The 57,671-nt window shown below is 69.1% G+C and carries 49 protein-coding genes and 2 tRNA genes (2 of these 51 cut by a window edge); 30 read left to right on the plus strand and 21 right to left on the minus strand.

Going from position 1 to position 57,671, the window contains the following annotated elements; genetic code table 11:
* On the plus strand, positions 1-541 hold the 3' portion of the coding sequence (locus C2865_RS05235; RefSeq protein ID WP_106397095.1) for an alpha/beta fold hydrolase. 371 nt of this gene lie to the left of the window's left edge; 541 of the gene's 912 nt are visible here — the last part of the coding sequence; the start codon falls outside the window, past its left edge; its stop codon occupies positions 539-541.
* Here C2865_RS05235 and fxsT read toward each other — a convergent pair.
* The 6 genes from fxsT to C2865_RS05260 form a co-directional block, all read right to left on the minus strand.
* Positions 487-4,416 (minus strand): FxSxx-COOH system tetratricopeptide repeat protein, encoded by a 3,930-nt coding sequence (gene fxsT, locus C2865_RS05240; RefSeq protein WP_106397096.1) that lies wholly within the window; start codon positions 4,414-4,416, stop codon positions 487-489. The genes C2865_RS05235 and fxsT overlap by 55 nt on opposite strands.
* Positions 4,416-5,639: a TIR-like protein FxsC gene (locus C2865_RS05245; protein WP_106397097.1), complete on the minus strand. Its 1,224-nt coding sequence runs from the start codon at positions 5,637-5,639 to the stop codon at positions 4,416-4,418. Before C2865_RS05245 ends, fxsT begins: the two co-directional genes overlap by 1 nt.
* A 27-nt stretch (positions 5,640-5,666) precedes the next feature.
* A complete protein-coding gene (locus tag C2865_RS05250; protein WP_106397098.1) occupies positions 5,667-6,473 on the minus strand; it encodes an AAC(3) family N-acetyltransferase in 807 nt (268 codons plus the stop codon).
* The gene (locus tag C2865_RS05255) at positions 6,470-8,530 is read right to left on the minus strand and encodes an FxsB family cyclophane-forming radical SAM/SPASM peptide maturase (RefSeq protein ID WP_106397099.1); all 2,061 of its coding nucleotides are present in this window, start codon (positions 8,528-8,530) and stop codon (positions 6,470-6,472) included. The genes C2865_RS05250 and C2865_RS05255 overlap by 4 nt, the downstream gene beginning before the upstream one ends.
* A 40-nt stretch (positions 8,531-8,570) precedes the next feature.
* A complete protein-coding gene (locus tag C2865_RS39235) occupies positions 8,571-8,750 on the minus strand; it encodes a hypothetical protein (protein WP_157963572.1) in 180 nt (59 codons plus the stop codon).
* A 235-nt stretch (positions 8,751-8,985) separates the two neighbouring features.
* Positions 8,986-9,441 carry a hypothetical protein gene (locus C2865_RS05260; protein ID WP_232835365.1) on the minus strand — a complete coding sequence of 152 codons (456 nt, stop codon included), beginning with the start codon at positions 9,439-9,441 and terminating at the stop codon, positions 8,986-8,988.
* A 313-nt stretch (positions 9,442-9,754) separates the two neighbouring features.
* Between C2865_RS05260 and C2865_RS05265 the strand changes: the two genes are divergently transcribed.
* From C2865_RS05265 to C2865_RS05285, 5 genes are all read left to right on the plus strand, one after another.
* Positions 9,755-11,365, plus strand: a complete 1,611-nt coding sequence (locus tag C2865_RS05265) for a RyR domain-containing protein (RefSeq protein ID WP_106397101.1) — start codon at positions 9,755-9,757, stop codon at positions 11,363-11,365.
* 325 nt (positions 11,366-11,690) lie between these two features.
* Positions 11,691-11,984, plus strand: a complete 294-nt coding sequence (locus C2865_RS05270; RefSeq protein ID WP_106397102.1) for a hypothetical protein — start codon at positions 11,691-11,693, stop codon at positions 11,982-11,984.
* Positions 11,978-12,835 carry an MBL fold metallo-hydrolase gene (locus C2865_RS05275; RefSeq protein ID WP_106397103.1) on the plus strand — a complete coding sequence of 286 codons (858 nt, stop codon included), beginning with the start codon at positions 11,978-11,980 and terminating at the stop codon, positions 12,833-12,835. The genes C2865_RS05270 and C2865_RS05275 overlap by 7 nt, the downstream gene beginning before the upstream one ends.
* A gap of 616 nt (positions 12,836-13,451) precedes the next feature.
* Positions 13,452-13,832: a type II toxin-antitoxin system RelE/ParE family toxin gene (locus C2865_RS05280; RefSeq protein ID WP_106397500.1), complete on the plus strand. Its 381-nt coding sequence runs from the start codon at positions 13,452-13,454 to the stop codon at positions 13,830-13,832.
* A complete protein-coding gene (locus C2865_RS05285) occupies positions 13,829-14,164 on the plus strand; it encodes a helix-turn-helix domain-containing protein (RefSeq protein WP_106397104.1) in 336 nt (111 codons plus the stop codon). The genes C2865_RS05280 and C2865_RS05285 overlap by 4 nt, the downstream gene beginning before the upstream one ends.
* 114 nt (positions 14,165-14,278) lie before the next feature.
* Here the strand turns inward: C2865_RS05285 and C2865_RS05290 are convergent, their stop codons facing one another.
* On the minus strand, positions 14,279-15,391 hold the full coding sequence (locus C2865_RS05290; RefSeq protein WP_157963573.1) for a hypothetical protein: 1,113 nt from the start codon (positions 15,389-15,391) through the stop codon (positions 14,279-14,281).
* Positions 15,392-15,721: 330 nt separating this feature from the next.
* Between C2865_RS05290 and C2865_RS05295 the strand changes: the two genes are divergently transcribed.
* A complete protein-coding gene (locus tag C2865_RS05295) occupies positions 15,722-17,062 on the plus strand; it encodes a recombinase family protein (RefSeq protein WP_198652932.1) in 1,341 nt (446 codons plus the stop codon).
* Between the two features lie 120 nt (positions 17,063-17,182).
* Here the strand turns inward: C2865_RS05295 and C2865_RS05300 are convergent.
* Positions 17,183-17,271 (minus strand) — tRNA-Leu (locus C2865_RS05300).
* A gap of 126 nt (positions 17,272-17,397) precedes the next feature.
* On the opposite strand from C2865_RS05300, the gene C2865_RS05305 reads away from it, so the two are divergent.
* Positions 17,398-18,696, plus strand: coding sequence for a M20/M25/M40 family metallo-hydrolase (locus C2865_RS05305; protein ID WP_106397106.1), 1,299 nt, complete (start codon positions 17,398-17,400; stop codon positions 18,694-18,696).
* 728 nt (positions 18,697-19,424) lie between these two features.
* Here the strand turns inward: C2865_RS05305 and C2865_RS05310 are convergent.
* Positions 19,425-19,622, minus strand: coding sequence for a DUF5703 family protein (locus C2865_RS05310; protein ID WP_106397107.1), 198 nt, complete (start codon positions 19,620-19,622; stop codon positions 19,425-19,427).
* A gap of 263 nt (positions 19,623-19,885) precedes the next feature.
* Here C2865_RS05310 and topA point away from each other — a divergent pair, with 263 nt between their 5' ends.
* The 4 genes from topA to C2865_RS05330 all read left to right on the plus strand — a co-directional run bounded on the left by topA (position 19,886) and on the right by C2865_RS05330 (position 27,462).
* A complete protein-coding gene (gene topA, locus C2865_RS05315) occupies positions 19,886-22,486 on the plus strand; it encodes a type I DNA topoisomerase (protein WP_232835366.1) in 2,601 nt (866 codons plus the stop codon).
* Between the two features lie 28 nt (positions 22,487-22,514).
* Positions 22,515-24,503: a dTMP kinase gene (gene tmk, locus C2865_RS05320; RefSeq protein ID WP_106397109.1), complete on the plus strand. Its 1,989-nt coding sequence runs from the start codon at positions 22,515-22,517 to the stop codon at positions 24,501-24,503.
* A gap of 49 nt (positions 24,504-24,552) precedes the next feature.
* Positions 24,553-25,704 carry a DNA polymerase III subunit delta' gene (locus C2865_RS05325; RefSeq protein WP_106397110.1) on the plus strand — a complete coding sequence of 384 codons (1,152 nt, stop codon included), beginning with the start codon at positions 24,553-24,555 and terminating at the stop codon, positions 25,702-25,704.
* An 84-nt stretch (positions 25,705-25,788) separates the two neighbouring features.
* Complete coding sequence (locus C2865_RS05330; RefSeq protein WP_106397111.1) at positions 25,789-27,462, plus strand: S8 family peptidase; 1,674 nt, start codon at positions 25,789-25,791, stop codon at positions 27,460-27,462.
* A gap of 49 nt (positions 27,463-27,511) precedes the next feature.
* Here the strand turns inward: C2865_RS05330 and C2865_RS05335 are convergent, their stop codons facing one another.
* Positions 27,512-28,135 (minus strand): hypothetical protein, encoded by a 624-nt coding sequence (locus C2865_RS05335; protein ID WP_106397112.1) that lies wholly within the window; start codon positions 28,133-28,135, stop codon positions 27,512-27,514.
* A gap of 276 nt (positions 28,136-28,411) precedes the next feature.
* On the opposite strand from C2865_RS05335, the gene C2865_RS05340 reads away from it, so the two are divergent.
* On the plus strand, positions 28,412-29,119 hold the full coding sequence (locus C2865_RS05340; protein WP_106397113.1) for an alpha/beta fold hydrolase: 708 nt from the start codon (positions 28,412-28,414) through the stop codon (positions 29,117-29,119).
* A 432-nt stretch (positions 29,120-29,551) separates the two neighbouring features.
* Here the strand turns inward: C2865_RS05340 and C2865_RS05350 are convergent.
* The 5 genes from C2865_RS05350 to C2865_RS05370 all read right to left on the minus strand — a co-directional run bounded on the left by C2865_RS05350 (position 29,552) and on the right by C2865_RS05370 (position 33,332).
* Positions 29,552-29,628: transfer RNA gene (locus tag C2865_RS05350), tRNA-Thr, on the minus strand.
* 60 nt (positions 29,629-29,688) lie between these two features.
* On the minus strand, positions 29,689-31,185 hold the full coding sequence (locus C2865_RS05355) for an alpha/beta hydrolase (protein ID WP_106397115.1): 1,497 nt from the start codon (positions 31,183-31,185) through the stop codon (positions 29,689-29,691).
* A gap of 99 nt (positions 31,186-31,284) precedes the next feature.
* Positions 31,285-32,106, minus strand: coding sequence for a PSP1 domain-containing protein (locus C2865_RS05360; RefSeq protein ID WP_232835367.1), 822 nt, complete (start codon positions 32,104-32,106; stop codon positions 31,285-31,287).
* Between the two features lie 21 nt (positions 32,107-32,127).
* Positions 32,128-32,916 carry a fructosamine kinase family protein gene (locus C2865_RS05365; protein WP_106397116.1) on the minus strand — a complete coding sequence of 263 codons (789 nt, stop codon included), beginning with the start codon at positions 32,914-32,916 and terminating at the stop codon, positions 32,128-32,130.
* Entirely contained in the window at positions 32,913-33,332 is a 420-nt protein-coding gene (locus C2865_RS05370) for a low molecular weight protein-tyrosine-phosphatase (RefSeq protein WP_232835368.1), read from the minus strand. Before C2865_RS05370 ends, C2865_RS05365 begins: the two co-directional genes overlap by 4 nt.
* Positions 33,333-33,471: 139 nt before the next feature.
* Between C2865_RS05370 and C2865_RS05375 the strand changes: the two genes are divergently transcribed.
* Together C2865_RS05375 and galE are read left to right on the plus strand one after the other, a co-directional pair.
* Entirely contained in the window at positions 33,472-34,728 is a 1,257-nt protein-coding gene (locus C2865_RS05375) for an aspartate aminotransferase type Ic (protein ID WP_232835369.1), read from the plus strand.
* 266 nt (positions 34,729-34,994) lie between these two features.
* Positions 34,995-35,948, plus strand: coding sequence for a UDP-glucose 4-epimerase GalE (gene galE, locus C2865_RS05380; RefSeq protein WP_198652934.1), 954 nt, complete (start codon positions 34,995-34,997; stop codon positions 35,946-35,948).
* Between the two features lie 896 nt (positions 35,949-36,844).
* On the opposite strand, the gene C2865_RS05385 is transcribed toward galE, so the two are convergent.
* The 3 genes from C2865_RS05385 to C2865_RS40540 all read right to left on the minus strand — a co-directional run bounded on the left by C2865_RS05385 (position 36,845) and on the right by C2865_RS40540 (position 41,317).
* Complete coding sequence (locus C2865_RS05385; protein ID WP_106397120.1) at positions 36,845-37,204, minus strand: TSCPD domain-containing protein; 360 nt, start codon at positions 37,202-37,204, stop codon at positions 36,845-36,847.
* Positions 37,205-37,533: 329 nt separating this feature from the next.
* The gene (locus C2865_RS39915) at positions 37,534-40,254 is read right to left on the minus strand and encodes a VIT domain-containing protein (protein ID WP_232835426.1); all 2,721 of its coding nucleotides are present in this window, start codon (positions 40,252-40,254) and stop codon (positions 37,534-37,536) included.
* Between the two features lie 106 nt (positions 40,255-40,360).
* Positions 40,361-41,317, minus strand: a complete 957-nt coding sequence (locus C2865_RS40540; protein ID WP_232835370.1) for a MerR family transcriptional regulator — start codon at positions 41,315-41,317, stop codon at positions 40,361-40,363.
* 219 nt (positions 41,318-41,536) lie between these two features.
* Between C2865_RS40540 and C2865_RS05400 the strand changes: the two genes are divergently transcribed.
* Positions 41,537-42,265 (plus strand): nuclease-related domain-containing protein, encoded by a 729-nt coding sequence (locus C2865_RS05400; protein ID WP_157963574.1) that lies wholly within the window; start codon positions 41,537-41,539, stop codon positions 42,263-42,265.
* Between the two features lie 72 nt (positions 42,266-42,337).
* A complete protein-coding gene (locus C2865_RS05405) occupies positions 42,338-43,228 on the plus strand; it encodes an RNA polymerase sigma factor (RefSeq protein WP_106397122.1) in 891 nt (296 codons plus the stop codon).
* Here the strand turns inward: C2865_RS05405 and C2865_RS39240 are convergent.
* On the minus strand, positions 43,144-43,806 hold the full coding sequence (locus tag C2865_RS39240; protein WP_157963575.1) for a hypothetical protein: 663 nt from the start codon (positions 43,804-43,806) through the stop codon (positions 43,144-43,146). The two genes, C2865_RS05405 and C2865_RS39240, sit on opposite strands and share 85 nt — an antisense overlap.
* Positions 43,807-43,896: 90 nt before the next feature.
* On the opposite strand from C2865_RS39240, the gene C2865_RS39245 reads away from it, so the two are divergent.
* Positions 43,897-44,799 carry an NlpC/P60 family protein gene (locus C2865_RS39245; protein ID WP_157963576.1) on the plus strand — a complete coding sequence of 301 codons (903 nt, stop codon included), beginning with the start codon at positions 43,897-43,899 and terminating at the stop codon, positions 44,797-44,799.
* A 4-nt stretch (positions 44,800-44,803) separates the two neighbouring features.
* Here the strand turns inward: C2865_RS39245 and C2865_RS05415 are convergent, their stop codons facing one another.
* Entirely contained in the window at positions 44,804-45,295 is a 492-nt protein-coding gene (locus tag C2865_RS05415) for an inorganic diphosphatase (RefSeq protein ID WP_106397124.1), read from the minus strand.
* 246 nt (positions 45,296-45,541) lie between these two features.
* Between C2865_RS05415 and dacB the strand changes: the two genes are divergently transcribed.
* The 6 genes from dacB (at position 45,542) to folE (ending at position 52,598) form a co-directional block, all read left to right on the plus strand.
* A complete protein-coding gene (dacB, locus tag C2865_RS05420) occupies positions 45,542-46,771 on the plus strand; it encodes a D-alanyl-D-alanine carboxypeptidase/D-alanyl-D-alanine endopeptidase (RefSeq protein ID WP_232835371.1) in 1,230 nt (409 codons plus the stop codon).
* A 145-nt stretch (positions 46,772-46,916) separates the two neighbouring features.
* Positions 46,917-48,035 carry a zinc-dependent metalloprotease gene (locus C2865_RS05425; protein ID WP_106397503.1) on the plus strand — a complete coding sequence of 373 codons (1,119 nt, stop codon included), beginning with the start codon at positions 46,917-46,919 and terminating at the stop codon, positions 48,033-48,035.
* A gap of 274 nt (positions 48,036-48,309) precedes the next feature.
* Positions 48,310-49,317 (plus strand): tRNA lysidine(34) synthetase TilS, encoded by a 1,008-nt coding sequence (gene tilS / locus C2865_RS05430; protein WP_106397126.1) that lies wholly within the window; start codon positions 48,310-48,312, stop codon positions 49,315-49,317.
* Positions 49,318-49,319: 2 nt separating this feature from the next.
* Positions 49,320-49,874, plus strand: a complete 555-nt coding sequence (gene hpt, locus C2865_RS05435; protein WP_106397127.1) for a hypoxanthine phosphoribosyltransferase — start codon at positions 49,320-49,322, stop codon at positions 49,872-49,874.
* 151 nt (positions 49,875-50,025) lie between these two features.
* A complete protein-coding gene (ftsH, locus tag C2865_RS05440; protein WP_106397128.1) occupies positions 50,026-51,990 on the plus strand; it encodes an ATP-dependent zinc metalloprotease FtsH in 1,965 nt (654 codons plus the stop codon).
* 23 nt (positions 51,991-52,013) lie between these two features.
* Positions 52,014-52,598, plus strand: coding sequence for a GTP cyclohydrolase I FolE (gene folE, locus C2865_RS05445; RefSeq protein ID WP_106397129.1), 585 nt, complete (start codon positions 52,014-52,016; stop codon positions 52,596-52,598).
* 500 nt (positions 52,599-53,098) lie between these two features.
* On the opposite strand, the gene C2865_RS05450 is transcribed toward folE, so the two are convergent.
* Complete coding sequence (locus tag C2865_RS05450; RefSeq protein ID WP_106397130.1) at positions 53,099-53,371, minus strand: WXG100 family type VII secretion target; 273 nt, start codon at positions 53,369-53,371, stop codon at positions 53,099-53,101.
* Positions 53,372-53,663: 292 nt separating this feature from the next.
* On the opposite strand from C2865_RS05450, the gene C2865_RS05455 reads away from it, so the two are divergent.
* The 6 genes in view from C2865_RS05455 to folK are tightly spaced (at most 47 nt apart) and all read left to right on the plus strand, a layout consistent with a single transcriptional unit that may run on beyond the window.
* On the plus strand, positions 53,664-55,415 hold the full coding sequence (locus C2865_RS05455) for an alpha/beta hydrolase (RefSeq protein WP_157963577.1): 1,752 nt from the start codon (positions 53,664-53,666) through the stop codon (positions 55,413-55,415).
* Between the two features lie 22 nt (positions 55,416-55,437).
* Entirely contained in the window at positions 55,438-56,001 is a 564-nt protein-coding gene (locus tag C2865_RS39250; RefSeq protein WP_157963578.1) for a hypothetical protein, read from the plus strand.
* A 47-nt stretch (positions 56,002-56,048) separates the two neighbouring features.
* Positions 56,049-56,888: a dihydropteroate synthase gene (gene folP / locus C2865_RS05465; RefSeq protein ID WP_456297943.1), complete on the plus strand. Its 840-nt coding sequence runs from the start codon at positions 56,049-56,051 to the stop codon at positions 56,886-56,888.
* Positions 56,881-57,309 (plus strand): nuclear transport factor 2 family protein, encoded by a 429-nt coding sequence (locus tag C2865_RS05470; RefSeq protein ID WP_106397134.1) that lies wholly within the window; start codon positions 56,881-56,883, stop codon positions 57,307-57,309. The genes folP and C2865_RS05470 overlap by 8 nt, the downstream gene beginning before the upstream one ends.
* Positions 57,293-57,655, plus strand: coding sequence for a dihydroneopterin aldolase (gene folB / locus C2865_RS05475; RefSeq protein ID WP_106397135.1), 363 nt, complete (start codon positions 57,293-57,295; stop codon positions 57,653-57,655). The genes C2865_RS05470 and folB overlap by 17 nt, the downstream gene beginning before the upstream one ends.
* A protein-coding gene (gene folK / locus C2865_RS05480; RefSeq protein ID WP_232835372.1) for a 2-amino-4-hydroxy-6-hydroxymethyldihydropteridine diphosphokinase crosses the window boundary here: on the plus strand, positions 57,652-57,671 show its 5' end (the start). It continues 526 nt past the right edge of the window; 20 of the gene's 546 nt are visible here — the first part of the coding sequence; its start codon is at positions 57,652-57,654; its stop codon lies beyond the right edge, outside the window. Before folB ends, folK begins: the two co-directional genes overlap by 4 nt.

The raw sequence follows: 57,671 nt of genomic DNA on the forward strand, positions 1-57,671 counted from the left end.
CGAGAGCACCGGTCCGTCCGAGTCCTGGACCGAGCCGATGAACGGCTTCAACCGCCGCGCCTACCGGGCGGCCGAGAGCGGAGCCGGGGCCGTCAAGGCGAAGCTGGAGACCGAACGGTACCGGAGCGATCCGGCTCTGATCGTCCAGGAGCTGTACGAGGAGCTCACCGAGTCCGACCGCCGGGTGGTCGACGACGCAGGCATCCGGAGCGAGCTGATCCGGAGCTACACCGAGGGCATCCGGCTGTCGGCGGACGGCTGGGTCGACGACATGCTGGCGTTCGTCATCCCGTGGGGCTTCAAGCAGACCGACATCATCGCGCCGACACTCATCTGGCACGGCGCGGACGACAGATTCTCACCCGTCGGCCATGCCCGGGCTCTGGCCGAGAACATCCCCGACTGCCGGGTGCTGATCCAGCCGGGGCGCGGGCACTTCTCGGCGTTCAAGGTCATGCCCGACGTGATCTCCATGCTGACGGACGATCACAGGGGCTGGAACTCGATATCCCCGTCGATGCGGCGGTGGGCCCTGGCGTGATCCAGGATCGGATGGCCCTGACCGAGGACGGTGCGCAGCGCGCCGAGGACCTCGTCGCGCCGTTCCACCGACTCGCTGGTCCGGCCCAGCTGACGCAGCGTCACGGTGTGGTTGGCCTCGCAGATGAGCGTGTCGGGGTGGTCGTGGCCGAGGACCTGCCTGAGCCGGGAGAGGGTGCTGCTCTCCAGAGCGGACGCCTCGGCCAGCTCGCCCTTGTCGGCGAGGGCGTTGGCGAGGTTGACGGCGCAGGACAGCGTGTAAGGATGGTCGGCGCCCAATCGGGTGGTGAGCCCTTCGAGCGTGCTCCGGCCGAGGACGATCGCCTGATCGAGCTCGTCGGTGGCGCGCTGGAACGCCACGAGGTTCGTGCCGGTGGCCAGGGTGAACGGGTGCTCCGGTCCCAGGTTGCGGGTCTGGGTCTCGTGGATGCCGCGGGCGATGGTCTTCGCCGTTTGGTAGTCGTCGAGTGAGGCGTGGCAGCTCGCCAGGGCCAGCTCGGTCGACGGCCGGTCCGGTGAGCTGGGGAAGCTCAGCTCATAGGACCTGAGGGTCTCCTCCATGAGCTGCTTCGACTCCTCGTACTCGCCGAGCTTGCGCAGCGAGACCGCGAGGCTCTTGGCGGTGCGCAGCGCCTCGTTGGAGGAGACCGCGAGCACCTCGACGATCGCGGCGTGGGTGCGGCGCAGTTCCTCCACCGACTCCCGGTACCTGCCGCAGTCGCGCAGGTCGCGCCCGAGGTTCTCCGCCGAGGAGAGGGTCAGCGGGTGGTTGTCGCCCAGGACGGTACGCCTACGGGCGAGGGTTTCGGTGTCCATGTCCAGGGCCTCGTAGTACTCACCGAGGAACCGCCGCACGAGCGCGACGTTGTTGGCGGCGCTGAGGGTGAGGGGGTAGTCCTCGCCGAAGCTGTTCTTGCGGTTCTGGTAGGTCTGCTGGAACAACTCGAGGGCCTCCTGGAACCGGCCGAGGCCGATCAGGTCGGCGCCCAGGCCGCCGGCCGTCATCAGGGTGTGGGAGTGGTCCGGTCCGATGCGGTCCTGTCTCATCTGCCGTTCGTAGACGTCGCGGTCGCTCTCGTAGGCAGTCTCGAACTTGCCGAGCGACCGCAGCGCGTTGTTCATCTGGAACCGCAGGTAGAGCAGCTGCTGGTCGTCCTCGCCGAAGCTCTCCGTCCAGAGATCGGCCATCGACTGCCCCAGCGCGTGCGCCCGGACGAACTCACCGCGCCGCCACAGATAGCGCACCAGGTCAATCAGGAGCTGCCGGGTCTCCTCCTCGGTGCACTCGGCGGCGCGGGACGGGACGAGGTGCGGCAGGATCTGCTCGAACATCGGCCAGCTCGACGGGTCGTCGGTCGGCATGTCCATGCCTTCCTGGGGCGGTTTGGCGCCGCGCAGGATGCGATGGACGTCGTGGCAGGCCGCATCCCGTTCCTCCGGCGTCATCTGGGCGCTCACCACGGCCTGGACGAGCCGGTGGACCTGGACGGTGTTGTCACCGTAGTTGACCTTGGCGAGGGCGAACCGGTTGAGCTCCTGCACGACCTTGGCGACCATCTGCTTCTCGCGCAGCGTCGGGTCGTAGGCGCTGAGCAGCCGTGCCATCTCGTCGCTGTAGATCATTTTGGTGGAGATGGGCTCGGGCGCGAAGAACGCGCAGAGCTGGAGCATCCGGATGGCTGCAGGGGAGCTCTCGGTGAGCCGGTTGAACGACAGCGACCAGGTCTTGGCGACGACCACGGGGAAGTTCGTGGGCGCGAGGCTGAGCGCCTGCGCCGTCTGGTCCTCCAACTGCTGGAGGTAGTCGCTCGCGGCGATGCCCGTGCTGCTCATCCACGCGCCCGCCTGCTCGACCGCGAGCGGCAGGTAGCCCAGGGACTCGCTCACCTCCAGCGCCTCACGGTCGGTGATCGCCGGGACCTTGCGCTTGAGGTGCGCGATGCTCTCGTCGGAGGTGAAGACGTCGATCTCCAGGGAGGCCGCGATCTGCGCCCAGTTCTGGTTCCGCGAGGTGATCAGGACGTGGCCGTTCTCCGGCAGGTCGTCCTGGAGCTCGGCCGGGTCGTCGGCGTTGTCGAAGATCAGCAGCCAGCGCGTGTACGGGGTCCCCAGGCGCAGCGCCTCGCGGGCCGCGGCGGCGGCCTCGGCGACGCTCTCGCCGACCGCGATGCCGAGTTTTCCGGCGAGCTCGGCGAGGGAGGAGTTGACGCGGTCCTTGAACTCCGCGCTGATCCACCACACCACGTCGTAGTCGGTCCGGAAGCGGTGCGCGTACTCCAGCGCGACGTGCGTCTTGCCGACGCCGCCCAGGCCGTACAGAGCCTGGGGGACGACGACGCTCTGGCCGCGCCGCAGGAGCTGATCGCGCAGCTGCTCGAGCGCCGAGCCCCGGCCGGTGAACGTCACGTTGCGGGGACCGACGTTCCAGATGGTCGGGTCGGACTTGCGGCTGCCGGGGAAGCGCGTCTCCGACCGGGAGCCGGACAGGAGCTCCTCGGTGCCGGACAGCGGCCGGTCGAGGACGTCCAGCAGCCGTTCGACGGCCTGCGCCTCCTCCATGGTCCCGAGGTCCAGCGGGTTCTGCAGGGCGGTGGGCAGCCGCGCCTCACCGATCCGGACCGTGGTGAGCTGCTGGTGGATCCCGACGAGCGCCGCGTTGGTGAGCGCGCCCACGGTGTCCTTCGACCAGCTCGACTGGGAGAAGGCCGGAGAGTAGATCAGGACGGACCGCCCGACCTGGCTGATCCGCGCGTCGAGCTCCTCGGCGTGCGAGGCGTCGACGCAGTGGGTGCGCACGCGGAAGCCCGATCTGTTCAGCACCTGCTCGATCCAGTCGGCCCAGCAACGATCGTCCGACAGATAGGCCACGAGCAGTTCGGACGGGACCGTGGTCGCCTTCCTGGTGAACCGGTCGAGCAGCGCGAGCCGGACCCTGTCCTCCAGCGCGGGCGAGACCGTGACCGCGCCGTCGGTGATGATGGAGGTGAGCCGCTCGAACGCCGCGAGGATGGAGGTGGGGGACCCGGCCGGCTCGCCGAACGCCGCGAGCGTCTCCTCGAAGGCGAAGAACGGGCGATAGGGGATCTCCACGTCGAGCCAGTACTTGCTCGCGGCCTTCGGATCGAGCCCGCGCGGGAATCCCTCGAAGGCCTTGCGCACCGCGGCGCGGCCCGCCTCTACCTTGGCGTTCTCGGCGAACTCGATGCGCATCGGCACCGGGAGGATCCGGATCTCACGGGACTGGAACCGTCCGTCGATCTTGCGGGCGACCCAGGCCGCGCCCTCGATGCTCTGCTCGCTCAGGGTGAAGCAGTCGACGAGGACGTCGGGCAGGTGGATGGTGCAGATGTCGGCGACGTCGCTCAGGCCGGTGCGGCTGTCCAGCAGGACGTAGTCGTACTTGTCGCGCATGTCCTCGCGGAGCGCGTCGAAGAACTGGCCGCCGCCCAGCTCGCTGTAGAAGTGGTCCCAGTCGCGGGTGATCAGCGTGCTGTAGTCGAGGTTCTGGCGGCCCGCGGTGAGGAGGTCGACGGTTCCGCTGTCGGGGAAGGGGAAGTCGAGCGAGACCGCGTGCGTCTCGACGTTGGCGTGCTTGGCGAGCAGCACCTCGTGCCGCTGGGGGTCGGCGCCGCCCAGCATCGCGATCGAGTAGTGGTTGATCATCTCGATCAGCCCGTCGTTCGACGTGACGGGGTCGAGGTCCAGGAACGGCCGAAAGTACTTGTGCAGGCCCGGCGACTCCAGGTCCCAGTCGACCGTGAGCACCCGCTTGCCGTTCATCGCGAGGATCCAGGCGACGTTGGCGACCGCCATCGTTCTGCCCGTGCCCCCCTTGTAGGAGTAGAACGTAACGATCGTGCCGTTGCTGCCGGACATCACTCCTCCTTCTGGCCTTGCCGCCGTCGTCCTGGGCCGGACTCCGGATCGCCGGGTCGGGTGTCGCGCAGGCTGAGCCTCTTCTGCGGCGGAGGCGCGTTCTCCACCCGCACGGTCCGCACGTGATGGCCGATCGCCGCCTCCACGGCGTCCCCGATCGCGAGGTCGAACTCGTCGCGGTCCACTCCCCGCCGCGAGCCGGACCGTGACAGAGACGGCCGGATGGAGGGCTTGAGCGCCGACTCCAACCGCTCCCTGTGCTGCATGGTCTGGGGGTCGTGCTGACCGACCGGGAGGACCACGACGGATGACGGGCTGTTCGCGCCGCGCAGATCGTGCGCGAGAGCGTCGACGTCGGCGGCCCACAGGTCGACGAGTAGGACGTCGGGAGCCGCGGCGGCCGGCCGGTCTCCGTTGAGCTGGCGCACTTCGGGACGGTGTCCGAGCGACCGGATGACCTCCTCGGCATGCTGCGCGACGGGGCCCGCATCGGTCGGCACGTACGGGTTCCAGCCCAGCGGACGCTCGGCGTAGAAGGAAGGGTCGCGGCCCGGCGGCAGCGACTCGAGGTCGCAGGCCGCGACGGTCACGCGGATCGTCAGGCTCTCTCTGGGCTGTTTCATTCCGGCGAATGCGTTGTGCGCCTCTTGCAAGGGAATCCGGTCGGTCTCGCCGAGTGGATCGAGGGGATTTCGGGCCGCCCGAATGATCGCCTTGGCGAGGCGGAGGACCGTCTCCTTGTATTCCTCGCCGTACCTCTTCAGTTTCATGATCCCGTACAGGCCCTCCCGCAGATAGGCCGCGGGCATGCCCTGCTGGCTGTATTGCACGGATTTGGCGAGGTCGGGAAGGTCGTCCACTTCCATTTCCGTCCACAGGACGGGGACGACGACCTCGGGGCGGGTCCCGTTGCTCTGCGCGTGCCGGGCGATCCGGTGGTCGAAGAGCGCCCATTCCCTGCCGCAGTAGTCGCTCGTGAAGTAACGTGGTGAGTAGATCGGTACGAACACCCGGCAGGTGGACAGGGCGAGGGTGAGGCGGGCCTGCCAGTCGGCGCCGATCTCCAGGTGCCGCTGATCCATGTAGCCGGGTTGGTCGGTGGCGGCGAGCTGGCTGACGTCGGTGCACAGGTCCTTGAAGAACTTCCTGGTCAGCAGGTCCGGATCGTCACCGAAATGCATCCGCGCATAGCTGAGGAAGAAGTGCGGAAAATCGGCGGTCATCCTGGCCCTCCCGTGCAGGGAGGTTATCTAATGCACCGCATCTTGGGAAGTCTCATGACGAATCCGGACATCTCGCAGCCATCGTTTTGCGAAGTCGACCGCGTCGCGAAGGGCGAACATGCGCAGCTCGGAACCGAAGAAGGTGTCATGTGCCACAGGCACTTCCCGTTCCATCTCCTTTCCGAGCAGTTCGAAGTCGGAGTCGTCGAGCCGGATGTCCCGGAACCGGCGCCATCTCCGTTCGCCCCGGTCCAGGACGACCGCCTGGTACTCCTGGACCGGAGGGTTCTCGTGGTAGCGGTACTCGGCGAGGTGGAACGCCGTGCACCTGCCATAGCCGACGCCAATCAGCAGGACGAGCGCGCCCGCGTCATAAAGGCGGGACAGCGGCGATTCCTCACCGAGATGGCAATTCAGCGCATGGTCGGCCGTCAAGAAATCGGCGCGCGGACCGACCGCCGCGAATGATGTCTGCGGATGGGCGCTGCGGACGGCGTTTTCGGAGGTTCGCAGGTACTCGGTGAAGAGCCCGGTGGCCGAGGGCGTCGTCGCCGGATCGAACGGTTTCATCCGCCTGTGATATTCGGTTCGACCGGTCGGCCCCAGACCGCGGACCGCCGTCAGGTAGGCCGACGACGTACGCGAGTTCTCGGGGGTGAAGGTCGGAACGACGACCGTTCCGCCGGGGCCCGTCACCTCGCGCAGGGCGTCCAGGAGGGCGGCGGCCCGGCCCGGGAGGGGAGCGAGCGACCTGAGCGAGGAGTGCACCAGGACGACGGCGTCGGCGCCGAGCCCGAGACGCCGCAGCGCCGCGGAGAGTTCCGATCCGCTCATCGCGTCATGCCGTGTCGGCCCATGGCCGCCACGAAACGACGTCCCGCAGGGGTGAGGCAAGAGGCTCCGGCGAAGTTGGCGGTATCCGGCCTCGGCCCGGGCACGACCATCGCCAGATAGGCCCGTTCGAGCGCGTCGGCGAACTCCGGGTCGGACCCGTCGTGCAATTCGACGAGGTCCTGGAGGGCGAGGAGCTTCATGAGCTGGTGGCCCTGGAGCAGGAGCGCGGCGAGAACGCGCGGATCGTCGCGCCACCACACCCCCACGGCGCCGAGGAGATGGCGGTGCACGACGAAGGAGCGGCCGTCGACCGGTCCGGAGAGGGGCACCAGCGTGCTGATCGTCGCCTGGACAGCGGCCAGGTAGGGCGCGTGATCCTGGCGCAGGACCGCCACGGCCTCGCCGAACGCGTCCCGCCAGCGGTCGATCTCGTCGTCCGCCAGCCTTGAAAGCACCGGCCAGCCCGTGTCCGCAAGGCCGGGGTCGTCGTCCTCGAGCCGGACGGAGAAGCCGTCGGCGCTCAGGACGGGTGTACGGCGCAGCGGCCCCCCCGGCGCGTCGAGCACACCCGCGTGGATCCGCACCGCCGTCTCGTCCCGGCCCTCGACGGTGAAGGAACCGAGCGTCGGCAGATGGAACCGTCCGCCCGAGCCGGTGAGGACGAGGTCGGCGGTCAGGCGCGCCCGGACGGCGACGGCCGCCGCGTAGGACGTGATGCGGCCGGGATCGGCGCCCGTCGCCAGCCGGCCGGCCGCCCACAGCGAGAAGAACGGATGACCGATGACCTCGTCCAGACAGGCGCCCTCGGTGCGGTCGGCGCGCTCCAGCAGGTTCCGCAGGCCGCGGTCGCCGATCAGGTGCGCCAACAGGGCCCGGCGTACGACCCGCTGTCCCGCGGCGAGCTCCGCCAGCGACTCCGGGGCGTGCCCGCCCGCCGCCAGGACGTCGAATCGGGGGAACGCGCGCGGTGGCGGTGCAGCCTTGCCCATGTGGGTGATGAGCTTCTTGAGATCCTCGCAGTAGACGCTCGGATTGGCGAACCCCCGCCCCCTGCCGTACCGGTGGGCCACCATCCCGCCGCCGCAGACGGACACGACCGGGCAGCCGAGGCACTCCGGGGCCAGGTTCTCCAGGCCCTTCCTGCGCGCGACGACCTCCGGATGAGCGAGGACCTCCTCGAACGGATCACGGAAGACGTTGAGGCCCGTCGCGGGCGCGCCGTCGTAGGCGGTCTTCAGCGAGTCGGCCTGTTCGATCTCACCATCGGTCTCGATGACGACGACGTCGTCCGGGTCGAGGCCGTGCGCCTCGGCGGCGCTCGGATCACCGCGCAGGCTGCCGAGGACCGAGTCGAACAGCACGATCGGCACGGGTCGTCCGGAGGCGTGCCATTCGTCGAAGATCGTCGTCAGCCAGTCGGCGTATCCCTCGCGCTCTCCAGGGGGCGGGGCGTCCCAGGTCGCGTGCGGCAGGAGGAAGTTCAGGGAGGGCGGATCGTGCTCCAGCAGGGAACGGTAGACGGTCCGGGCGTCGTTCTTCAGGTCGATCGTGCACAGGAGCCCCAGGTAGAGCTCCGGATACTCGGTGCGCAGCAGTTCGATGCCACGGATCACGCGGTCGTAGCTGCTGCGCCCGCTGCGGTAGACCCGATGCAGGTCGTTGGCCTCTTTGTGGCCGTCGAGCGATATTCCGACCTTCACCCCGTGCGCCCGGAATATGTCGCAGAAGGAACGGCCGAGCCTCACTCCATTGGTATGGACGAGTACTTTTGCCTGGCAGACTTCCCCGATTTTCGCTCTGAAAGATCCGATGATGGCGTCAAGACGCTTGGGTCCGGCCAGCAGCGGTTCTCCGCCATGGAGAATGATGTGCACTTCCGGCAGGCCGTTGATCGCGGCGTGTTCGGCTATGCGTTCGGCGACCCGGTCCGCCGTTTCCAGGGACATGACAGCAGGCCTGCCACGCCAACTGCTGTCCTCGTGCTCATAGACGTAGCAGTGATCGCATGCCAGATCACATCTGCTGTGCACCTTGACGACGAACTGGCTGAAGGTCACTGATTCACCAGACTCCAGGAGTTTCGCCAGTTGAGGAACGTCAGTCCCGTGGCGGAAGTGAGGAATTGAAAGAGCGCTTGGGTTCGGCCGCGGCGGCGACGAGGCGACCGGCGAATTGGTTCACCAGGCGCGCCGAATCGCGGTCTCCAGCGAGGCCGGAGAGGGAAACACCGACGAGATTCGAGATCTCGGTCCGGACGGGAACGGAAATGTTTTCCATGGCTTGCTTCCTTTGCGAGCGGTACCGTTCACTGAGACGCCACGCAGCTCGGCAGGGTTCCAGGCATGGACTAGTCACAGCATGGACCTCAGTCACACTGCGTGACTATGAAGGCTTTTTACCATGATGATCTTGTCCCGTACCTCTGATCGTGGAAAATTTGCATAAATGCCACGGGGGGATCTTCAAGGAGCGGACAAGGGCGTCGAAAGCGATCCAGAGGATCGGTTGCTGCTCAGCCGTGGACCGCCCCCGCGGGCCAGACGACCTCGACCCGCACCCCCTCCGAGTGGGCGTGCGCCACCGCGTCGCCGGTGCCTCCCGGTGACCTGTCCGGGGTGCCGTCCCACACCGCGAGCAGGAGATCGGAACTGGCGATCACCTCTTTGCTGGCCGCGAGGTAGGTATCCGGCCCGGATTTCCCCGGATCGGCGACCCGCAGTGAATCGGCGGCGGACACGAGCCTGTCGAATTCACGGAGATTGCGTGTCGGAATGCCGACCTCCCGGTAGTCGCGTGCAGGCAGCACCACCTCTATTCTCCCGCCGAGCTCAAGAATCACTTTGGCGAAGATCTGGTCGCTTCCCGGGGCGAGGCAGCTCACCCCGGTCATTTCTTTTCCCGCCCATTTCTTCAGTATCTCGCGCAACGCCTTTTCCACGAGTTCGGCGGTCCGTTCCCCGAAGCGCACGTGTCCCGTGATCCCTATCCGAGTCAATTGGCCTCCCGACCGTCCTGTCCGAGGCCATTATCTCGCCATTTTGGGAACGGAGGCGGACGTCCTCCCGGTCCGGGTGGTTCCCGAATGGCCGCATCCGGTCATCCGGGGGCGTGTGGGGGGCGGGTTTCCTCGGGCATCTCGCGGCGGATCCTTCCAGATCTTGTGTCGTCCAGATTATATGTATTCAGGTGCATACTTCTCCTTTTGATGCTTAGGGGCTAATTTGTCAGGTATTACACATTCGCGCTGGCGGGGAGCCCTGCTGACGCGCCTCGGATTCGCGTTGACGACCCTCACGGGCCTGGTGCTCGGCTACGTCGGCCTGATGAAGGCCCACCAGGACCAGGCGTCGCTCACCGACCTCGTCTACTGGGACCTCCAGCTGTTCACCCTGGACTGCGACGGCCTGGAGAACGTCGAACTGAACACCGAACTCCAGTTCGCGCGCTTCCTCGTCCCCCTGGCCACGTTCTACGCGATCGCCGAAGTCGCGGTGTACCTGTTCTCTGAGCGCGTCCGCGGCTGGAACGTGCGGCGGAGGTGGAGCGGGCACATCGTCGTCTGGGGAGAGAGCACCCAGGCGGTCCTTCTCGTGGAGAGACTGCTCGAGCGAGGAGAGCGGGTGGTCTTCGTCGGTGACGGGGAGACGGGGCGCGCGACCGGCAGATACTTCAGCGTAGAGGGAGGGACGCCCACGCCGGGAGTGCTGCGGGCGGCGGGAGTGAGCCGGGCCGCCGCGGTCTACGCCTTCTCCGACGACACCTCGGCCAACATGAGCACGGCGATGGCGATCGTGTCCGTGCAGCGTGGGGATCGGCCGCCCATCAAGTCCTACGTATGGGTGCCGGATCCCGAGCTCTGCCATGCGCTGCGGGCACGGCGTCTCGGCCTTGAGAACGAGGAGGCCGCCCGGGTGGAGTTCGTCAACCCGGCGCAGCTCGCGGCGCGGGAGCTCGCCGCCGAGCGCGACCGGGAACAGCTCGGTCATGTGCTGGTCGTCGGGCTCGGGGCGTTCGCACGGAGCCTGGTCGTGGAACTCGCCAGAAGGCAGCGGGAACTGCACGGCCCCGGAAGGGCGCGGTTGACGCTCGTCGGCGCCGACGCCCCCCGGATGTGGCGGACGCTGCTGGCCGCCCACCCGGTCCTGGCGCACTGGGATGCCCGCCCTCTCGACGTGCCCACCACCGAGTTCAACCTCCGTGCCTGGTCCGGGCGGCTGGCGTCCGGGGAGCTGCCCGACCAGACCTACCTGTGCGACCCGGACACGGCGCTGCGCGGCGCGCTGACCGCGGTGCCCCTCTGGCACGGGCGTCCGCGCAGCCTCGTCGTCTGCCTGGAGCAGTCCCTGACGTACGACGGCCTCTTCCAGTCCGACGCGCTCCTCGACGGGCTGCGCGGCGCCCTCGGGGTTTTCGGCGTGACCGAGTCGGCGTGCCGTGCCGAGTTCGACGACCATGACCTCGTCGAGCAGCTGGCGCGCTCGATCCACCGGCGCTATCTGGGCTTCGGGACCCGGGCGGCGAGCGACGTGACGTGGGACGAGCTGCCCGAGACGTTCCGGCATGCGAGCCGCGCCCAGGTCGCGCACATCGGCGAGAAGCTCCTCCGGGCGAATCTGCTGATCGCGCCGATCTTCGAGGTACCCCGCCCGTTCGAGTTCTCCGACTCCCAGATCGAGGAACTCGCTGCTTTGGAGCACGACCGCTGGCGGAACGAGCGCCTGCGCGCTGGCTGGCGCCACGGCGCCCACCGCGACGACACCGCCCGCACCCACCCCGGCATGGTCGACTGGCCCCGCCTCCCCGAACCCGAACGCGAGAAGGACCGCGAGTTCGTCCGAGCCCTCCCCGGCCTCCTGGCCGCAGTCGACCTCCGCCTCATCGCCCCTGATTAGGCCCTGCCCCGACCGTCCGTGGCTTCTCGGCCAGGCGTTGCCGTCGGTGAGGGAGAGCGCGGCACCCCCATGACGGTGAGGGTGAGTTCGAAGTCGCGGACGGCGGGGAACCGGTCGGTTTCCATCGGAGCACCGTGACCGGAAGGCACGGCTTCTCCGAGGCGAGCATGTTCGACCAGCCGGAGCCGGAGGGGCTGCTGCGCGCCCGGACGGCCCGCCACCCGCAGAACGCGTTCCGGGGCGAGGGCGCGATGGCGGCGTTGATCGGACATTTCGTTCCCCCTATAGTGGTTGCAGAATGCAATCACTAGGGGAAGGAGAGCTGGTGGGCCGTTTCGTTTATTCGATGCAGGTGTCCCTCGACCTGCGGATCGAGCAGGTTCCGGGGGACAACGGCGCCGGCGAGTGGCTGCGCATCGACGAGGAACTGCACCGCGAAGCCAACGCGCAGACGCAGGCACTCGCGCTCATGCCCTCGTTCATCGGCTTCGGCAGGCCGCTGTTCGACGACTACGGCCTGCCGGTCGATCTCGGCCTGCTGGAGCAGCGATCGTTCGAGCAGGGCGTCACGATGCATCGCTACGCCGTCCGGGATGCGAAGGAGGCGATCTCGTGCTGAGGCGGGTCGCCGAGGGCGTGCTGGTCCACGAGAGCGAGTTCGTGCAGAGCAACGCCGTCGTGGTGCAGGGCCGGGCCGGTGTGCTGCTCATCGACCCCGGGGTGACCGGCTCCGAGATCGACTGCCTCGCGGACGACCTGTCGGAGTTGGGTCAGCCCGTTGTGGCAGGGTTTTCTACGCATCCGGATTGGGATCACCTGCTCTGGCACGCCCGGCTCGGCGAGGCGCCCCGTTACGGCACGGCGCGCTGCGCGACCGCTGTCCGGGATCAGCTGTCGGATGCGGGTGCGAAGGCCCGCATCGCCGACCACCTGCTTGAGACGGAGATCGCCGGGCAGGTACCGCTGGACCTCTTCGGCCTCATCACCGGCCTGCCCGCCGAAACCGCGCGCATTCCTTGGGACGGCCCCGAGGTCCGGATCATCGAGCATCAGGCGCACGCCCCGGGCCACGCGGCGCTGTTGATCGAAGAACGCGGGGTCCTCGTCGCCGGCGACATGCTCTCCGATGTCCTGGTTCCGATGCTCGACCTGGAAGGCACCACGGACCCGATCGAGGACTACCTCACCGCGCTACGGCTGCTCGAAGGCGTGGCGGGTGGTGTTGACGCCGTCGTCCCGGGCCACGGTTCCGTCGGCGGATCCGACCAGGTACAGGCACGGATCGACCAGGACCGGGCGTATGTACTCGCGTTGCGCACCGGCCGAGTCCCCGCCGACCCACGAGTCGGCCCATCGGCCAAGCCCGGCTGGGAATGGGTGAGCGACGTGCACGAAGGGCAACTCCAACGCCTCGCCCAAAGAAGCGAGCACGACGGGACGCCCCGCGACATCCTGGTCGAACCCTTCTGAGCCCCGGGCCGCCGCGGCATGGACGACCCCCGTGGCTTTCCGTCTGGATGCGGTCCGTGAACGAACGGTGAGGCTCGGAGGGAGAGTCGAACGCCCCTACGTCTGATCTGAGGCGAAGGGCCACCGAGATGAACCTCCACGGCCGTAAACAGTAGAACGCCAGGTCGAAGACCTGGCGTTCTGTACTGCTGTGGTGTCCGAGGGGAGAGCGCGACCATTGGCACATGTCCCCGCCTACCTCATGAGCGACATGTGCCGCATACGCGTGTCCTGATATGCGTTAGGTCGGCACCCGGCCGTCAGGCCAGATATCAGCTGCACGGTCACGGTGTCGGCCGCATTCCCGTCTGCTGCGTGATGGCGTGGGTTGAGGTTGTGTCGTGCATCATTTGATCCGAGTGCCGAAACTCGGCATCCGTGGCTGTGCTGCGGAGAGAAGCCCATGTCGCATCCGCGCCGATCCCGTGTCCGGGCGATGGCGGTGGTCTCGTATGCGAGCTCGGCAGCCTGCTCGGAGCTCACGGCGAGGGACCGGGCCTGCCATGCCGGGAACAGGTCATCCCGCCTTCCTCGGTCCGACTTGCCCATGTCATGGACGACATATACCGTGGACGACATGACTGGTCTGTACGACGTCGAGATCGAGCCCGAGGTGCGTACCTGGCTGGAGGCCTTGCCTGCGCGGCACTACCGGAAGGTGGAACGGATGGTGATGCTTCTGGCCGCGGACCCGTTGGGTTTAGGAGAACCGCATGCCCGTCATCTCGGCGAGGGCGTACGTGAACTTCGGCCGACGATCGCCGGAACGGCCTTCCGGATCACCTATTGGCTGACCTCGCGTCGCACGGTGGTCTTGCTGACGGTATTCCGTAAGACCAAGATGCGCGAGGATGCGGAAGTCGACCGGGCCAAGCAGATGAAGAAGATCTGCGAGGCCGAGCACGGGCCGGCACATGAGGTTTTCGAACGCGACGTCGATCAGGAGGAGTTGGGGTGAACCACAGTCGCTGGAAGCTCGCCAGAGACAAAGAGCTCACTGAGCAGGACGGCAGGTCGCCGGAGTTGAAGGAGCTCGATCGCGAGATCAGCCTCTCCATGGCTCTGGCCCAGGTCGTCTACGACCGCCGCAAGGCCCTGGGGCTTTCCCAAGAAGAACTCGCCCGGCGGTGTGGTCTGACCCAGGCGAAGATCTCCCGGATCGAAGGATCGGACACCGTCCCGACTTTGTCGCTGCTGGCGAAGCTGGCCAAAGGCCTCGAAGCCTCTCTGAACATCGCCATAGACCAGGACGATGCCAGTCTCACCCTCACCGCTCACGAGGCGGCCTGAACGGCCGGATAGGACCGGCGGCAAAGTGAGTTTTCTCCTTCAACACGGACAAAGTGTCCGCTGACCAGGGGGAACCGCAGAGCTCGTACACGTTGAAGTATTCGGGGAAGTGTTTCAGGAGAGTTCGAAGATCGCGGCGTTCTCGTCTCTTCCAGGTGGTTCGACGCTGCCGACGCCGAGGAGTCGCTGGGTGCCGGGGATGCGGACGAACTCGGAGATGCCTGCGGTCTCCTCATCGACGTGGCCGAGGAAGCGTTCGTTCCAGCGTCCGGTGGCGGTGCGGTGGGCGAGGACCAGGTCGTACTCCAGGTCCCCGTTCTGGTCGGACATGTTCTTGGAGGTCAGAAGCCAGAGGCCTCCTCTGCCATCGGGGACGGGGGTGTAGCTGATCGTGGAGGCGGAGCTGATCTTCTCCTTCCGCCACCTGCCGTTGCCGTGGCGAAGGAGGAAGGACTCGATCTTCGGGTTGTCGTCGTTGCGGTTCGCGACGCGGTGAGCGACCATCCAGACGTTCTCGCCCGCGAAGGCCGGTTCACCGAAGAAGGTCATGGATTCCTTGGTGTGCTTCGGCAGGAGGGCGTCCGGGTTCGAGAGCTTCCAGCGTCGACCGTCGAAGCGCATGACTTTGGTCTTGCCGTACCCGTCGGGGCCTGAGGCCCAGGCCGTCTTCCCTCGGGCGGCGGCGTTCAAGACGGGGACCGGAGTCTCGACCTTGTGCCAGCGTCGGCCGTCGAAGTGCAGCGCGCGGGGCCGCGAGAAGTCGAACACCCAGACTCCACGCCTGCCGGTGGCGGCGATGGTCAGAGGAAGGGCCGATTTCCAGCGCCGGGCGAGCTTCCAGCGTTCGCCGTTCCAGTGCAGCAGATAAGCACTGCCTCCGCGGTTGAACGAGCCGCCTCCCACGGCCCAGATGTTGCTCGCGGATGAGGCGTCAGCCGCCTGTATTCTGCCGTTCAACCCGCTCGGAAGCCGGACCCTCTTCCAGGTGGAGCCGCTCTTGCGGTAGGTGAGGGGCTTCGCCTTGCCCGCTGAACGGGTGGTGCCGAACGCCCAGACGTTCTTCGCGTCCGGGGCGACGATGGCGCTGAAGTCGCTGTCGCCCTTGAGAGGACTGACCCAGACGGGGGTCAGCGGATCTCTTGCCGCAGCGGTGGAGGCTCCGGCCGGAGCCATCAAGACGGCAGAGAACACCACGGCCAAGAGGCGTCCGGCACTGGTTCCCAACATGTCGGGCACTGTCCCACAAAGATCGCCTAGTGGTGCAAACTCCGGCCTGGCGGCGAACCGCACCGGTGCCGCAGTGGAGAGAACGGCGGCGGACGGCACTCCTCGGGCAGGGAGATTTCCCTGGTTGCCGGGAAGCTACATAGGTGGAACTTCCGGATTCCTCTGAATCGATTCCTCCTGTACTGGTCATCTTGAAAGTGGGTGCTTCCGCTCCGAAGAGAGGGAGAGGCCGTGGCGCTACCGAACGTGGGTACGGAAGCAGGCGGCGGGCTACTGGCGTGGGCGGAACGCTCGAAGAGCCGCCCGGCATCGTTGCGGAGAAGCAGTGGGTTGCGGTTCGCGTTCTACGGGCGGGTGTCGACGGAGGATTACCAGGATCCGGTGACGTCCCGGGATCGGCAGCGTGGTCAGGCTGAGACTCTGGTGGCGGGGTTCGGGCGGATCACGGCGGAGTTCTTCGATGTAGGGGAGAGCCGGGTGCTGCCGTGGGCCCGGCGCACCCGGGCAGCAGCGCTGGTGTTGGCGATGGCCGATCCCGATCGGAGCTTTGATGCGGTCGTGGTGGGAGAGTACGAGCGGGCGTTCTACGGCAATCAGTTCAGCTTGATGGCTCCGCTGTTCGAGCACTACGGGGTCCAGCTGTGGTTGCCGGAGGCGGGAGGCCGGGTCGACTTCCATGCTGAGGGACACGAGCGGTTGATGGTCGCGTTGGGGGTGCAGTCCAAGCGGGAGATCGCTCGGACCCGGATGCGGGTGATGACCGCGATGGCCGCCCAGGTGCGAGCTCAGGGCCGGTATCAGGGTGGCCGTCCGCCGTACGGATACCGCCTGGCAGATGCTGGGCCCCATCCGAATCGGGCGCATGCGGCGTGGGGGCGTCGGGCTCATCGGTTGGAGCCGGATCCGCAGACGGCGCCGATCGTGCGGTGGATGTTCGCGCAGCGGCTGGCGGGGCAGAGCCTGGCCCGCATCGCCCGGACGCTGAACGACATGCAGGTCCCGTGCCCGTCGGCAGCCGACCCGCAGCGCAACGCCCACCGCTCTGGTGATGGGTGGGCGTTGACCACGGTCCGTTCGATCTTGGCCAATCCCCGCTACACCGGCCGCGAGGTGTGGAACCGCCAGCCCTCAGCCCACGATCTGATCGACCCGGGCAACACAGGTCTGGGGCACCGGCAGGTGCAGCGCCGCGGCCTGCCTGACGATTGGGCGATCTCTGAACGTCCCGTTCATGAGGCCCTGGTGAGCGAAGCCGACTTCGTCGCCGTCCAGGGCATCCACGCCCGCCGCGGTCGTTCCGACCGGGCGTATCTGCTGGCCGGCCTGCTGCGCTGTGGTCTGTGTGAGCGGCGGTTGGAGTCCTGCTGGGCCAACGGCCGGGCCGCCTACCGCTGCCGTCACGGCCACACCAGCGCCTCCCGCCCGGATCCACGACGTCCGAAGAACCTCTATGTGCGTGAAGACCTTCTCTTGGCCCGTCTGCCGGCCCTGTACCTGCTTCTGACCACAGACCCGGCCGACCTGCCGGAGACACAGGCACCTGGTGTCGAGGACGTCATCGGATATCTGCACGCCCGCCGCATCGAGCTCGTCTACGACCCGCGGACCCGCTCCCTGCGGGCCGACCTCCCCGGAACGGCGCGGGTCATCGTCGACCGGCGGGCCGGTTAGACCAACCCGAGGCAGCAGCTGAAAGGAGGAACGCCCGGAAACGAAAACACCCGAGTTCAGCCGGAGCTGACCTCGGGTGACGGTCGACCCTGCCCGAAAATATCCGGACATGTACAACTTTGGTGTCCGAGGGGGGACTTGAACCCCCATGCCCCGTAAAGGGCACTAGCACCTCAAGCTAGCGCGTCTGCCTATTCCGCCACCCGGACGTGGGTGCTGCCGCGGCCCTGGGGCGCGGTGCGTCGTAACTGTACCAAAGGCTGAGGGTGAAGGGCGATTCGATCAACTGCGAGGATGGGGGAGTGCCGGTCGGACGTGGAGGGAGAGGGCCCGGGATGGGGATGGAAGACGAGGTCGTTGAGCTGTGCCGGGATCTGATCCGGATCGATACGAGCAACGCGGGGGACAACGCGGGGCCGGGGGAGCGGGCGGCCGCGGAGTACGTGGCCGAGAAGCTCGAGGCGGCGGGGATCAAGGCGACGATCCTGGAGTCCGACCGCAGGCGGGCCAGCGTGGTCGCGAGGATCGAGGGGGAGGAGCCGTCCCGGGACGCGCTGCTGCTGCACGGGCACCTGGACGTGGTGCCGGCGCAGGCCTCGGACTGGACGCACGACCCGTTCGGCGGGGAGATCGCGGACGGGTGCGTGTGGGGGCGCGGGGCCGTCGACATGAAGGACATGGACGCGATGATCCTCGCGTCCGTCCTCGACCGGGCGCGGACGGGGCGCAGGCCCAGGCGGGACGTCGTGCTGGCGTTCCTGGCCGACGAGGAGGCGGGGGGCGCCTACGGGGCGCACTGGCTGGTGGACAACCACCCGGAGCTCTTCGAGGGGTGCACCGAGGCCGTCGGCGAGGTGGGGGGCTTCAGCCTCACGGTGCCGGGCGACAGGCGGCTGTACCTGATCGAGACGGCGGAGAAGGGGCTGGCGTGGATGCGGCTCAAGGCCGTCGGCACGGCCGGCCACGGGTCGATGATCCACGATGACAACGCGGTGACGGAGCTGGCGAAGGCCGTGGCGCGCATCGGTGAGCACCGGTTCCAGGTGCGGCTGACGGCCACGGTACGGCGTTTTCTGGAGCAGGCCTGCGAGGCGTACGGGGTCGAGTTCGATCCGAAGGACCCGGAGGCGTGCCTTCCGCATCTCGGGACGCTGGCGCGGATGATCGGCGCGACGCTGCGCAGCACGCTCAATCCGACGCGGCTGGACGCCGGATACAAGGCGAATGTGATTCCGCAGCACGCGGAGGCGCAGATAGACGGGCGTTTCCTTCCGGGTTACGAGAAGGAGTTCTTCGAGACCGTCGACAAGCTGCTGGGCGAGAAGGTGCAGCGGGAATTCGTGCACTACGACATCGCGGTGGAAACGCCCTATGAGGGGGATCTCGTGGGCGCGATGGAGGAGGCGCTGACCTGGGCGGACCCGGGCGCGATCCCCGTCCCGTACTGCCTGAGCGCGGGTACGGACGCCAAGTCGTTCGCCACGCTGGGAATGCGCTGCTACGGGTTCGCCCCGCTCAGGCTCCCTGCGGATCTCGACTTTTCGGGAATGTTCCACGGTGTCGATGAAAGGGTACCGGTGGACGGACTGCAGTTCGGTGTCCGGGTCCTGGATCGTTTCCTCGACAACGCATAACTCTTCTGCGCTTTCACCTCCCCATTGACTTCACGTGATGGTACAGTGACGCTTCGTAGGGGGAAGCTTTGCTTCCGCCGGTCGTCCGGCCGGTGGGAGCCGTGTCCTCGGGAGTCGTATGCGCACGTGGGTCAGGAGCGGTGCCTCGGCCGTCCTCCTCGCCGCGGGCGCCTGCGCCTTCTGTGCTCGGGGGGCGTGCGCGGACGCCCCCTCCGCCGAACGGCTCCACGCGCCCGTCCCGCGGGCGGGTGAGCTTCCGACGGCACCGTCGGCGCGAACCGGCAAGGTGCTGACGGTGCTCGGAGGGGCCCTGCCCGGTCTGCTGGAGCAGGGTCCGTACGACGGCCTGCCCGCCCTCCGGCCGGACACCTCCCCAGGGGCCATGGTGGCTGCCCCGAGGGGACGTCCGGCCGGAGGCGGGCCGGTCCACGTCCTGCTGGCGGGCGCGCCGCCGACTCTCCTCCTGGCGGCCGCGTCACTGCTCTCGGGACGGATCTCCGGGCGGTCCCCCGGCCGGTCCTCCCGAGCCGGCCGGTCCTCCCGAGAGGGCGGGCACGTTCTCGAACGGGCCGCGGGGCTCTGCCCGCGGGGCCGTCACAGCCGTGGCGGCCGTCGGGGCAGGGGCGACCACGGGGGCGGGGCCGGTCGGTTCCGGTGGGCCCGTGGCGGCTGAACCCAAGATCGCTTTGCTCGTCCCGGATGCGCGGCCGGGGCGGGCAAAGCCTTTTTTACGTGTGGCTGCGCAGCGTGCTCCGCTGTCGGATGATCTTCTTGCGAAGCTGGATCCGCCGCCGCCCGTCCCGATGGACCCGGACGGTGTGCAGTTCCCAGCCGCCGTACTCGGCGTGCTCGGTCATGATCTGCCGGGCGACCTCTCGTGTGGTCCCCGCCGGCAGATTCACGATGAGATAGGTGTACTCCACCATCAAGGGCATCATGACAGATGAGGGCCGGGGGGTGAACCCTCGGGGAAGGTCTCGAGTCTCGTCGGTCGGGGGGCGTGTCATCCTGTCGAGGGTTTATCGTCGCGTCATGTGCGGGAAGTCCGCACGACGGGGGACCCGTCACGACACGGGTAACGTCGACTGAAGAAGCCCACGGGCGATCAAGTGTCGGATTTGAAGCGATATGGATAGGTCGGAACGCTGTGCCAGCCACTAACGGCAGCAAGCCGGGAGGTACCCGCCTGGTGATCGTCGAGTCGCCCGCGAAGGCGAAGAAGATCGCGGGTTACCTCGGCAAGGGCTACGTCGTCGAGTCCAGCATCGGTCACATCCGTGACCTGCCGGCGGACGCCGCGCAGGTGCCCGCCAAGTACAAGTCCGAGCCGTGGGGCCGGCTCGGCGTCAACGTGGACCACGAGTTCGAGCCGGTCTACATCGTCAACACCGACAAGAAGCAGCAGGTCGCCAAGCTGAAGAAGCTGCTCAGCGAGGCCGACGAGCTCTACCTGGCCACGGACGAGGACCGCGAGGGCGAGGCGATCGCCTGGCACCTGCAGGAGGTCCTCAAGCCCAAGGTCCCGGTGCACCGGATGGTCTTCCACGAGATCACCCCGGAGGCGATCCGCGCCGCCGCCCGCAACACCCGCGAGCTGAACCTGCAGCTGGTCGACGCCCAGGAGACCCGCCGCATCCTCGACCGCCTCTACGGCTACGAGGTCAGCCCGGTGCTGTGGAAGAAGGTCATGCCGAAACTGTCGGCGGGCCGCGTGCAGTCGGTGGCCACGCGCCTGGTGGTCGAGCGGGAGCGCGAGCGCATCGCGTTCGTCTCCGCCCACTACTGGGACGTCGGCGTCGACCTGGCCACCGGGCGCCCCGAGGAGCCGAACAGGTTCACCGCCAAGCTGGTGTCCGTCGACGGCACCCGTATCGCGCAGGGCAAGGACTTCACCTCCCGGGGCGAGCTGAAGGGCTCGGTCCGCAAGCTGGACGAGCAGGAGGCGCGCGGTCTGGCGTCGCGGCTGGAGGGCCGCCCGTTCGAGGTCGCCTCCGTCGAGCAGAAGCCGTACACGCGCAAGCCGTACGCGCCGTTCCGGACCACGACCATGCAGCAGGAGGCCAGCCGCAAGCTCGGCTTCTCGCCCAAGTACGCGATGCAGCTCGCGCAGAAGCTGTACGAGAACGGTTACATCACCTATATGCGTACCGACAGCATCACGCTGTCGGAGACGGCGGTGGCCGCGGCCCGCGCGCAGGCCGGCGCCCTGTACGGCGCGCAGTACGTGCCGGATAAGCCGCGCATCTACGCCAGCAAGGTCAAGAACGCCCAGGAGGCGCACGAGGCGATCCGCCCGGCCGGCGAGCGGTTCCAGACCCCGGGCGAGACCGGCCTGACCGGCGACCAGTTCCGGCTGTACGAGCTGATCTGGAAGCGGACGATCGCCTCGCAGATGAAGGACGCGGCGGGCCAGTCGGTGTCCGTGCGGATCACGGGCGAGTCCACGTCGGGGGAGAGCGCCGAGTTCGGCGCGTCCGGCCGCACGATCACCTTCCACGGCTTCCTCAAGGCCTACGTGGAGGGCGCCGACGACCCCGAGAGCCGCACCGACGACCAGGAGTCGCGGCTGCCCGTACTGGCCGAGGGCGACGCCCTGGAGGCGCTGCGGCTGCTGGCGGAGGGCCACTCCACCCGGCCCCCGGCCCGCTACACCGAGGCCTCGCTGATCAAGGAGCTGGAGGAGCGGGAGATCGGCCGCCCGTCCACCTACTCCTCGATCATCAGCACCATCCTCGACCGCGGCTACGTCTTCAAGAAGGGCACCGCGCTCGTCCCGGCGTTCCTGGCGTTCGCCGTGGTCCAGCTGCTGGAGCAGCACTTCGGCAATCTGGTCGACTACGACTTCACCGCCCAGATGGAGGAGTCGCTGGACGCCATCGCCCGCGGCGAGACCGAGCGGGTGCCGTGGCTGACCAGCTTCTACCACGGCGAGCACGGCCTGAAGGAGCTGGTCAGCGACATCGGGGGCATCGACGCCAAGGAGGTGTCGTCCTTCCCGGTGAAGGACGACCCCGGCACCATGATCCGGGTCGGCCGGTACGGGCCGTACCTGGACCGGGACGGCCAGCGCTGCAACATCCCCGAGGAACTGGCTCCCGACGAGCTGGACAAGGCCAAGGCCGACGAGCTGTTCGCGCAGCCGAGCGGTGACAGGACGCTGGGCCGGGACCCGGAGACGGGCTACGAGATCGTGGCCAAGAGTGGCCGTTACGGCCCGTACGTCACCGAGATCATCCCGGAGGAGGTCACCACGACCGCCTCCGGCCGCAAGAAGCCCGGCGCCCCCAAGCCGCGCACCGGTTCGCTGTTCAAGTCGATGTCCCTGGACACCGTCACCCTGGAGCAGGCGCTGCAGCTGCTGTCCCTGCCGCGGACGGTGGGCGAGCTCGACGGCGAGCAGGTCACCGCGCAGAACGGGCGGTTCGGTCCGTACCTGAAGAAGGGCACCGACAGCCGGTCCCTGGCCTCGGAGGAGGACATCTTCACGGTCACGATCGAGCAGGCCAAGGAGCTGTACGCCCAGCCCAAGCAGCGGGGCCGCCGGGCCGCGGCGCCGCCGCTGCGCGAGCTCGGCAACGACCCGGCGTCCGGCAAGCCGATCACGGTGAAGGAGGGCCGGTTCGGCCCGTACGTCACCGACGGGGAGACCAACGCGTCGCTGCGCAAGGGCGACGAGGTCGAGGCGATCACCATTCAGCGGGCAGCGGAGTTGCTGCAGGAGCGTAGGGAGAAGGTGGCGGCGGCCGGGCCCAAACCGGCTCGTAAGAGGACCGCCAAGTCCAAGGCATAGGGACACCACCGCAGATACCCTGCCTGGCATGAACAATCCAGGCGTTTTCCGGATCAAGCCGTTCCGCCGGCTGTGGATCGCGCTCTCGCTGTCCGGCCTGGGGGACTGGCTGAGCCTGCTGGCGCTCACCGCGTTCGCATGGTCCTCGACGGACGGCTACACGTCGGGGGCGTACGCGGTGGGCGCCGTGCTGGTCGCCAAGCTCCTGCCCGTGGTGATCTTCGGCCCGCTGGCGGGGGTGATCGCCGAGCAGCTCGACCGCCGCTGGACGATGGTCGTCACGGACGTGCTGCGCGTCGGGCTGGTGGTCTCCGTCCCGCTCGTGGGCAGGCTGGAGTGGCTGTTCATCGCGGCGTTCCTGGTGGAGTTCTTCACACTCTTCTGGCGGGCGGCGAGCGAGGCCATGGTCCCCGGAACGGTGCCGCAGAAGGAGCTGGAACGCGCCCGGAAACTCGCCCTTCTGGCCGTGTACGGCTCCGCTCCCGTCGCGGGGCTGCTGTTCGCGGTCGTCGCGCTGGTCGCGCAGGCGGTGCTTCCGGGCCCGGATCTCACCCTGTACGTCACCGCCGCGGTGTTCCTGGCGAGCCTCGCGACGGTGTTCTCGCTCCGCGGTGAACGGCATCCCGTCTCCGCCCCGTCCCTGACCGGGCAGATCCTGGACGGCTGGAAGCACGTCGGCGGCACGCCGCTCGTCCGCGGCCTCATCGTCGGCCTGATCGGCGCGTCCATCGCCTGCGCGTCCGTGCTCGGCGTCTCGCGGATCTACGTGGACGCCCTGCACGGCGGTGACGCCGGGTACGGGATGGTCTTCGCCGCGGTCTTCGTCGGCCTCGGCTTCGGCTTGTTCCTCGGCCCGCGCATGCTGCCCGGCTTCAGCAGAAGGCGCCTGTTCGGACTGACCCTCATCTGCACATCGCTCGTCCTCGTGCCCGTCGCGCTCGTCCACAACCTGGTGGCGCTGTTCTTCCTGGCGGCGCTGGTCGGCCTGGGCGCCGGCGCGGCGGTCGGAGGCGGCCACGCCCTGGTCGACGAGGAGATCCGGGAGGAACTGCGGGAACGGGCTTCCGGCTACCTCCAGGCGATGTCCCGGATCGCGCTGATCGTCGTCCTGGGGCTGGCGCCGCTGGCGGCCGGGGCGATCGGCGCACACCTCCTGCGCGCCGGAGAACTCGCGTACCGGGCGGACGGCACGAACGGCGTCCTGCTCGCCGCCGCGCTCCTCACCCTGATCACCGGGCTGGTCGCGTACCGGTCGATGGACGACCGGCGTGGCATCCCGCTCCGCCGCGACCTTTCCGGTGCACTGACGGGCGTGCCCTACGTTCCGCCCGTCCCGAAGAAGGAGCGCGGCCTGTTCATCGCCTTCGAAGGCGGCGAAGGCGCGGGCAAGACGACGCAGGCGCGTCTGCTCGCCATCTGGCTGCGCGACAACGGATTCGACGCCGTGATGACCCGCGAACCCGGCGCCACCAAGGTCGGGATGCGGCTCCGCGCGATCCTCCTCGACCGGGAGACGACCGCGCTTTCCTTCCGCGCGGAGTCCCTTCTGTACGCCGCCGACCGTGCCCAGCACGTCGACACCGTCGTCCGCCCGGCGCTGGACCGCGGCGCGATCGTCATCACGGACCGCTACATCGACTCGTCTCTGGCCTACCAGGGCTTCGGGAGAGAGCTGCCCGTCGACGAACTCCTGGCCGTCAACGAGTGGGCGACGTCCGAACTGAAGCCGGATCTGACGGTCCTGCTGGACGTTCCGCCGTCCGTGGGCCTCAACAGATTCGCTTCTCCGGCCGACCGCATCGAGTCCGAGCCGGAGGATTTCCACGATCGTGTACGGCGGGGGTTCCGTGCTCTGGCCGACGCCGAGCCGCACCGCTATCTCGTGGTGGACGCCGCGCAGGCACAGTCCGAGATCACCCGGCAGATCCAGGAGAAGGTGCTCAGCATCCTCCCCGACCCGGTCCCGGCATCGGCGGAGGACATCACCTCGACCTTCCCGGTGATCACTGATGCCTGATCGTCCCGTCGGCGTCGTGGCGCCGCGGCGGAGGGCTTAGCCTGGCGTCATGACGGTGTTCGACGACCTGGTGGGTCAGGGGCCGGTCGTCGCGCAGCTCCAGGCGGCGGTGACGGCGGCCCGGCAGGGGACCGGCGGGATGACGCACGCGTGGCTGTTCACCGGCCCGCCCGGTTCTGGAAGAGAGACGGCCGCGACGGCCTTCGCGGCGGCTTTGCAGTGCCTTGAGGAGCCTGCGGGCTGCGGTTACTGCGCGAACTGCCACCAGGTGCTGCAGGGCACGCACGCCGACTTGGAGGTCGTGCGCCCCCAGGGCCTGTCGTACTCGGTGAAGGAGACGCGTGAGCTCGTCATGCGAGCCGCCTCCAGCCCGAGCGGAGGCCGGTGGCGGGTCATACTGTTCGAGGGTGCCGACAGGGCCACGGAAGCCGCCGCCAACGCGCTGCTGAAAGCGATCGAGGAGCCGCCTCCCAGGACGGTGTGGCTGCTGTGCTCGCCGTCTCCGGACGATCTCGTCATGACGATCCGCTCCCGCTGCCGGCTGGTGACGTTGCGGACGCCGCCCGCCGGCGCCGTCACGGACCTTCTCGTCCAGCGCGACGGTGTCGAGTACGAGCTGGCCTCGGCGTCGGCCAGGGCCGCGCAGGGCGACATCGGGCGGGCCCGCCAGCTCGCCGCGGATCCCTCCGCGCGGCAGCGGAGGCAGGAGATCCTCTCCGTCCCGGCCAGGCTGACGGCTGTGGGACCGGCCGTCATGGCGGCCGAAGCGCTCGTCAAAGCGGCAGAGGCGGAGGCCAAGGCGCTCACCGAGGAGCTGAACGAGTCCGAGACGGCCGCCATGCGCCAGGCGCTGGGGGAGTCCGCCAAGGGCCGCATGCCGCGCGGCACGGCCGGGGCGATGAAGGAGCTGGAGGACCGCCAGAAGTCCCGGGCGACCAGGACGAAGCGCGACGCGCTCGACCGGACGCTGCTGGACCTGGCGTCGTTCTACCGGGACGTGCTGACGCTGCGTTTCGGGGCGTCCGTGCCGCTCGTCAACGCCGACCGGCTGCCGGAACTGCAGGCACACGCCCGCAAGCTTCCGGCGGAGGCGGTGATCCGGCGGCTGGACGCGATCATGGACTGCCGCAGGCGGCTGGCGGCCAACGTCAACCCGCTGCTGGCGGTCGAGGCGATGATGCTGGAGCTGCGCACCGGCTGAAACGGATTCCTTACCTCGAAGTAGTGTTACCGATTGATTACTCTCCGTAGTATCTGGGATCGAATCCAGCTTCGGGGAGAGGGAATGCGGCACGTTCTCGTCAGCACATCCACGGCGGTCGTCGTCGGGGCCACCCTGCTCACGGTTCCCGTGCGGGCGGAACCACAGGCCGAGCAGGAGTACGTCGTCCTCTACGAGGAGGGAGCGGCCCCCGACGCGGCCCGTGCGGCCGTCAGAGCAGCCGGAGGGCGGGTGGTCGAGGAGAACACCGCCCTCGGCATCGCGATGGTGCGCACCACCGACCGGCGGTTCCTGCAGCGGGTGGACGCCGCCTCGCTGCTGGAGGGCGCCACCACCAACCGGGTCGTCGGGGCGCTGCCCGGCGCGGCCGAGAAGTTCGCGAACTCGCCGGAGAGGCTCTTCGGGACGGGCGCGCCGCCCAGCCCGCCCAAGCCCCGTCCCAGGACGAGGAAAGAGCCGCTGAACGCGCTCCAGTGGAACCTCCGGCAGATCGGCGCGGACCGGCTGCACCGCCTCGAACGCGGGGACAGGCGCGTGCTCGTCGGCGTCATGGACACCGGCATCGACGGCGACCACCCCGACATCGCGCCGAACTTCAACCGGAAACTGAGCCGCAACTTCACCGTCGACGTCCCCACGGACGCCAACGGCAAGAAGCTCGACGGCCCGTGCTCGGAGGAGTCCGACAAGTCCTGCAAGGACCCGGTGGACGTCGACGAGAACGAGCACGGCACGCACGTGGCGTCCACCATCGCCTCGCCCCGCAACGGCAAGGGCGTCGCGGGCGTCGCCCCGAACGTCTCGCTGGTGAACCTGCGCACGGGCCAGGACTCGGGCTACTTCTTCCTCAAGCCCACCCTGGACGCCCTGGCGTACGCGGCGGACAAGGGCATCGACGTGGTCAACATGTCGTACTACATCGACCCGTGGGCGTGGAACTGCCTCGACAACCCGGCGGACAGCGCCGAGGACCGGCTCCAGCAGAAGACGGTCATCGAGGCGACCAACCGGGCGCTGCGCTACGCCCACCGCAAGGGCGTCACGCTGATCTCGGCGGCCGGCAACGGGCAGGCCGACTACAGCAAGGAGGTCACCGACGCGTCCAGCCCGAACTTCGCGGTGAAGGCCGGCCAGAAGCCGCGGGAGCGGAAGATCCCGCCGAGCTGCGTCTCCCAGCCGTCCGAGGGCGACCACGTCATCTCCGTCTCGTCCACGGGGCCGACGCGGCGCAAGTCCTACTTCTCCAGCTACGGGCTCGGTTACGTGATGTTCGCCGCCCCCGGCGGCGACAAGCTGGACAACAGGGCCAGGAAGGTCGACGACAAGGGCGGCATCTGGGCCGCCTACCCCGAGAACGTGGCACGCGAGAACAACAGGCTCGACGCCAAGGGCAAGCCGACCGTCTCCTACGTCATCCGGCAGGGCGGCGCCTACTACGTCTCCCTGCAGGGCACCTCGATGGCCGCGCCGCACGTCGCCGGGGTGGCTGCCCTCATCATCAGCCGCTTCGGCAGGCCCGCGCCCGGCGGCGGGCTGACCATGGACCCGCGGAAGGTGACGGCGCGGCTGCGCGCCTCGGCCGTGCCGCGCCCCTGCCCCACCCCGGCGAACCACAAGTACGAGTGGGTCACCGCCACGGGCGAGACGGGCAGCACCACGCAGAAGTGCGAGGGGACCCGTGCCCGCAACGGGTTCTACGGCGTCGGGATCGTCAACGCCGTACGCGCCGTCCGCTGAGCGACCGCGTCCGGGCGGTGGGGGCGGTTCCCGCCCGGACGCGGAGTTCTCATACCTCGATGTCGTCGCGCATGGCGACGAACACGGAGGCCGCGGTGGCCAGATCGCTGTTGGGGATCAGCGCCACGCCCGCGGTGTTCTCATCGGCCCAGCCGCAGACGACGTTGCCGGTCTCGGCGAGCGAGGCCAGGAAGCACTCGACCGAACCTCCGTACTTGCCGGGCTCGTACGGCTCGGCGGTGATGTTCCCGTGCGTCCAGCCGATGTGCTCCAGCAGCCCGCGCCACAGGTGCTGCCGCCGCGTGCTCGTCTCCTCGGGGACGTTGTCGACCGCGATGACCAGCACGGGTTCGTCCTGCGCCGGGACCTCGTAGTTCTCCATCACCAGCGTCATGTCGGGGCGCATCTCGCCGGGGTCGACGACGACGCCGCTGACCGCGCCCTGCCCCGTGAGCTTCACCAGCCCGCCGGCCTGCTCCGCCGCCGCCACCCGCCGCGCCTGAGGCCGGGTGTCCAGCGGCACCTGCTGCTCCGGCACGTCGACGCCGGTCTGCGCCGTCGCCCGGCTCGACGGCTCGCCCGTAGGCCCACCGGTCCCGAGATCCGCGTTGAACGTGCAGGCGCTCAACAGCCCCGCGCCGACGAGAGCCACCACGGCCTGTGCGATACGCATGTTCTTCTCCAGTCCCTGTTCCCGGAGAACCCTGCCGCCCCACCCCACCCGCCCCCCAGTGAGCAGCGTCCCTTCCCTCCCGGGACGCGTCCCGCGGCCGTCCCCACCGCACTGAGACCTCCGGAACCGGAACAGGCCCGTGGTGCGGTCCGCACGTGCCGCCGTTTCCCGATGACCGCCCGGCAGGCGCCTTCAGCACCCGGAACCGGGCCGCACCGTATCCGGGTCACCGTCGCCCGATGTCCGAACGCGGTGACAGGTTGGTACCTTTCGGACATGGAGATCATCCTGATTCCGGGGTTCTGGCTCGACGGCTCGTCATGGGACGAGGTCGTTCCTGTTCTGGAGGAGGCGGGCCACCGCGCCCACGCGGTCACACTGCCGGGGATGGAATCGAAGGGCGCGGACCGCTCCGGGATCACGCTGCGCGACAACGCCGACGCGGTCGTCAAGTTGATCGACGCCCTGGACCCCGCCGACGCGATCGTGCTCGTCGGGCACTCCGGAGGCGGTGCGGCGGCCCAGGCCGCGGCCGACGCCCGTGCCGACCGCGTCGCCCGTGTCGTCTATGTGGACACCTGTCCGCTCAACGACGGCACCGCCGTCAATGAGGACCTCCCCGCCGTCGGCGGAGAGGTCCCGCTGCCGGACTGGTCGTTCTTCGACGACGAGTCCCTCGTCGATCTCGACGAGGGGACGCGCGCGACGTTCCGCGAACGGGCGATCCCCACGCCCGTACACGTCGCACGCGATCCACAGCGGCTCTTCGACGAACGCCGCCACGGCATCCCCGTCACCGTCATCGCCTGCGAGTTCCCGAGCACGACACTGCGGGAGTGGCTGCGACGGGAAGAACCCATGTTGCGGGAGCTGGCCAAGGCCCGCGACCTCACATGCGTCGACCTGCCCACGGGCCACTGGCCGCAGTTCACCCGTCCCCATGACCTCGCTCAGACGATCCTGTCGAGCATCGGCCCGACCTGATCGTGCAGCCGGGCAGAGCCGAACCGCCGGGCGATCACCCAAGGGGCATCCCCCGTGCCGAAGCCGAAGGGAGTCTCGCGTCGTCCGCGAGGAGCCAACCGGGTGGCGGTGGGATGCGGCCTCATCGCCAGACGGCCTCCCAGCCCAGGCTGTGGTCCGAGGCCGCGACCCGGATGAAGATCTCGAAACTGCGTGTGAACGGGGTGACGGGAAGCTCGAAGTCGAGCCGCTGCTGTCCGAAGCATCCTTCGCCACCCGCACCCTGACGATGGACGTGCAGGCCGCCGGACTTGGAGCAGTACCGACACAACGGCCGTTCTTCACGACGGGCCGAAAGAAGGCGGTCGGCCGGCTCGGAGGAACCGAAGACCCGGGTGCCGGGCCCGGAGAACGACCAAGGCCCTCCCCGATCACGGGAAGGGCCTTGCGAGCTGGAGCCGCCTAAGGGAATCGAACCCTTGACCTACGCATTACGAGTGCGTCGCTCTGGCCGACTGAGCTAAGGCGGCAGCTCCGGCTTCAGCCGGTGCGGGTAGCAGTCTACAGGGTCGGGCAAGTGCGTGGGCGGATCAGGGGCGGCAGGTGGTGCCCGAGGCGGGTGGGGTGGCTTTGACCAGGTAGGAGTCGACGGCGGAGCTGATGCACTTGGAGCCGGTCAGGTAGGCGGTGTGGCCGTCGCCGTCGTAGGTGAGCAGGACGCCCTTGTCGAGCTGGGAGGCCAGGTTCTTGGACCACTGGTAAGGGGTGGCGGGGTCGCGGGTGGTGCCGACGACGAGGATGGGGGCGGAGCCCTTGGCGTTGAGGGCGCGGGTGGGCTCGGTGGCCTTGGCGGGCCAGTAGGTGCAGGGGAGGGCGCCCCAGACGATGAACTCGCCGAAGCGGGGTGCCTCCTTGGCGGCGCGGGCGGCCTGCCGCCTGATCTCGTCGAGGCCGCCGGTGGGCTTGTCCACGCAGTTGACGGCCATGTTGCTCTCGGTCTGGCTGGAGTAGGTGCCGTTCTCCTCGCGCTCGACCAGGAGGTCGGCGAAGCGGATCAGGGTGCTGCCGTCACCGGCGAAGGCCTGGGTGAGGGCGGAGCGCAGCAGCGGCCATGCCTCTTTCTGGTACAGGGGGGTGGCCAGGCCGAGGGTGGCGAGGGACTCGGTGACCTCGCGGGAGTCGGTGCCGTTGGTCAGCGGCCGCCGGTCGGTGGAGTCCAGCAGTTTCTTGATCTTCTTCAGGCCGGCGTCCACGTTGTTGCCCAGGGGGCATTTGTCGCGCTTGACGCAGTCGGCGGTGAAGGCGCGCAGGGCGGTCTCGAAGCCCTTGGCCTGCTGGAGGTTGATCTCGGCGAAGGACGCCTTGGGGTCGACCGCGCCGTCCAGCACGAGGGCGCGGACGTTCTGCGGGAACAGCTCGGCGTACCAGGCGCCCAGGTAGGTGCCGTAGGAGGCGCCGTAGTAGGTGAGCTTCTCGTCGCCGAGGGCCTGGCGGATGCGGTCCATGTCGCGGGCGGCGTTGCGGGTGCCGACGTGGGGCAGGAGCTTGGCGGACCTGCTCTGGCAGCCCTCGGCGAATCCGCGGCTCTCCTCGGCCAGCTCGTCGATCTCGCCGGCGTCGTCGGGGGAGACGTCGGTGGCCAGGAACTCGTCGAGCTGCCCGTCGGTCAGGCACTCCACGGGGTTGCTCTGGCCGACGCCGCGCGGGTCGAAGCCGACGAGGTCGAAGCGCTGCTGGAGCTGCTCGCCGAACGAGGCCGCGCTGGAGCGGAGGAAGTCGACACCGGAGCCGCCGGGGCCGCCGGGGTTGGTGAGCAGGGAGCCGATCTTCTTGCCCTTGGCGGGCTGCCTGATCAGGGCGAGGGTGAGCTGCTCGCCGTCCGCGTCGGCGTAGTCGAGCGGCACCTGGAGCTTCGCGCACTGGAACCCGCCGCCGCAGTCCGTCCAGTCGAGGGCGCCGGGCGCGGCCGGCACCTGGACGACGGAACCGCTCTGCGGCGCCGTCCCCGGCTCGGCGTCACTCCGTCCGGTGCAGGCCGCCGCCAGCGCCAAGGCCACGACCCCCGCGGCCACTCCCCGTACTCTCACGCCCGCGCCCCTGTTCGTCGATGTGCCCCTCCATGGTTACATCACCCCGCCGACAAACCGTTAGTCCCCGCACGCGTACTGTCCGTGATGTCGGAAAGGTCAGTCGGAATAGCGCTCGTCGTGCTGCTGCCGGGGCGAGCAGACCGACGCCGACGGGCAGGAGCAGCGCCGTCCCGAGTCCAGCCTGACGGTCACCTGGTCGGACGGGACGTTGAGCCCGACGACCCGGCCGGGGCCCTCGGGCGTGGCGACCTCGGCGCCCATGGAGGGCATGCGCTCCCTGGCCTCCTGGTAGAGCGGGTGCTCGTACTTCAGGCAGCACATCAGCCGCCCGCAGGCGCCCGAGATCCGCAGGGGGTTGACCGGAAGGTCCTGGTCCTTGGCCATCCGGACGGTCACCGGTTCGAAGTCCTTCAGGAACGTGGCGCAGCACAGGTCGCGTCCGCAGGGGCCGATGCCGCCCTGCAGCCGCGCCTCGTCGCGCGGTCCGATCTGGCGGAGCTCGACGCGCGCCTGCATCCCGCGGGCGAGGTCCTTGACCAGCGCCCGGAAGTCGACCCGTCCCGGAGCGGAGAAGTACAGGCGGTAGGTGTTGGCCTCGTTCAGGTAGTCGATCCCGATCACCTTCATCGGGAGGCCGTGCTGCCGGATGAGCTTCTTGGCGATCGCCTTGCCCTCGGCGCGGCGGATCCGGTTGGCCTCGTCGCGGGCCAGGTGCTCGTCCGTCGCCGGCCCCTCGCAGACGGGCAGGCCGTCGAGGTCGTCGGTGACGTACTGGGGCGCCCAGACGCACTCGGCGACCTCGGGGCCGTACTCGGTGGGCACCAGCACCCGGTCCCCCACCCGGGGGGTGTGCTGCCCCGGATCCAGGTAGTAGAGACGTCCATAACGGGTGAAGCTGACAGCCATCACCATGCCCATGAACATCACATTACTTGGCCGTTAAACGGACCTCGCGGCGGCCAACGCGCTTTCCCGGTACGAGCCCCCGTACAGGACGCAGTGCACGAGCAAAGGGTGAAGCTGGTGCAGAGGGACGCGTTCGTGCCAGCCTTCGGCCAGTGGAGCGGCTTCGTCGTACGCCTTCAGGAACGCGTCCAGGTGTGATGTGCCGAAGAGGGCGAGCATCGCGAGGTCCGTCTCGCGATGGCCGCCGTGCGCAGCAGGATCGATCAGCCATCCCCTGCCCCGCGAGTACAGGACGTTGCCGCCCCACAGATCGCCGTGGACGCGCGAAGGAGGCTCCTCCGGTTGCTCGGCACGGTTCAGTGCCGCCTCCACCTCCCGGACGTCCGAGGAGGTGAGGACGCCCTGGTCCCGTGCCATCCGGGCGTACGGCAGCACGCGGCGTTCGGCGTACCACTCCCGCCAACCGCCGTCCACGGGAGAGTTGTCCAGCGGAAGGTCGGCGATGTTCCCGGGCCAGTCGGCGCCGAACCGGGGAGCACCGCGCCGGTGCATGCCCGCCACGGCCCGCGCCGTCTTCTCGACCATCGGCACGGTGGCGGGTTCGGCCGGCAGCCACGGCAGGACGAGAAAGTCTTCGCCCACTTCGAGAACCTCCGCGGACGGGCCGCCCAACCAGCGCAGCCCGCTCGCCTCGGCCGTGAAGTCGCCGCCCTTCTTGACGAAGACCTCGCGCCCGTCTTCCAGAGACGCATGGTGCAACGTCCAGGAGTGGCTGCGTCCCAGATCCCGCAACCGTACGACGCGGAGGCCGAGGAGCCTCACCGCGACGCCTTGCGCACCTCGTCCAGCAGCCCCGGCATCGCGGCCTCGATCAGCTCCAGGCACTCCTCGAAGCCGGTGTCGTCGCCGTAGTACGGGTCGGGAACGTTCAGATCCACAGCCTGTGGATCGTAGGAGCGCAGCAGCCTCACCTTGGCCCGCTGCTTTTCCCGCGGAGCGAGCGCCCGGAGATCGCGGTAGTGCCCCTCGTCCAGGGCGATGACAAGGTCGTAGTGGTCGAACCAGTCCTCACGGAACTGCCGCGCCTGGTGCGCGCTCGTGTAACCGCCGCGCTGGAGCATCCGCACCGTCCGGTGGTCCGCAGGGTCGCCGGCATGCCATCCGTCCGTCCCGGAGCTGTCCACCTCCACATCCAGGCCCTCGTCCTCGACATGCTTCCTGAAGACGTGCTCGGCCATCGGGGAGCGGCAGATATTCCCTGTGCAGACAAAGGTCACGCGGTACGTCATGCCACCAAGAATGCCCGGCTCAGCTGATCGCGCGAACCGTTTGGATATCCTGCCTAAGCCAGGACCGGCATCTCCAGAGGGACGCGTAGTGACTTCTCAGACAGTGGCCGAACTCCACGAACAGGCTCGCCAGGACTACGAGGCCTTCAAGGCCCGTGGGCTGAAGCTGGACCTCACCCGGGGGAAGCCCGCGCCCGCCCAGCTCGACCTCTCCAACGAGCTGCTGACGCTGCCCGGCGAGGGCGTCTACAAGTCCGCGGACGGCACCGATCTGCGCAACTACGGCGGGCTCACCGGCCTCCGCGAGCTCTCCGAGATCTTCGCGGAGGGGCTCCAGGTGCCCGCTGAGCGGCTGCTGGCGCTCGGCAACGCCAGCCTCACCCTCATGCACGACACCGTCGTCCACGCGCTGCTGAGCGGCGTCCCCGGCGGCACCGGGCGTTGGTCGGACGGCGAGCGCGTCGCCTTCCTGTGCCCCGTGCCCGGCTACGACCGGCACTTCGCGATCTGCGAGCGCTTCGGCATCGAGATGATCCAGGTGCCGATGACGGCCGAAGGCCCCGACATGGACGTCGTCGAACGGCTCGTCGCCGAGGACGCCACGATCAAGGGCATCTGGTGTGTGCCCAAGTACAGCAACCCGTCCGGCATCTCCTACAGCGACGAGGTCGTGCGCCGGCTGGCCCGGATGCGGACGGCCGCCCCCGACTTCCGCGTCTTCTGGGACAACGCCTACGCCGTCCACCACCTCACTGACAAGCCCGCGGAGATCCTCGACGTCCTCGCCGAGGCCGAAGCGGCCGGGAACCCCGACCGGGTGTTCGTCTACGGATCCACCTCGAAGGTGACGTTCGCGGGCGCCGGCGTGGCGTTCTTCGGCTCGTCCGAGGCGAACATCAAGTGGATGACGGGCTTCCTGGGCAAGAGCACCATCGGGCCCGACAAGATCAACCAGCTGCGGCACGTGCAGTTCCTCAAGGACGCCGAAGGACTGGCCGCGCACATGCGCAGGCACGCCGAGATCGTCCGGCCGAAGTTCGACGCCGTCGACGACATTCTCACCCGGGAGCTCGGCGGGACGGGCCTGGCGGAGTGGACGAAGCCCGAAGGCGGCTACTTCATCAGCCTGGACGTGCCGGAAGGCTGCGCCAAGCGCGTCGTCCAGCTGGCCAAGGAAGCGGGCGTCGCGCTGACCCCGGCCGGCGCCACCCACCCCTACGGCGACGACCCGGCCGACCGGACGATCCGGATCGCGCCGACCTACCCGATCCCCGCCGAGCTCGACGTGGCGATCGAGGGCCTGGCGACCTGCGTCCGGCTCGCCGGGTACGAAAAGCAGCTCTGAGGCGAAGACCGACGGGGAGGGCCCGGCCGCGTCCGGGCCTTCTTCGTCATCGGGGGACGCTCTGCGCCGTCTCCACCGGCATCGCGTAGCCTCGCGCCTGGCAGCCGGTGCCCAGGACGGCCATCGTGAGCAGGAGCGCCATCATCAGGCACGGACCCTTCATGGTTTCCTCCCGTTTTCGTGCGCCTCGCTGATTCTGCTCTCAGCCGGTTGTGAACTACTTGGGAAACCTTTGGAAGCCCGAACGGGCAGGTTGGAGGATGGTCATGAAGGTGCTCGTCACAGGAGGAGCCGGCTACATCGGGTCGGTCGTCACGGCGCAGCTGCTCGAAGCCGGGCACACGGTGACGGTGCTGGACAACCTGACGACCGGTGTGGCCGGAGCCGTACCGGAGGGCGCACGGTTCGTCCAGGCGGACATCAAGCAGGCCGGAGACGTCCTCGGCGAGGGCGGATACGACGCCGTCATGCACTTCGCGGCCAAGTCGCAGGTCGCCGAATCGATGGCGAAGCCCGAGCTGTACTGGGACAACAACGTCTCCGGGACGCTCAGCCTGCTCGAAGCGATGCGCCAGACGGACGTGTGCCGCATCGTCTTCTCGTCCACGGCCGCCACGTACGGGATCGCAGGCGACGAACCGATCACCGAGGACACCCCCGCCGTCCCCATCAACCCCTACGGCCAGTCCAAGGTCGCCGTCGACTACGCGCTCCAGGGCGAGGCGGCCGCGCACGGCCTGGCCGCCATCAGCCTCCGGTACTTCAACGTCGGCGGCTCCTACGCCGGTTTCGGAGAGCGCCACGACCCCGAGACCCACCTGATCCCCAACGTCCTCCGCGTGGCCGCGGGCCTGGCCCCCTCGGTGAACCTCTACGGCACCGACTACCCGACTCCGGACGGCACCGCCATCCGCGATTACCTGCACGTCGCGGACCTGGCCGAAGCCCATCTCCTGGCCCTGGAAGCCGCCGCTCCCGGCACGCACCGCGTCTACAACCTGGGCAGCGGCACCGGCTACTCGGTCAACGAGGTCATCACCACCGCCCGCGACGTCACCGGCCACCCCATCCCGGTGACGACCTTCCCCCGCCGCGCCGGTGATCCCCCGATCCTCGTCGCCTCCTCCGCCCGCATCACCGCGGACCTCGGCTGGAAGGCCCACCGCTCCCTCCACGAGATCGTCACCGACGCCTGGACCTTCCTCCGGTCCACCCTCTGACCCGTCCACCCGGCCACGGCGTCTTTTCCCCCGCCCTCCGCACGTCCGACGGCGGTCACATCGACGACCCCACTCGGCGCCGACGCCCCCGGAGCCGTGACCGGCGGCTGCACCGACGCCCGCCAGACCTGCCGCCGCAGCACCGAATCCCTTCGAAGCCCGAACGCCGGTGAAAGGAACCAACACACGAGCGGATCCGCGCCTACAGGGCTGCACTTATGGTGCGAGGCCATGTTCACGGTGCGGGGCGACGTTTTGCGGGGCCGTGCCTGCAGTGCGGAGCCACGTCTACGGTGCGGGACGACGCTTCCGGAGAGGGGCCGCACCTACGGAGCAGGAGCGCACTTACGGTGCGGGGTCATGTCTACGGTGCGGGGACGTGCTCACGGTGAGGGACCGTGCTCACAGTGCGGGGTCACGTCTACGGTGCGGGTGACGCTTTCGGAGAGGGGCCGCACCTACGGAGCAGGAGCGCACTTACGGAGCGGGGTCACGTCTACGGTGCGGGACCATGCCTATGGGACAGAGGTGCACTTACGGAGCGGGGCCATCCTACGGAGCAGGACCGCGTCCACGGAGCGGGTCACGTCTGCGGGACAGGGGCGACGCTTCCGGAGCAGGGCCATGTCCACGATGCGAGGCCGCGTCTGTGGAGCAGGGGCGTACTTACGGAGCGGGCCGCGCTCACAGAAGCAGAGTCGGGTCTACGGTGCGGGGTCATGCTTACAGAGCAGAGGCAGATCCTTGGAGAGCGGCCGCGCGTCCGGAGGGGGCCTTGCGACTGGAGGCCCCGGGTACTGCCGCTACCGGGCGGCTCTTGGCGTCTTTGAGAGGCCTGGCATAGATGCGGCCGTGCCGCTGGAAAGGAGCTTTCCGGCAGCACGGAGTGGGCGGTGTCAGCTGTTCGGAGCCTGGGTGTAAGCGTCGGGCCACGGGGAGCCGGGTGCGGAAATGCCTAGCTTGTGACGTTCTTCCGGGGTGAGGTGATGGAACGCCAGACGGCGGGCCACGTGGTCGGCGACGGATGACGCCGAGGGGACCAAAGAGTCGCCGGTGGGGCCGTGCGGGACGAAACGGAGGTCCAGGAGCTCCTCGACCAGGGGGTAGGCGGGAACACCCGAACGGAGGGCCACCGTCAGGACGGTGGACAGCGTCTCGGCCAGCCCCGCGGTCGTGGTGCCGGGCTCACCCCAGGTGATGAGGACCTCGGTCTCTGAAGTCTCGATGCGCGCCGGAACGCCGCTGCTCGTCGTCACCCGGTGAAGGTACTCCCGAACGCCGACAGAACCGGCTGTCGACCCGCCGAGGGCGCATCAAGGAGAACGGACTGCGTTCGTCCGGCGGGGTTCGATTCGACTTGCCTCCTTGCAGAAGGCCTCCTGAGCCGGGATTCGTTCGGCTCGACGCGGAGAACCGGAAGCGGGTTCGTTCCGCAGGGCGGAGAAATCTCTCGAACCGGTCCGTTCAGTTGGGCGCAGAGGTTTCGAGCCGGATCCGTAGGCGGGTGTCGGGCTCTTGGGGAGGCCGGTCCGGGGGAACCGGCCTCGGAGCGGTGTTTCGGGACTGATGCGGTGGTCGGGAAGGGTCAGCGCTTCCAGAAAGGGCGCTTGCGGGGGCGGGTGAGGGCGGTGAGGGCCTCGATGAGGCGCGGCCAGAGGGAGAGGGGTGCGGGGGAGGACTTCAGCTCTTCCAGGAGAGAGGCCAGGTCGGGAAGGGAGAAGGACTCCAGGCGGGTGACGAGGTCGGACAGGTGGCGGAGCCGGTCTTCGGCGGGGGCGTCGGTGAGGTCCTTGAGGCGGGAGAGCTCCAGTTCCAGGAGCGGGGTGACGTCGGGCGCGGGGGGAGGGGGAAGCGGGGCGCCGGTGATGGGGACGTGGAAGGTGGGGGGCGTGGGAGCACCACCGAATGCGCCGGGGGCGCCGCTGGGAGCGGGACCGCTGGGGGCCGCAGGGGCGGCGGGGGCGCTGCCGGGACGGGGTCTGGCTCGGAGGAAGGCTGCTCGGGGGGTTCCACCGGGTGCGGGGGAAAAGGGCGCTGCGGCCATCATCGGGGCGGCGGCGGGGAGGGCGGTAGGGGCGCTCTCCCGTTGCCAGCCCTGGGGGACTTCGACGGGCTGGGTCACCTGGTGGGGGGTGTCCCCGGAGGTGACGATCCTTGAGTCGATCGCGACGAAGGCCGTGAAGCGGCAGAGGACGCCGTGCTTCAGCGAAGTGGCTACCAGGCGCTGCTCGAGTTCGTCAGACGGGCGGACGGTGTAGGAGTCCTCCAGGTCGCGGAGGTGGGCCCTGGCCCAGATGGTGGTGGTGGCGGGATGGGCGACGACCCGTCCGGTCAGGGTCCGGCGCCACTCGTCGGAACCGGCGGCCGACGGGGCTTCGGTTGTTCCGGGAGCGTCGGTCTGCACGGCTTGGGCGTCCGCGGAAGAGGGAGTTCCGTGCGGCTGCGCGGACGGGGAGCCGGTCCGTGCGGATGGGGTGGGCCGGGCGTCCGTCGGGAGAGCCGCGGCTTGGCCGTCGTCTCGCTGGTGCGTGGTGTCGGCGGGGAGGAGCACCGGCTGGGAGGCGGGGCGGACGGCGGTGAGGGTGAGAGGCGCCTGACTGCCGCGATAGCGGCCGGAGAGGACCAGGGGGACGCCGGGGAAGAGGGAGGGCGGTCGGGAGGGGGTGAGGGTACCGGGAAGGATCTCCAGGCCGGCGGCGGGGTGGAGGGCGATCCGGGTGAGGACGGGAGCGGCGATGCGGTGGTGGATGTGCTCCATCGCGGCGTCGAGGCGGTCCTCGGACTCGACGAGTTCGCAGCGGCCCTGGCCGTGGGCGGCGAGCCTGCCCAGGAAGCCGGCGTTCACGGCCTGGTCGATGCCGACGGTGTGAACGCGGATGCCGTTCAGGGCGGAGGGGGACAGGGCGGCGAGGATCTGGTCCTCGTTGCCGACCTGGCCGTCGGTGACCAGGACGACGACCCTGTCGCGGGCCGGATCGGCGAGCAGTTCGACGGCACGGGTGAGGGGGGCGAGGATCTCGGTGCCGCCCCTGGCGTGCAGGATCGCGAGGTGCTCGACGGCGCGGAAGCGGTTGCGGTCGCCGGCCTCCACCAGCTCCGGGGGGAGGCCTTCGGGGTGCTCGACGACGTGGTCGAAGGAGAGCACGGCGAACCTGTCGTGGGCCTGGAGGCTGTCGACGATCCGGGCCGCGGCCCGCCGGGCGGCGATCATCTTCCAGCCCTCCATGCTGCCGGACCTGTCGATCGCCAGTACGACGTCCTTGGGCAGGGCGGGGCCCGCCTGCCCCGGCACCAGTGTCAGCGTGAACGTCCCCTCACCCCCTTCGTCCCCGACGGAGTCCGGGACGAAGACCAACGACTCCACCAATCCCGTCCCCGCACCACCGACGAAGCCCGAGCGCCGGTCGGCCTCGGAATCCGCGTTTTCGTTGGAAGTGGAGTGCCGCGGGACATCGGGGCCCACGCCTTCGACGGAACCGGAGTCCTGCGGGACATCGGAACCGGCGTCTTCGGCGGAAGCGGAGTGCTGCGCGGTGCCGGGAGCCGGGGTGGGAGGGGCGTAGGGGAGGCGGAGGATGAAGTCGCGGTCCAGGCGTTCGCCGGGGGCGAGGCGGAGGGCGCCGTCTTCGGCGGTGACGGTGTGGAGGCTGGAGGCGACGGGGCCGAGCGGGAGGCCTGCGGGGTCGATGTCGGCGGTGATGCTCAGGGCGACCGGGTTGGGGAATCCGGGGAGCAGGATGGGCGGGGTGATGCGGGAGGCGTCGGGGACGGCGGTGGTGTCGGGGATGACGCCGCTTCCCGCGGAAGGCCCGCCCAGCGGGTCGCCGGGGATGTAGCGGGGGGCCACCACGAGGGGGAAACGAAAGGTGGCGGCGCCGTCCTCGTAGGGGAGCGGCTGGTCCAGGGTGAGTCGTACCGTCACGCGTTCCCCGGGGAGGATGTTGCCCACCCGCATGGTGAAGACGTCGGGGCGGTCCTCTTCGGCGATCGCGGCGCGCCGGCCGGAGGCGATGGCCTGGTCGTACTCCTCGCGGGCCGCCGCCCGTTCCTTCAGTTCCGCGGTGACGACCCTGCCGTCGGCCTCCATGCGCAGTGCGGTGACGGCGGCGCGGTCGGGCAGAGGGAACACATAGGTCGCGTCCAGCGGCTTCTCGAACGGGTTGCGGAACCCCTGGGCGACCTTGACGCGGGCGGCCAGACCGGTGATGGCGGCGTGGACGTCGAGGGCGTCGAGCGGAAGGTTCCCTTCGGCGGTGGCGAGTGCGCCGAATCCCGCCTCGGGAACCGGGGACGAATCCATCGGCATGATCTGCACGTTCACATGGGCCTCCCTGGCGACGTTGCTGCGGCGGCCGGACGCGGATGCGACGACCGGTGTCCCGGCGGTGACACGCCACCACCGGGGGGTCGGGCTACAGGTGGAGTTCGCCCTCCCTTCGCGCGGTCGCCGCCGGGAGCCCGCGTTCGGCGAGTTCCCGCAGCAGTGGTTCCGCCGCCGCCCGCAGGGCGGCGAGATCCTCGCCGTCCAACGCCGAGGTCTCCAGGAGCAGCGTCACACCCGGTGCGAGCAGGACCCCTTGCATCGCCACGATCCGCACATCACTCGTCTCGGGCTTTCCGGAGAGCTCCACCGCCGCCGTCCACCGGATGTCCGGTGAGGCGGCTTCCGAGGCCCCGTCCGAACCGGACCCGCCGTCTGAGACTTCTGTGCCGGACCCAGCCCCTGGGTCGCTCGCATCGGGTGCCTCGCCTGCACCGGACACCCCGCCCTCGGTGTCTGCGGCACCGGACGTACCTGTCGTCTCGTCCACGGTGTCGGTTGCCTCATCTGTGCTGCCCGAACCGGGTGCCCCGTCTGCAGCGCCGACGGCACCGGCCTTCCTGTCCACGATGTCGGCGGCACCGAGTGCCCGGGCTGCGGCGTCTGCCTTTCCGGTGCCGGTCGCAGGGCGGCCGCCGGAGGGAGTGCTCTGCGAGGGGCCGGGAGCGGTGGTGGCATCGCTCGGAACGGCGGCCCAGAAGCGGCGGACAGGGGACGGAGGAGCCGCTGGGGGAGGAGTGCGAAGGCCTGGAAAGGGGCCGGTGATGGCGAGGAGGGTTTCGGAGGGGGCACCGGTGAGTTCGGCCTGGATCTCGGCGAGAGTGCGGCCGGCGGCCTGGCGGCGTTTGACCGCGACGAGCTGGAGCAGGTGGCGGCCGGTGTAGCGGGCCGTGCGGCCCTGCCGGAGCGGAGGGTCGAGCAGCCCGAGGGTGGCGTACCAGCGGATCAGGCGCTCGTTGGGGACGTCCTGGACGCGGCCGTTCACCTCGAGGTCGGCCAGCGCGGCGGCTGCGCGCTCGGCCAGTTCGGAGATCGTCCACGTGTCCATGCTGCAATGATGACACTGTAATGATGACAGTGTCAATCCAGTGCTGCCATATCGGGTGTGACGGAACGCCAAGATGATCCACACCGAGGGTGACGCCGACCTGCTGGCGCGGAGACTGTCGGGAGTGTCGGCGTTTGGGGTCGGCGACACCGGCGGGGCGGGCGGAAGTCCTTGAATGCGGAGGTCGGGGGCAGCACGCTGGGCGCGGGGGTGAGGCCGGTGCGGTGGACCGAGGCGGGGACGGCGGGTGCTTCGGCGTGGGCTCGGTACCGGCGGCTCTCGTCGCGGACCGAGAGATTCGTGGTCTCGGCGGTGCTCGGTGTGGCCGGCGGAGTGGTGGTCGCGGGCCTGCTCGACTGGCGTCCCGCGCTGGCGGTGGGCGCCGCGCTGGCCGCCGCGCACTGCCTGTCCGGCTACTTCGCACCCGGGGTGGAGACCAACTGGCGGCGCGGCGCCCGTGCGGAGCGGCGTACCGGACGTGATCTGGCCCGGCTGGGACGTGGTTACAGCGTGCTGCACGACCGCGAGATCCCGCGGTTGGCGGCCACCAATCTCGACCATCTGGTCATCGGCCTGACCGGTGTCTATGCCGTCGCCACCCGCAGGGTCCGTCGCGGCGCCCGGGTCTGGACGGACGAGGAGCGGTTGTGGGTGGGGGAGCGGCCCGCGAAGGACCTGGAGACGGCGATGGTGCTGCTGGCCTCGGAGCTGGTCGCGGAGATCCTCTCGGACGAACTCGACAGCGAGATGGACGTCGTCCCCCTCGTCGCCGTCCAGGCGGGTCGGCTGGCACCGGAGGGATGTGAATACGGCGATGTCACTTTTCTCCGAGGGCGGACGATTCCGGGGTTCATCAAGTCGCACCCGGTCATCTACACCACGGCGCAGGTGGCGACGATCTCCGAGGCGGCGGAACGCCTCTTTCCTCCGATGACGTGGGAATTCTAGGGAAGGCCCGGCCAGAACAGAACAGAACAAGCGCTGGAGAGCGGGCGGGAAAATGCCCTAGGTTTCCCGTCCATGAAGGAGAGCCCGCTCGTCGAGGCACTGCGTTCCCGTGACCCGGACGCCCCTGCTGTCGTTTATGACGCTTATGCCGCCAGGCTTTACGCATATTGCTGGTTTCGTCTGCTCGATCAGAACGCCGCCCAGGCGGCGCTGCGCGACACGTTCATCGTCGCCGAGGCCCAGATCGCAAGGCTGCGCGATCCCGCGGACCTGGCGCCCTGGCTGTACGCGATCGCCCGGGTCGAGTGCTCGCGCCACACCGGCCTCATCGACGGCCGTCCCGACCTCGTGGTCGCCCGACACGACCAGGACGACGTCGACCGGCGGACGGTCGCCTGGCGGTCCCTCGGTTCCCTGTCTCCGCAGGCCCGTGAACTCCTGGAACTGGGGTTTCGCCACCGCCTGCCCCCGCGGGGGCTCGCCGCGGTCCTCGAACTCCCCCGAAGGCGGGTCAAGAGGATGCTCGCGGAGGCGGAAGAGGACCTCCGGCTGGCCCTGACGGCCGAGATCCTGGCCAGGCTGGGTCCGCACGGCTGCCGGGGTCGCGGCGACGTCCTCGCCGAACGTGTCGCCGGGGAGCTCGATCCCGGTGTCAGGGCGAAGCTCCTGGCCCATGCCGGGCACTGCGATCTCTGCGGGAGCCGTACGCCGTCGAAGGACTTCTCCCCGGCGAAGGTGCTGGAATTGTCGCCTTACGCACGCCCGTCCGCCGCGCTGAGGGTGCGGGTGATGAACTGTTTCACCGACCCGGAATTGCAGGGTTACCGGCTTTTCGTCGCGACGCGTACCGCCGAGTTCAATGCCGCCGGTTTTCCGGGTCAGTCCCGTGGTATGCCCGTCTCCGCCGGTTTTTTCGGAATGATGGGGAGAAGCCTTCCCGTCAGGAGAAACATGATCGCCTGAATGGTGTGAGTGAGGCCGATCCCCGGGTAGGCATCCTCCGGTGAGCAATCGACTACGCACAGTGATTGCTCACGAATGTTCGGCATATCGGACAGGAGGAAAGCGTGACGCAGCCATCTCGAAGCCTGGCAGTGCTCGTGACCGGCGCTCTCGTCGCGGTGGGGACGCCTGTGCTGGCGGTCCCGCCGGAGCCTTCCCATACCAAGGATCTGGCCGAGAGCAGACAGACCGTCCGTGACAAAGAACACCGGGCCGAAAGGGCCACGACCCGGCTCAGACAGGCGAAGGCCGAGCTGGCGAAGCTCGGCGAACGCGCCGAGAAAGCGCAGAAGCGGTACGACGAGGCCGCCACGGCGCTGAAGCGAACGCGCGGGGCCCTTGCGGAGGCCCGACAACAGGTGCGGACGGCCGAGACGAAGAATGAGGCGGCGCAGGCCGAAGCCGAATCCGCCCGTCCCGGAACCGCGCCGGTGGAAGCCGCACCGGCAGAAAGCGTACAGCCCGAAGACGCAGGGCCGGCGGACGTACACGCCGAGGAGACGCAGGTAGAGGCGACAGAACCCGAAGAAGGCGAGCACGGCGGACAGGAGGCCTCTGGGGAAGGAGCAGCCTCCCGTTACCTGCCGCACTCGCCTTACACGGACTACGCCCGATACCTCGCACGCACCGTGACCACCGAGACCGCGGAGAAGGACCAGGCGGGAGAGGAGGCCGAAGAAGCGACGAAGCCGGAAACCGCCGAGGAGGCGGCGGACGAGACGACCACCGAGGATGCGCGGGACTCCGAGAAGGCGGAGGACACCGAGGAGACCCGGAAGGTCGAAACCGAGTCCGAGGCGCCGTACGTCCAGCAGGACGCTGTTCTGGAGAAGCTGGAGACGGCTCACACGAAGGCCCTTTCGCGACGAGCCGAGGCGCGTCGTACATACGAGGACCAGAAGAGGGAGTTCGCCGCCGCCGAGCAGGCCAAGAAGGAGGCCGACAAGGCGTACGAAGAACAGAAGGAGGAGGTCTCCAAACTCCGCGCGCAGAAGAAGCGGCTGCTCTCCACCCTCGCCCGGAACGAGAACGGAGTCGTCTTCCTGGCGGACAGGCGGGCCGAGAACAACAAGACGGCCGTCGCCAAGCTGAAGAAGGGCAAGAAGCGGCACTTCGCACGTGGCGCGGCCCGCGGAAGGCTGGTCGTCCAGTCCGCCCTCAAGTGGATCGGCACGCCCTATTCATGGGGTGGAGGCAACGCCTCCGGTCCCAGCTTCGGCATCGGACGCGGTGCCAGGACGCGCGGCTTCGACTGCTCCGGGCTGGCCCTCTACGCCTGGGCGCAGGCGGGGGTGAAGCTCGACCACTACACGGGCTCGCAGTGGAACTCCGGCCCGCGCATCCCGCTCAGCATGGTCAACCCTGGCGACCTGCTCTTCTTCGCCGGCAACACCAAAGATCCCGACACGATTCATCATGTCGGGATCTTTGTTGGCCGCGGCCGGATGGTGGAGGCGCCCTACACGGGGGCGCGGGTCCGGGTGACCTCCATGTGGCGCAAGAGCCTCATCGGGGCGGTCAGGCCCGCCTGACGGCTCAGTGGCCGCCCTGGTCCTGGAAACGCTTGCGGGAGCGGAGGATCTCCTCTTCGGCCTCGACCCGGCCGACCCAGTTGGCGCCCTCGACGGACTTGCCGGGCTCGAGGTCCTTGTAGACCTCGAAGAAGTGCTGGATCTCCAGCCGGTCGAACTCGGCGACGTGGTGGATGTCACGCACGTGCTCGAAGCGCGGGTCGGTGGCCGGCACGCACAGCAGCTTGTCGTCACCGCCCGCCTCGTCGGTCATCCGGAACATGCCGACGGTGCGGCACAGGATGAGGCAGCCGGGGAACGTGGGCTCCTGCAGCAGGACCAGGGCGTCCAGCGGGTCGCCGTCCTCACCGAGGGTGTTCTCCACGAAGCCGTAGTCGGTGGGGTACTGGGTGGAGGTGAACAGCAGGCGGTCGAGACGGATGCGCCCCGTCTCGTGGTCCACTTCGTACTTGTTACGAGAGCCCTTGGGGATCTCGATAGTCACGTCGAATTCCACTGTTTCCTCCGCTTGCCAGTTTCTGAAGCTGCCCGCGTGTGATGCGTGGCTCATGGGGTGTTGTGTGTATACAAGGATGTCGCACTCCGGTGATAGTTCTGGACGGGGAAGAGGTAAGTCATGGCGGCCATCGATCGGCCCGTGGCCGTGGTCACTCTCTTCCTGCTCCAAGTCTTCGCCGTGGGTGCGAGCGCCGGTGTAGTGAAAATCACACCAGAGCGGGAACTCTCTCCACAACCGGCCAGTGTGGCCCACAGGGAGATCGTAGTTCCCGGCAAGACCACGCAGGGTACCCGCGATGCGCGGATCTCGGGAGCGCAGCTGGCCGAGAGGCTCGGGAAACTCGATCCCAAGGGCCGGATCATCGGCGTGGTGCTGGACGGGGAGACCCGCGAGAGCCTGTTCGACGCCCGTTCCGGCCAGGCCGCGGTGCCGGCCTCGACCACGAAGATCGTGACGTCGACGGCGGCGCTCACCGCGCTCGACCCGGCGGCGCGGATCACCACGAAGGTGGTGCGCAAGGGCGACAGGCTGGTGCTGGTCGGGGGAGGGGACCCCACGCTCTCCTCCCGCGAGCGGCCCGAGGACTACCCGGGCCCCGCCTCCGTCGCCGAGCTGGCCAAGAAGACCGCCGACGCGCTCAAGGCCGGCGGCACGAACGGCGTCACCGTCGACTACGACGCCTCGCTGTACTCCGGCTCCGTGCTGGGCCCCGGCTGGAAGCCCACCTACGTCACGGAGGGGAGCGTCGCCCCCATCTCGGCGCTGATGGTGGACAACGGGAGGGTCGCCCCCAACCCGTGCGAGGGGACGCTGCCGGCCGTTCAGGACGGTCCGAAGCGCGCCACGCAGGTGTTCGTCAACTGGCTGAACCGCTACGGAGTGCAGGCCTCGGTGGGCCGTCCGGGCTCGGGAGAGGGCGGTCGGCCGGTCGCGGACGTGCAGTCTCCGACCGTCTCGGCGCTGGTCGAGCACCTCATGGACTGCAGTGACAACGAGGCCGCGGAGGCGCTGGCCCGGCAGGTGGCCCTGAAGAAGGGGCGGCCTGCGAGCTTCGACGGCGCCGCGCGGGCGATCCGCGACGTTCTGCAGTCACTGGGAGCCGCCCAGGGCGTGGAGACGCAGGACGGCAGCGGCCTGTCACCGCTCAACCGCATCACTCCCCTCGGGCTCGCCAAGATGCTCTCCACGAACGTCTCGGGCGACCGCAAGGCGCTGCGCACGGTCATCACCGGCATGCCCGTCGCAGGTTTCAGCGGCACCCTCTCCGAACGTTTCCTCGGCACGCAGGGCGCGGGCGTCGTCCGGGCGAAGACGGGCACCCTCAACCATGTCGCGACCCTCGCGGGCGTCATCCAGCACAAGAGCGGACGCCTCCTCACCTTCGCCTTCATGGCCAACGGGGCGGCGGACCTGAACGCGGCCCGCTCCACCCTCGACGCGATGGCCACCGCCGCCGCCACCTGCGACTGCTGACCGGCCGAGAGATATGCGTGCTTCGGGGCGGGTGTCCAGGTTGGTGGCGGGGTTTCGGGGAACGCCTCAAGGGATCGGCGCGTTAGTCCGTACAGTGACAGGCCCGTCCGGGCGGGTCACGGTGGAGGGAGCAGGCGTGAGCGGCATGATCGACTGGGGTACGGCGGTCCAGACCGGCGCCCGCCTGGTACGGCCCGGCCCGCAGGTCTCCGCGACGGAGGCCCGGGCCGTCGTGATGGAGCTGCGGGAGCTGTCGGGCGTGGCGGAAGGGCACGTGCGGGAGTTCACCCGCATGGACGTGCCGCCGTCGACGCACCCGGCCACCGTGGTGGACCGTCCGGGATGGATCAAGGCGAACGTCGAGGGCTTCCGGGTGGTCCTGGAACCCCTCGTCGACCAGCTCTCGCAGCGCCGCACGGTGCCGTCGGGGCCGATGGGGATCGCGGCCGACATCGTCGGGCCGCGCGTCACGGGCATGCAGATGGGGGCGATCCTGGCCTACATGGCCAGCCGCGTGCTGGGCCAGTACGAGCTGTTCCTGCCGCCGGACCCGTCCGGAAAGGCGCCCGCCGGACGGCTGACGCTGGTCGCGCCCAACATCGTCCACGTCGAGCAGGAGCTCTCCGTCGACCAGCGGGACTTCCGGCTGTGGGTGTGCCTGCACGAGGAGACGCACCGCGCCCAGTTCACCGCCGTGCCCTGGCTGCGCGCCTACGTCCAGGAGCAGATGACGCAGTTCCTGCTCGCCTCCGACCTCAGCCCGACCGAGCTGTTCGACCGGATCAAGGACGCCGCGGAGGCCGTGGCCGACGCCGTACGCGGCGGCGAGTCCACCCTGATCGACGCGATCCAGACGCCGGCGCAGCGCGAGATCCTGGAACGGCTCACCGCGGTGATGACGCTGGTGGAGGGCCACGGCGACTTCGTGATGGACGCGGTGGGACCGGAGGTCGTGCCGTCCGTGGCGCAGATCCGCGCCAAGTTCAGCTCGCGGCGCGGCGGCGGATCCAAGATCGACAAGGCGATGCGGCGGCTGCTCGGCATCGACCTGAAGATGAAGCAGTACGCGGAGGGCTCGCGTTTCGTCCGCCGGGTGCACGCCGAGATCGGCATGACCGGCTTCAACAGGGTGTGGACGTCGCCCGAGACGCTGCCGACGATGGCCGAGATCAGCGACCCGTCCCTGTGGATCCGGCGGGTGGGCCTTCCTCCGGTCGGCGGCGAGATCCTCTCGCTGGAGAAGCCCAACGGCACGGAGTCCTGACCCGCGGCCCGTCCGGCGAACCCAGGCTCGAGTCCTCCTGAGGGCCGTTCGGCACGCGCCGCGGGCGGCGAGCCACCGGGCTCGCTTCCCCGGTGGACGGCTCTGTGCAGTGGTGGCCGCCGGGTTCGCTCATCCCGGCGGACGGCTCTGTGCAGTGGTGGGCCGCCAGGTTCATGTCCCCTGTGGACAACCGGTGGGACGGGCTCCGGGCATGGCACCCTGAAGACCTGACCGGTTCGGCGGGGCGGCCCGCCGCGAGGACGGGAGGTCGGCTTTGGGTCCGGATCCCGCTGTGGCCACGGCGCGTTCAGCGGTACGGGAGGCGCTGGGCGGGCAGCCGCCGGGCGGCCTGGTGCTGGTGGCGTGCAGCGGTGGGGCCGATTCGCTCGCTTTGGCGGGTGCGCTGGCCTTCACAGCGGTCAGGATGGGACTGCGCGCGGGGGGCGTGACGGTCGACCACGGGCTGCAGGAAGGGTCCTCGGAACGGGCCGGTGAGGTCGTGAAGGCGTTGAGCGGTCTCGGCCTCGAACCCGTGGAGTCCGTCTCCGTCTCGGTGGGACGTGCGGGAGGGCCGGAGGCCGCCGCGCGCGAAGCCCGCTACACGGCGCTGGACGAGGCAGCGGAACGGCTCGGGGCGCGAGCAGTCCTGCTGGGGCACACCCTTGACGATCAGGCCGAGACGGTTCTCCTGGGGTTGGCGCGCGGCTCGGGGGCACGGTCCCTGGCGGGGATGGCTCCGCGTGCCGGACGCTACCTCAGGCCGTTCCTGGGGCTCACCCGCGCCGAGGTGAGGAGGGCGTGCCTGGCGATGGGGCTCGCGCCCTGGGACGATCCCCACAACGAGGACCCGGCGTACACGCGGGTACGGGTCCGCAGGGAGGTGCTGCCGCTCCTGGAGCGGCGACTCGGCCCCGGCGTCTCCGAGGCGCTCGCGCGCACCGCCGCCCTGCTGCGGGAGGACGCGGACGCGCTCGACGGATGGGCCGTCCGGGCCCTGGAAGAGGCGCGTGATTTCGAACACGCGCTGGACGTCCGGGCGCTGGAGGGCCTGCCCCCGGCGGTGCGTTCGCGGGTGCTGCGCCGGGCCGCGGTGGCGGCCGGAAGCCCCGCCGGGACGCTCGCCGCGGTGCACGTCGCGGCCGTGGACAGGCTGGTCACGGCCTGGCACGGGCAGCGCGGCGTGGACCTGCCCGGAGGGGTCAAGGCGATCCGGCGGTATGGCAAGCTGCATTTTGGTCCGGCCGGAGTGGCCGTGCCGGGGGAGAAGCGACGGAAGGCGTAGGGGTGGAAGAGAAGGACCTGGGCAACGACCTGGCCAAGGTGCTGATCACGGAGGAGCAGCTCCAGGCGAAGATCCGGGAGCTGGCCGAGCAGATCGACACCGACTACGCCGACAAGGACCTCCTGCTGGTCGCGGTGCTCAAGGGCGCGGTGATGGTCATGGCCGACCTGTCGCGAGCCCTGCGCAGCCACGTCTCGCTGGACTTCATGGCGGTCTCCTCCTACGGCTCGGGCACCAAGTCGTCGGGGGTCGTGCGCATCCTCAAGGATCTGGACACCGACATCTCGGGCAAGCACGTGCTCATCGTCGAGGACATCGTCGACTCGGGGCTCACGCTCTCGTGGCTGATCGACAACCTCCGGACGCGGCAGCCGGCGAGCCTCGAGGTGTGTGCGATCATGCGTAAGCCGGAGGCGGTCAAGACCGAGATCGACGTGAAGTACATCGGTTTCGATATTCCGAACGAGTTCGTCGTGGGTTACGGGCTGGACTATTCGGAGAAGTACCGCAACCTCCCCTTTGTTGGGACACTTGCCCCGCACGTGTACAGCAACTGATCGCGGGGAACATCCCGGGCCAGCCGTTCGTTGGGATGACGCTGGGGAGATCGCTGGCTGCATGTTTCGCTTCGCCCGGTGTACCTTCAGTAGTTAGCTTTCCGCAGATGTTGGTCAGGAGGGACGGGCCCCGTCCGGGGTTGCCGCACATATGGACGTGAAGCGCTACTTCCGCGGACCACTGCTGTGGGTCCTTCTCTTCGGTGTGCTGGTCGCCCTCGTCATGTGGGGGGTCAACCCGGGGCAGACCTACGAGAAGGTCGACACCTCCACGGTGGTCTCCGCCATCCAGAAGGGCCAGGTGAAGTCGGCGAAGATCGTCGACAAGGACCAGGTCATCCAGATCACCACCACCGACGGCAAGCACGAGCAGGCCAGCTGGGTCGGGGGCCAGGGCGTCAAGCTGCAGGAACAGCTGCAGCAGCAGGTCCAGGCCGGCAAGACCCAGTCCTACCTGGTCGACGTTCCCAAGCAGAGCGTCTTCCTGAGCCTGATGTTCAGCCTGCTGCCGATGATCATCATCATCCTCATCTTCCTGTTCATCATGAACCAGATGCAGGGCGGCGGCTCGCGGGTGATGAACTTCGGCAAGTCCAAGGCCAAGCTCATCACCAAGGACACCCCGAAGACCACCTTCTCGGACGTCGCGGGCGCCGACGAGGCGATCGAGGAGCTCAAGGAGGTCCGCGACTTCCTGCAGAACCCGGCCAAGTTCCAGGCGATCGGCGCCAAGATCCCCAAGGGCGTGCTGCTCTTCGGCCCTCCCGGCACCGGCAAGACGCTGCTGGCGCGCGCCGTCGCCGGCGAGGCGGGGGTGCCGTTCTACTCGATCTCCGGTTCCGACTTCGTCGAGATGTTCGTCGGCGTGGGCGCCTCCCGGGTCCGTGACCTGTTCGAGCAGGCCAAGACGAACGCCCCGTCGATCATCTTCATCGACGAGATCGACGCGGTCGGCCGCCACCGCGGCGCCGGCCTGGGCGGCGGGCACGACGAGCGCGAGCAGACCCTCAACCAGCTGCTGGTCGAGATGGACGGCTTCGACGCCAAGGCCGGCGTCATCCTGATCGCCGCCACCAACCGGCCCGACATCCTGGACCCGGCGCTGCTGCGTCCCGGCCGGTTCGACCGCCAGGTGACGGTGGACCGCCCCGACCTCGAGGGCCGCAAGGGCATCCTGCGCGTCCACGGCCGCGGCAAGCCGTTCGCGCCCGACGTCGACCTCGACATCATCGCCCGGCGCACCCCCGGCTTCACCGGCGCGGACCTGGCGAACGTCATCAACGAGGCGGCGCTGCTCACCGCGCGCTTCGACCGCAAGCTCATCGACATGGAGACCCTCGAAGAGGCGATCGACCGCGTCATGGCAGGGCCGGAGCGCAAGACCCGGGTCATGTCCGACGCGGAGAAGAAGATCATCGCCTACCACGAGGGCGGCCACGCCCTGGTCGCGCACGCGCTGCCGAACGCCGACCCGGTGCACAAGGTGACGATCCTGCCGCGCGGCCGGGCCCTCGGCTACACGATGACCCTGCCGATGGAGGACAAGTTCCTCACCACCCGCTCGGAGATGAACGACCAGCTCGCCATGCTGCTCGGCGGCCGGACGGCCGAGGAACTCGTCTTCCACGAGCCCACCACCGGCGCGTCCAACGACATCGAGAAGGCCACCTCGATCGCCCGCAACATGGTCACCGAGTACGGCATGAGCGAGCGCCTCGGCGCCCGCAAGTTCGGCAGCGGCGGCGGCGAGGTCTTCCTCGGCCGCGACATGGGCCACGAGCGCGACTACTCCGAGAACATCGCCTCGGCGATCGACGACGAGGTGCGCCGCATGATCGAGGGCGCCCACGACGTCGCCTGGGAGATCCTCACCGAGTACCGGGACGTGCTGGACCACCTGGTGCTGGAGCTGATGGAGAAGGAGACGCTCAGCAAGGACCAGGTGCTGCAGATCTTCGCGCCGATCCGCAAGCGCCCGCACCAGAAGTCCTACGTCGGCTACGGCAAGCGCCTTCCGTCCGACCGGCCCCCGGTCATGACGCCCAAGGAGCTCTCGCTGACCGGCCCCGCGGACGCCAAGGCCGTGGAAATGCCTACCGGTGAAACGGACAACTGACGGGTCCGCGTAGAGTGTCCGTTATGAGCGCTGCCCCGGAGTTCGATCACGCACGGATCGAGAAGGCCGTACGGGAGATCCTGTACGCCATCGGTGAGGATCCCGACCGTGACGGACTCCGGGACACCCCGGCCCGGGTCGCCCGCGCCTACGCCGAGCAGTTCGCGGGCCTGTCCATGGGTCCGGAGGACGTGCTGACCACGGTCTTCGAGGCCGACCACGACGAGATGGTCCTGGTCAGGGACATCGAGCTTTACTCGACCTGCGAGCACCACCTGGTGCCCTTCCACGGCGTCGCCCACGTCGGCTACACGCCCGGCGACAACGGCCGGATCACCGGCCTGTCCAAGCTGGCCCGCCTCGTCGACGTCTACGCCCGCCGCCCCCAGGTCCAGGAGCGCCTCACCAGCCAGGTCGCCGACGCGCTGATGGACCACCTCAAGCCCCGCGGCGTCATCGTCGTCATCGAGGCCGAACACCTCTGCATGACCATGCGCGGTGTCCGCAAGCCCGGCGCCAAGACCGTCACGTCCGCCGTCCGCGGCGACTTCCGCACCCACGCCGAGACCCGCAACGAGGCGATGAGCCTCATCCTCGGCCGCCACTGACCCCGGACGACCCCCACCCTCCCCACCGCTTCGGCCGAGCCGAGGCGGTTTTCCTTTCCCCGGGCCCGCCGCCGCCCCTGTCCGACTGTGGGACGCCCGCCGCCGCATCTGCCTGGCTCCGGGTCGTCCCGCCGCCTCCGCTGCTCTTCGCGGCCCAGCCGGGCCTCGGTTCGCCGGTTCCAGAAAGCGGCCAGACCCCATGTTCGTGGTGGCTCCGCGTCTGTGCCGAGGCGTGCAACGAGGTGGTGAGCCTCGTCCACGGTCTTCATTGAACAGGCTCGGTCTTCACCGGCCTCGACCGAAGCGGAGCGCCTTCGCCTTCAGGGGGCCGTTCTCGACGGGCCGGGCTCGGCTTCGGGGTGGTCGGGGGCACCTCGGGGGTGTGATGAGGGTGCTGTTCTGCGCGGGCGGGTGTCGGTCGCGCGGGTGGTCCGGTTCGGTGGGGTGGTGGGAACCGGGGCGGGGCGGAGGCAGGTCGTCCCGCCCCGGGGTCGAAGGCGTCAGCGGGTGGCGGCTTCGATGTTCTGCTGGGAGCGGCGGACGTCGGTGGCGCCTTCTTCGAGGGCGACGGCCATCTTGTCGAAGGCGCTCTTGGCCTCGGCCCAGGCGGCGCGGAAGCGGTCGGCGCCGGGGCCCCACCAGATCTCGGTGGAGCTGACGGTGCGGCCGTTGAGGTCCTTGATGAGGGCGTCGAGGTTCTTGGAGTGTCGGGAGAACAGGCGGGCGAGTTCTTCCATCTGGCCGATGTTGCCGCCTCTGCGGTCCGCACCCATGGGTCGTCCTCTCGCTGGGGAACGGTCACCTGCCACGGTAGGCGGCCGACGGCCTTCGCGCAGCGGGTTCCCGAGTTGTCGGGGATGGGAGGCGCGGAGGGCGTGACTCGGGCGAAAGAGATGACGGAAGCCGGTGTCACCGAACACAATGGCCTGGTCACTCTCGGTGAGTGAAGTGTTCGGGGCGCCGGAGGCGATCGACGATGCCGACGGGGCTCCGCCCGGCGGACGGCCGTCGCGGGCGGGGCGCCGACCGGGGCAGGCAAGCGGGACGGGCTTCGGGGAGCGCGGCGTGGTGGTGTCCGAGCGGGTGTGGTGGGCGGGACGGCGGGTCGAGGATCTGGCCGGAGCCGCGGGGAACGCCGGTGTACGGGCCTGGCGGCTGCTGGAAGGCGAGGTGCTGGTGGGGCCCGCGGCGGTGGCCCTGTTCGGGCGGGTCGCCGAGCGGCACGGCGAGGCGGGGCGGGCGTTCGTGGAGGCCGCCGGGCGGATCGAGGCGGCGGGGCGGCAGGCGACGCCGCCCGTGCCCGGGATCCACGTGAGGTTTCCCCGGGCGGGACGGGCGCCCCGGGGGGAACCGGGGATCGGGGCGGGAAGCCCCGAAGGGCTGAACGACCTGATGATCGAACTGGGCCGGATGGCGCGGCGCTGGCAGGACACCGGGCGGGAACTGCGCAGGACCCTGGAGGGGATCGGGGCGGGCGGCGGCCCGGGAATCCGGGTCGAGAGGCTCGGCACGGACCTGCTGGGGGAGATCCCGGACCTGCGGCGGCGGAGGGACCTCCTCGCCAAGGAGGAGCTCGGGCCCGAGCGGATCGGCCGGCTCGCGGCGGCGCTCTCGATGATGTGGGCGGTGAAGGCCGCCGACCCGAAGCTGTACGCCCGGCTCCTCCGGGCGGGGGTGGACCCGGCGGACATGCCGGGTTGCGGGGCCGCCGAGGTGCGGAAATGGTGGGAGCTCCTCGGCCGGGAGCAGCGGCGCCTGTACGTACTGGCCTTCCCGGCGCTGATCGGATGGGCGGACGGGGTGCCCGCCGCCGCCCGGGACAAGGCGAACCGGACGGTCCTCGAACGCCGCCTCGAACAACTGCGGGAAAGCCCCGCCGGCTCGCTGACGCCCTTCGAGGCCCGCGACCTGAGAAGGCTGGAGCGGCTCGCCGACAAACTCGCCTCGGTCGAGCGGGACACCGGTCAGAAGGCCTACCTCCTGGGCCTCTCCTCGACCCTCGCAGGCCCCTGGGACGGACCCGGCGAGAAGCCCCTCCTCCCCGACTCGATCCCCCGCCTCGTCACCGACCCCACCCCGGGCCCCGACGGCCGCGTCATCATCGCCATCGGCAACCCCGACAGATCCCGCCACACCGGAATCTACGTCCCCGGCACCACGGCCCAACTCGACAACATCGACGGCGACGTCGAACGGGTCGTAAATCTGTGGAAGCAGAGCCAGAACTACGTATTCAAGGACGCGGTCTCCACCGTGATGTGGCTGGGTTACGACGCGCCAGACGGCATCGTCGCCGATGCGACAAGAGATCAATACGCAGATGCAGGTGCTCCTAAACTGAGAGGCTTCGTCAACGGCATTCGCGCTGGTCAAGACGCGCCAAAAGCCCATGTGACCGTGATCGGGCATAGTTATGGTTCGGTGGTCGTGGGAGAGGCTGCCAAGAAACGCGATTTCGCTGCGGATGACATCGTCGTGGCGGGAAGTCCAGGAATGCATGTAGGAAAAGCTGCCGAGCTCGGTATCGGTGCCGAGCGCGTCTGGGCCCAAGCGGCGGAGGGGGACCCGGTGCCCAATGCGGGTCGCATGGGACACGGACGGCCGGACCCTGAAAAACGATGGGGGTTCGTGGGCAACCCCATGCCGTTGGTCCCGTCCGATGATCAGTTCGGGGGGCAGATCCTCGAGACGGACACCCAAGGTCACAGCGAATACTGGAACGAGGGAAGCAAGAGTCTGGACAACCAGGTCAAAGTCATGGTCCACACCCATGGGAACTCCACCCCGGCGGATGACCCGGTTTTGAAAGCCGAATGATCGTTAAGGCGGGGTCGAAATCATGACAAAGATGAAATGGTGCGGCTCTCTCATTGTTTCTTTGGTGGTCCTGTCCGGATGTTCGAGCGTGAAGCTGGGAGGTCTGATGGCAGAAGAAAAATATTCGATCGCGCACCCGAAGGATGTAGCGGCCAAGGTGGGTCGGTACGGGAAAGAAATCCTCGATGGGCTCGCCATTGAGGGGAAATTTAACAATCCCAACATTTCTCCGAGTCCGTGCGGAAGCGAGTACAACGCCAAGCGGGTACCGGGCCGCAACCTTGATCACGAAACTTGGTGGGTGGGCCACAGCCCCTATTCGGAAGCGTTGATCACCTACGTGGAGGTCCCGAGCGCGGCGGTGATCGGTGAGGCGCTGACCAGGCTGAAGGCGGCGCTGGAAGGCGCGGGCTGGCGGACCGTCGAGTTCGGTACGGGAAGTGCGACGAGCCAGGCGGTTCTGCGGATCGCGGCGCCGGAGGAGGGCTACGGGGCGGTTCTCCAGGGGATCACCACCGTTCCGGGCAGTCCGCGGATCGGAGTGAACGTGTCTTCGCCGTGTCTGCGGCATCCGGAGGCGGAGTGAGATCGGGCGGGAGCGGGGTTGTCGGGGGGAGGCCTTAGGCTGGTGGCATGAGCGTTTCCGGGCTGCCTGATCACGAGCGGTGCCTGGTCATGGGCGTGGTGAACATCACGCCGGACTCCTTCAGTGACGGAGGGGAGTGGTTTGATCAGGAGCGGGCCGTCAAGCACGGGCTGGAGTTGGCGCGGGACGGGGCCGACCTGATCGACGTGGGCGGTGAGTCGACGCGGCCGGGGGCGCAGCGGGTGTCGCTGGCCGAGGAGCTCAGGCGGGTCGTGCCGGTGATCGAGGCGCTGTCCCGCGAAGGGGTGCCGGTCAGCGTCGACACGATGCGGGCCGAGGTGGCCGAGGCCGCGGTGCGGGCGGGGGCGCTGCTGGTCAACGACGTCAGCGGCGGTCTCGCCGATCCGGACATGCCGCAGGTCGTGGCGCGGGCGCGGGTGCCGTACGTGGTGATGCACTGGCGCGGGCACAGCCACGACATGCAGAGCCGCGCGGTCTACCGGGACGTCGTCACCGAGGTGAGGGACGAGCTGCTGCACCGGGTCGAGGCGGTGGTCGCCCAGGGCGTCGACCCGTCGATGATCGTGCTGGACCCGGGGCTGGGGTTCGCCAAGCAGCCGGAGCACAACTGGGCGCTGCTGGCCCGCCTCGGCGAGCTCGGCACGCGGTTCCCGGTCCTGGTGGGCGCCTCGCGCAAACGTTTCCTCGGCAGGCTGCTGGCCGCCCCGGACGGCACGCCCCGCCCGTTCGCCGAATGCGACGACGCGACGCTCGCGGTCAGCACGCTGGCCGCCGCGGCGGGCGCCTGGTGCGTACGCGTGCACAATGTCCGGCCGAACGCAGACGCGGTGCGGGTGGCCGCGGCCATAGGCTCAGCGCGTGGATGACGCCGCAGCGGTAGAGGCCGCGAATGCCAAGTTCTACACCGCCTTCGAGACGGGCGACCTGGACCTCATGCACGAGGTCTGGGCCGACGGAGACTACGCCGAGGGCGTGACCTGCGTCCATCCGGGCTGGACGATGTTGCGCGGGCGCGGCGAGGTGCTGCGCTCCTGGGCGCTGATCATGGCGAACACCGCCTACATCCAGTTCGTGCTCACCGAGGTGCACACCGAGGTCAGGGGCGACTTCGCGATCCTCACGTGCGAGGAGAACATCCTCACGGCCGACAGGGACGAAGAAGGGTTCCTCGCGGGGGGAAGCGTCGTGACGACGAAGGTGTTCGTACGTGACGAAGGTCAGTGGAGGCTGTGGGTCCACCACGGCTCCCCGGTGCTGAACGGGACACAGGATGACGGATCGGATTGAGCTGCGCGGGCTGCGCGCCCGCGGTTTCCACGGTGTGCTGCCGGCCGAGCGGGAGCTCGGCCAGGAGTTCGTGGTCGACGCCGTCCTGGGTCTCGACCTGCGGCCCGCCGCGGCGAAGGACGACGTCGCGCTGACCGTCCACTACGGGGAGCTGGCCGACCGGCTGGTCGAGGTGGTGACCGGTGAGCCGGTCGACCTGATCGAGACGCTCGCCGAGCGGCTGGCCGGGGTGTGCCTGGCCGATCCGCGGGTGGAGACCGCCGAGGTGACCGTGCACAAGCCGGCCGCCCCCATCGAGCACCCGTTCACCGACGTCGCCGTCACGATCCTCAGGAGCCGCGCATGACAGACCGGAGCTTGAC

Origin of the sequence: Actinocorallia populi (assembly GCF_002995495.1) — a bacterium.
In the GTDB taxonomy this organism is placed as follows: Bacteria; Actinomycetota; Actinomycetes; order Streptosporangiales; family Streptosporangiaceae; genus Actinocorallia; species Actinocorallia populi.

Coding starts and splice junctions, on each gene's coding strand:
- folP (WP_456297943.1), top strand. CDS start 56,049: ATGAGCGTTTCCGGGCTGCCTGATCACGAGCGGTGCCTGGTCATGGGC.
- C2865_RS39250 (WP_157963578.1), top strand. CDS start 55,438: ATGACAAAGATGAAATGGTGCGGCTCTCTCATTGTTTCTTTGGTGGTC.
- C2865_RS05310 (WP_106397107.1), bottom strand. CDS start 19,622: ATGGTGGAGTACACCTATCTCATCGTGAATCTGCCGGCGGGGACCACA.
- C2865_RS05330 (WP_106397111.1), top strand. CDS start 25,789: ATGCGGCACGTTCTCGTCAGCACATCCACGGCGGTCGTCGTCGGGGCC.
- C2865_RS05425 (WP_106397503.1), top strand. CDS start 46,917: ATGATCGACTGGGGTACGGCGGTCCAGACCGGCGCCCGCCTGGTACGG.
- C2865_RS05290 (WP_157963573.1), bottom strand. CDS start 15,391: ATGTTGGGAACCAGTGCCGGACGCCTCTTGGCCGTGGTGTTCTCTGCC.
- C2865_RS05370 (WP_232835368.1), bottom strand. CDS start 33,332: ATGGCCGAGCACGTCTTCAGGAAGCATGTCGAGGACGAGGGCCTGGAT.
- galE (WP_198652934.1), top strand. CDS start 34,995: ATGAAGGTGCTCGTCACAGGAGGAGCCGGCTACATCGGGTCGGTCGTC.
- C2865_RS05360 (WP_232835367.1), bottom strand. CDS start 32,106: ATGGGCATGGTGATGGCTGTCAGCTTCACCCGTTATGGACGTCTCTAC.
- C2865_RS05335 (WP_106397112.1), bottom strand. CDS start 28,135: ATGCGTATCGCACAGGCCGTGGTGGCTCTCGTCGGCGCGGGGCTGTTG.
- C2865_RS05305 (WP_106397106.1), top strand. CDS start 17,398: ATGGGGATGGAAGACGAGGTCGTTGAGCTGTGCCGGGATCTGATCCGG.
- folB (WP_106397135.1), top strand. CDS start 57,293: ATGACGGATCGGATTGAGCTGCGCGGGCTGCGCGCCCGCGGTTTCCAC.
- C2865_RS05280 (WP_106397500.1), top strand. CDS start 13,452: ATGACTGGTCTGTACGACGTCGAGATCGAGCCCGAGGTGCGTACCTGG.
- C2865_RS05340 (WP_106397113.1), top strand. CDS start 28,412: ATGGAGATCATCCTGATTCCGGGGTTCTGGCTCGACGGCTCGTCATGG.
- C2865_RS05245 (WP_106397097.1), bottom strand. CDS start 5,639: ATGACCGCCGATTTTCCGCACTTCTTCCTCAGCTATGCGCGGATGCAT.
- C2865_RS39915 (WP_232835426.1), bottom strand. CDS start 40,254: ATGCCGATGGATTCGTCCCCGGTTCCCGAGGCGGGATTCGGCGCACTC.
- fxsT (WP_106397096.1), bottom strand. CDS start 4,416: ATGTCCGGCAGCAACGGCACGATCGTTACGTTCTACTCCTACAAGGGG.
- C2865_RS05250 (WP_106397098.1), bottom strand. CDS start 6,473: ATGAGCGGATCGGAACTCTCCGCGGCGCTGCGGCGTCTCGGGCTCGGC.
- ftsH (WP_106397128.1), top strand. CDS start 50,026: ATGGACGTGAAGCGCTACTTCCGCGGACCACTGCTGTGGGTCCTTCTC.
- C2865_RS39235 (WP_157963572.1), bottom strand. CDS start 8,750: ATGGAAAACATTTCCGTTCCCGTCCGGACCGAGATCTCGAATCTCGTC.
- C2865_RS05405 (WP_106397122.1), top strand. CDS start 42,338: ATGAAGGAGAGCCCGCTCGTCGAGGCACTGCGTTCCCGTGACCCGGAC.
- C2865_RS40540 (WP_232835370.1), bottom strand. CDS start 41,317: ATGGACACGTGGACGATCTCCGAACTGGCCGAGCGCGCAGCCGCCGCG.
- tmk (WP_106397109.1), top strand. CDS start 22,515: ATGAACAATCCAGGCGTTTTCCGGATCAAGCCGTTCCGCCGGCTGTGG.
- C2865_RS05450 (WP_106397130.1), bottom strand. CDS start 53,371: ATGGGTGCGGACCGCAGAGGCGGCAACATCGGCCAGATGGAAGAACTC.
- C2865_RS05325 (WP_106397110.1), top strand. CDS start 24,553: ATGACGGTGTTCGACGACCTGGTGGGTCAGGGGCCGGTCGTCGCGCAG.
- folE (WP_106397129.1), top strand. CDS start 52,014: ATGAGCGCTGCCCCGGAGTTCGATCACGCACGGATCGAGAAGGCCGTA.